Source organism: Shewanella algae, from assembly GCF_009183365.2.
Classification (GTDB): domain Bacteria; phylum Pseudomonadota; class Gammaproteobacteria; order Enterobacterales; family Shewanellaceae; genus Shewanella; species Shewanella algae.
In genome coordinates this window covers 2,642,246-2,699,916 of record NZ_CP068230.1, presented here as the reverse complement: position 1 = coordinate 2,699,916, position 57,671 = coordinate 2,642,246, and the positions used below count along the sequence as shown (strand labels likewise).

Below are 57,671 nucleotides of genomic sequence, written 5' to 3'. Positions count from 1 at the left end.
AGATACATAAAGGCCGCGATAATCAGAGACGACAGCGTCGTAGCGTAAAAGAGTGCCCCCAGCGGCGCCATACTCAGCCCGTAGTAACACAGGGCAAAGGCCAGCACCAAAGACAGCGGCTCCATCCAGGTAACCTTGTTACTGATTTCATAGAGACGATACATGGCAACCAGGTTGGTAAAGTACACCTTGAGCCCCATGCTGACTATGATGCCCACCAGTTGCAGGTACTCCACATCTATGGCGAGTTTGTGCTTGATATAGGGCAGTATGATGCCCCAGGTCAGCAGCACTACAAGGATCAGCACATAGCGGAAAATATTGATGATATCCCTGTCGTTGCGGGTCTGGCTGTAGGACACCACCATAGACGAGCGAAAGCCTGTCATCAGGATCAGTGACAGCGAGATGATGTCGATAACCGTGTGGTAGATAGCCAGATCCGCCTTGGGAACCCAGCTTGCGAGCCAGACTTTAAAGGAAAACCCGATGGCTATGCTGATGAGAGTGGCCCAAATACCGGCGACAAAGGCACGTTTCAACCGCGAAACTGCGGTTTCGTTGGAAGACTGAGAGAGGCTGGACATAACAGACGCTAACCGAAAAGGGGACTCCATATTAGTTGAGAACTGTTCTCATTGTCCATGATAAGGATCACAAGGGCAGATCCGGGCTTGGTTTCGGCGTATTTGATGGTATGATCCCGCCGCTATTAACTCGCCGAAGGCCATACCTTCGCCCATCAAGGTTGAACCCATGACATCGACTACACTTGCCAATTCTCCTGTTATTCTGGCTCTGGATACCTGTACCGAACTCTGCTCAGCGGCGCTGGCATGGCAAGATGGCAGTATTGCGGAATCTGTCGATGCGCCCCGTGAACACAGCCAAAGATTGCTGCCCATGATAGAGAACTTGCTGAGCCAATCCGGGCTCAAGATGCAGGATATCGGCCTTATCGCCTATGGCCGTGGGCCGGGGAGTTTCACCGGTATCCGTATCTGCACCTCTATGACTCAAGGGTTGGCGCTGGGGCTGGATGTACCTGTAATCGGCATCTCTACCTTGGCCGCCATGGCGCAGCAAGCGATAACTGAACATGGTGCGCAGCAGGTGATTTGTGCCATAGATGCCCGCATGGGCGAAATCTATTGGGCGGCGTTTGCGCAGGAATCCGGTATGGCCAAACTGGTTGGCATAGAGCAAGTGAGCGCCCCTGAGACAATGACCTCGCCCTTTGCCAATACGGACAAGGTGTATTGCTGCGGCACTGGGTTTGATGCCTACCCGACACTTTTACAACATGCCGAAAACTTGACCTTGCTGGATGCGGTGAAATATCCTCAAGCCAGTGCTATGCTTGCTTTGGCAAGCCTAGGTTGGCAACAAGGGCAGGCCACCTCGGTCGATGAGCTGGCGCCTGTGTATTTGCGAGATACAGTTGCCTGGAAGAAACTGCCGGGAAGGGAATAGGGCTTCAGGCGGGTTAACTGCCTCAAGGGCTTGGGGCAAACGGGGATCAAACCAGTATCATGATGATCAAGCAGACGGGACATCCGGGTGCAGTTCAAAGTCTGTCGCAGGCGGTAGCCGGCAACAGGCCTCCTGAGCGTGCCCAGAAAACCGTTGAGACTCAGGATGAAATCCTTGTCAGCCCATCCAGGCAGTTGGTCGAGTTTGACAGCCAAGCCCTTAACGACAAATACCAACAAAGAGAGCAGCTGAAGCGGGAAACCGCAGGTCATTCTGATGCTATCGCCCTCTATCTGAATACCCAACACGCCGCGCAGCGGGACGCTATCTCAGCCATGGTGGGCATAGATGTCTACGCCTGACAGTCCCGCAGCCGATAACGCTTTTGTAAAACCTTCCCATTCACTGCCGTTGCCGGGAAGAGGCCAGTTTCTGCTGGAACTCTTGCTGGCCTTGATGTTGACTCATCTGCCCTATGTCTCTGTACCCTTCAAATGGTTGGAAAGCTATTTCCATGAATTGTCCCATGCGCTGGCAACGCTGTTAAGCGGCGGGATTGTCAGCCATATCCAACTCTTTCCGAGTGGCGCCGGTTTCTGCTTCAGTCAGGGCGGCTGGCCGCTCCTTATCGGATTCAGCGGTTATTTGGGGGCGGCCTTTTGGGGCTGCCTGCTTTACCACCTGGCTACTTGGCCGCGGGGGATCCGTATAAGTTTTGCCTTTATCGGCGCCTTGGTGCTGCTCACCATACTGCTGTGGGGGCGGGACTTACTGACCCTGAGTATCCTCATTAGTCTGAGTGTATTGTTTCTGCTGCCGCTGAAATTTGGCGGCAATCGACTGCTCAGCGGCAGCCTGCGCCTGGTGGCCTTGATGGTGATGCTCAATGCGCTTGCCAGTCCTGCTGTGTTGCTGGGGCTGGACGATAGGGGGGATGCGGTATTGCTGGCTGAGCACAGCTGGGTGCCTGCGTTCGTCTGGGTATTGCTGTGGTTCGCTTCCGGCTTATTGGCGCTACTGCTTTGCTGGCGCCGCATAGATGGAAAATCAAACTGATCATTGGCAAGTCTGCCGCTCACTGTTAGCTTGAATTGCAATCTTATTTGGCACCAGTGCGTGCCAAAAAGTCGTTTCGGCGGGTCTGTTGCCGCAGCATAAATCTACATTCAAAGGAGAAGGGAAATGGAATACAAGCAATTTAATCGCAAGCTGGCAACGCCGCTTGGCAAGGCTTTGCTGGTGGCTGGCATGCTGCTTGGCAGCGGTGCGGTGCAGGCCGGCGAACCGGCTTTGCTGGAGGCGGTTAACAGTGACTTCCGCCGGGAAGCCAATGTCGAGCGCGACCAATATCGTCATCCAGAGCAGACACTGGCTTTTTTCGGGATCACTGCGGAGCAAACCGTGATTGAGCTCTGGCCAGGCGGCGGCTGGTACACAGAAATCCTGGCGCCTATGTTGGCGGACAAGGGGCAGTATATTGCCGCCGGTTTTAACACAGCGCCGCAAGAAGACAACCCGGGCAGCCGTTATCGGGCCAAAGCGGGCAAGCGTTATCTAGAATGGCTGCAAGCCCATCCCAAAGAGCTTGGCAAAATCGAACTGGTGGTTTTGGATCCTCCCGCACAGGTTAAACTGGGAGAAGATGCCAGCGCCGATGCTGTACTCACTTTCAGAAACCTGCATAACTGGGCCAGTCAGGGGCAACTGCAAACCGTGTTTCAGGCTGCCTTTAATGTGCTTAAAGATGGCGGCGTCTTTGGTGTGGTTGAGCACAGGGGCAAAGCCGGTAACGGCCCTGACAGCGGCTACATGATGCAGGATGAGATGATAGCACTGGCAGAAAAGGTCGGCTTCACCTTGGAAGCCAGCAGTGAGATCAACGCCAATGCCAGGGACAGTAAGGATTACCCCAAAGGCGTCTGGACCTTGCCGCCAACATTGCGACTGGGTGAGCAGGACAGGGACACTTATCTCAAGATAGGAGAAAGTGACCGTATGACACTCAAATTTATCAAAAAAGCGAACTGATACACTGACAACAGAGGCATTATGTGGCAACCTTCCGCCCCCGTAAAAGCACTGAAGATCCCGCTGCCGCACCTCACGCTGGCTGCCCAATGCTGGGGAGCGGAAGATAAGCCGCTGTTACTGGCATTGCATGGATGGCTGGATAACAGTAACAGCTTTGCCCCTTTGGCCGAGAAGCTGATGAATGATTATCGTATTCTTGCCATTGATTGGCCTGGACATGGTTTATCGGGTCACAGGCCAGGGCGTTATCCGCTGCACTGGATTGATTATCTGTATGATCTTGAGCTGCTGCTGGACCACTTGGCCGGCGATGCACCAGTCACTCTGTTGGGGCACTCCCTTGGGGGGATCGTTGCCAGTGCTTATGCTGCAGCGTTTCCTGAACGAGTCGATAAGTTGCTGTTGATTGAAGCCTTCGCTCCTCTCTATGAGGCGGTGGAGCAGGCCAAACCCAGGCTGAGAAAGAGCTTTGCTGCCCACAAGCGTATGCTCGGCAGCAAACGTAGCCAAGTGGTTTATGACAGTATTGAGCCGGCCATCAAAGCCAGAGTGCAGTTGACCGGATTGGCCGAGCCCTGGTCCAGATTATTGGTGACGCGCAATATGCAAATTGATGCCCAGGGTGCCAGTTGGCGCAGTGACCCAAGGCTACGACTCGACTCGCCGATGCGACTTTGTTTTGAGCAGGTAGCATCCCTGATGCAGGGGATCGCCATCCCCAGCTTACTTATCACGGGTGAACAGGGATTTCCTGGACTGGTGCAGAGTTTACCTCAGGCCCGCGCCTGGTACAGGGATTTGCAGATAGTACAACTACCAGGGGATCACCATCTACATATGGGGAACACCGATGAGGTAGCGCAAACTCTGGCCGGATTTCTCCAAGGTAGAAAATCCAATCCGGGGGACTAGGCAAATAAAAGCTTTTATGTGATGATGATCAAAATTTTAAACGCCCGTATGATTTTTGCGGCGCGAAAGTTAACTACCAAGAGTCGAGGCCAAAGGCCTTAATAAGAACTTTATAAAAATACTCAGTGCTTTGCCCGCAGACGCTGCGGGCTTTAACGACAGAGAGAGTCGTTTCCGCTGAAGACGGAATTTTAGGAGAGATTTGTGGACCAGCCCTGGATTAACAGTTTGCCTGCCGACGTGCCTGCCGAAATTGATGCCAGCCGCTATGCTTCCTTGCTGGAGATGTTGGAATCAGCGGTCAATACCTATGCCGACCAACCCGCATTCGTCAATATGGGCGCAACCCTGACGTACCGAAAACTGGAAGAGCGCAGCCGTGCCTTCGCCGCTTATTTGCAAAATGATCTCAAATTGCAAAAGGGCGATCGGGTGGCGATCATGATGCCGAACCTGCTGCAATATCCCATCGCCCTGTTTGGTGTGTTGCGGGCCGGCATGGTAGTGGTCAATGTCAATCCGCTTTATACCCCAAGAGAGCTCAAACATCAGTTGGTCGACTCCGGCGCCAAGGCGATAGTGGTGGTGTCCAACTTTGCCAGCACACTGGAGCAAGTGGTCGATCAAACTCCGGTCAAAAACGTCATTATCACAGGGCTTGGCGATCTCTTGAGTGCGCCTAAGCGTACCCTGGTTAATTTTGTGGTGAAGTATATCAAGCGCCTGGTGCCCAAATACTCTCTGCCACACGCCATCTCTATGCGCCGGGCGCTTCGGGCCGGTAAAAAGGCGCAATACGTCAAGCCTGTGGTCAAGAGTGATGATATCGCCTTTTTACAGTATACCGGCGGTACCACTGGCGTTTCCAAGGGCGCCATGCTCAGCCATGGCAACATAGTTGCCAACGTATTGCAGGCCAACGGTGCTTATGCCCCTTTGCTCAACGACGGCAAGGAGTTTGTGGTAACCGCCTTGCCGCTTTACCATATTTTCGCCTTAACGGTGAACTGTTTGTTGTTCCTGCATAAGGGCGCCAACAATTTGCTGATCACCAATCCCAGGGATATTCCGGGATTTGTGGCCGAACTCAAGAAAACACCTTTCACGGCTCTCACTGGGGTGAACACCCTGTTCAACGCCCTGGTCAACAGCGAAGAGTTTGCCGCTCTGGACTTCTCCCGCCTCAAACTCTCTATTGGTGGCGGTATGGCGGTGCAGCGCGCCGTGGCCGACAAGTGGCAGAACATCACCAAGACTCGCTTGCTCGAAGGCTATGGCCTGACCGAAGCTTCACCTCTGGTAGCTTGCTGCCCTTACGATCTGGCCGGTTACAACGGCTCTATCGGCTTACCTGCACCTTCGACGCAAATTCAAGTGCGGGGTGATGACGGTCAGGTATTGCCTCAGGGTGAGACGGGCGAACTTTTTGCCAAGGGGCCTCAGGTGATGATGGGCTACTGGCAACGTCCGGAAGAAACCGCCAAAGTGATCGACAAAGACGGTTGGCTGGCCACAGGCGATATCGGCTATATGGATGAAAAAGGCTTTTTCTATATTGTCGATCGCAAGAAGGATATGATCCTGGTTTCCGGCTTCAACGTCTTCCCCAATGAAGTGGAAGAGGTGGTGGCCTTGCATCCCAAGGTGGTTGAAGTGGCCGCTGTGGGCGTGCCGCATGAGGTCAGTGGTGAACTGGTGAAGATTTTTGTGGTGGCAAAAGACAAATCTTTGACCGAGAAGGAGCTTATCAAGCACTGTCGCCATCATTTAACAGGATATAAGGTGCCGAAGCTGGTAGAATTCAGGGACGAATTGCCGAAAACCAACGTAGGAAAGATCCTGCGCAGAGAACTCAGAGATGAGGCCAAATCTGCATAATATAAAGAGCCGGCGCCAGCCGGCTCTTGTGTTTCCGGGACCTGGAAACTCGCGCAGGATGGGAGTTGAATTTGCAAGATTACCTGTATGTAAAAGATGACGCCACTCTGGCGCAGCTGGTGGAGCAGTATCGCGAGGCTAAATTGCTGGTACTGGATACCGAATTTGTACGCACCCGCACTTACTATGCTTGTTTAGGGCTCATTCAGGCCTATGACGGCAAGACCCTGGCTCTGATAGATCCCTTGGCCATCTCGGATCTGTCGGGCTTTTGGGCCTTGCTGACCGATGAGAAGATCACCAAGTTGTTGCATTCCTGCAGTGAAGACTTGGAAGTGTTTGCTCGCCAAGGCCAGTGTCAGCCCAAGCCTTTGTTTGACAGTCAACTGGCGGCAGCCATTGCCGGCATGGGCCATGGCTTGGGTTATGCCAAGCTGGTGCATGAGTGCCTGGGAGTGGAGCTCGACAAGGGCGAGTCCCGCACCGACTGGTTGAAACGACCGTTATCAGAGGCGCAGCTCAGTTATGCCGCCAATGACGTTTACTATTTATACCAACTCTATCCTCAGCTGCAGCAGAAACTGGAGCAGCAGGGCAGGCTCGAGTGGGCATTGGAAGAAAGCCAGCGCATGACAGAAGGGCGTCTGGACGCGCCGGATGAAGACACAGCCTATCTTAGGGTCAAGAACGCCTTTCAGTTGAGTACACCACAATTGGCTGTGCTCAAGGTGCTGGCGGCCTGGCGTTTGCGTAAAGCGTTGGCAAAGGACATGGCGCTGGGTTTTGTCATGAAAGATCATGCCCTTATCGGCTTGGCTAAGCGTCAGCCAAGAGGGATCAATGATGTGCTTTCCATGAAAGAGCTGACGGATCATGAAAAGCGTCTTTACGCCAAAGATGTGCTCAAGGTTATGGCAAAGGCGGATATGAGCAATCTGCCGGAGCCCTTGGATGTGTTGGCTCTCAAGCCGGGATATAAGAGCGCCTTCAAGAGTATTAAGCAGTGCTTGACCGAGATTGCTGAATCCGAAAGTGTGCCTATGGAGTTGCTTGGATCCAAGCGTCATATTCACGAATATCTTGAGTGGGTATGGGACGGCAAACAGGGACCCACGCCCTTGGTGTTGCTGGGCTGGCGTGGCCAACTGGTGGCTGACAAATTGGCCAAGCTGGCACTCTGAACCTGGTTGATAAAAGTAAAAAGGCGCCCAAGGGCGCCTTTTTGTGACTGCAGCAGTACTTTACATAGATGCTTTATTTTACATAGATGCTTTATTCATACTTTGGCTTCAATTCAAATGTATGCTCTTGATACCCTTTGCTTCTTACCGAAAAAGCTTGCCTCAAGGGCGGTCCGGCAGAGTTACATTGAGCTCGAGTACCGACAGGTTGTCATCGTTTTGATCCAGCTGCACAGATACCTGCTCTTCGGAGATGTGCACATACTTGCGGATCACTTCAATTATCTCCTGCTTCATCTGCGGAAAGTAATCCGGTGCCCCGCGCTCGCCGCGTTGATGGGCAACGATGATCTGCAAACGTTCCTTGGCGGTTGCCGCGGTGCTGCTTTTCTTGCTGCTTCTGAAATAATCGAGTAATGACATAATTTAGCTACCAAATATTCGTTTAAGGAATCCCTTCTTCTCTTCCGCGACGAAGCGCAGCGGAAGCTCTTCACCCAGCAGACGAGCCACAGTGTCCTCGTAGGCCTGTCCGGCATCGCTGTCGTGATCTATGATCACCGGCACCCCTGAGTTGGAAGCCTTGAGCACTGCCTGAGACTCAGGAATAACTCCGAGCAGTTGTATTGCGAGAATTTCCTGCACATCCTCCACACTGAGCATTTCGCCGGTTTTCACTCTGGCAGGGGAGTAGCGAGTCAGCAGCAGATATTCCTTGATGGGCTCAAGCCCTTGCTCGGCACGACGGCTACGGCTTTGCAGCATGCCAAGGATCCTGTCTGAGTCTCTGACCGAGCTGACCTCAGGGTTGGTTGTCACTATGGCGATATCGGCAAAATAGAGTGCCATCATGGCGCCGGTTTCAATACCTGCCGGAGAGTCACAGATGATGTAGTCAAAGTCTTTGCTCAAATCATCAAGTACCTTGCCGACACCTTCTTTGGTCAGGGCATCTTTGTCCCTGGTTTGGGAAGCCGGTAAAACGAACAGTTTATCGCAGCGTTTATCTTTGATCAGCGTTTGGTTCAGATTGGACTCGCCGTTGATGACATTGACAAAGTCGTAAACAACCCGACGCTCACAGCCCATGACCAAATCCAGATTACGCAGGCCGATATCAAAATCGATAACAACAGTCTTGTGTCCTTTAAGCGCCAAGCCGGTAGCGATAGCCGCGCTCGATGTGGTTTTGCCCACACCGCCTTTACCTGAGGTGACAACAATAATTTGTGCCATGTTCTATTTTATCCTTTCCATCTGCCTTATCCGGGCAGCGATTCAACGATTAATGACTCACCGCTGAGCCTGATACAACCACTCTTGGCGGTACAGTGTTGCTGCAGGTTTTCAGTCAACCAGTACTGTCCCGCAATCGAAACCAGTTCAGCTTCCATGGACTGGGCCAGGATCACGGCATGTTTATCGCCGCTGGCTCCCGCCATTGCCTTACCACGCAGTGCCCCGTATACATGAATGCTACCATCTGCAATGACTTCTGCGCCATTCCCTACTGCACCAAAAACGATTAAATCACCGTCTTTGGCATAGATTTGTTGCCCGGAGCGCACGTTTTGTTTGACTATCTTGGTGACTCTCGGGGGCGGCGGTGGCAATTCCGACTGTTTCCCGGCTTTGATGCTGGCCAATCCCTGCGCCTTGGCGGCTTCATTGAGTGCCTTATCGGCGGCAGTCACACCAACTATCACCAGTTGTCTTTCGGTCAGTCCCTGGCGCAACCCTTTGAGATCTATGTCTGTGCCGTTGACCTGACTTAAGTTGAGCACCAGTGGAGCATTGAGGAAAAACTGGGGAGCCTGGGCGAGCTTGCCATCGAGCTCTTTGAAAAGGGCGTCCAGATCTGGGGTATTGATATGAAGTACAGAGAGCGTAAAAGAAGAGCCCTTTAGCTCTAGACTAGGTTTTGGCATCCCGGCGTCATTCTCCAGAAAATGAGCAGTCAGATTGCGTGACAGCGTTATATTCCAAGGCGTCCATGTTATAGTGTGCCCCGATGAGTGGCAAGTTTGAACCCATGGAAATTGATACAATTATGATCTGTGCTGTCTATAAGAGCCTGAAAAAAGCCGACACCTATTTATTCGTCAACAAGAAAGGCCAGTTTGATGATGTACCTGCTCCCTTGATGCAGGTATTTGGGCCGCCACAACTGGTAATGCTGTTGCCGCTGCAAAAAAGGCAGCAACTGGGTATCGCCGATATCAACAAGGTCAAAGCAGAACTGGCGGAAAAGGGCTATTATTTGCAATTGCCGCCACCGCAGGTGGATATGCTGAAGGAGCTGAGACGCAGCAAGGGCCTGGATGATCATTCTGCTTAAGGAATAACGCGTTTTATGGATAGACTTTCCCTGGTGTTTATTTCGCTGCTGGGCGCGTCGCTGACCAATGTCTGTGCAGCGACCGAAGGCAGTTTTGAGCTGTATCTTGATAAATTAAAACAGGACGCAGCAACGCAAGGGATAGATCAACTCGTATTGGATAAGGCCTTCAGCCAGATAAAACTGTTTAAAAAGGCCTCCAATGATGACAAGACAGCCCCCGAACTGCCAAAGGATCTGGAGCACTATATCCCCAAGGCGATCAGTGAGGAAATGGTGGTAAAGGGTCGGGTACTGGCAGAAGAATATCGACCGCTGCTGGTCAAACTTGGTAAACAATATCGGGTGCAGCCCAGGTTTATTCTGGCCCTTTGGGGGCTCGAGTCGGATTTTGGCAATCAGCAGGGCGGTTATCCTGTGCTTTCCGTGACGGCATCACTGGCCTATGAGGGACAAGAGGTTTACCGCGATGAGTTTTTTGCGGCGCTGAAAATACTCGCGTCGCAATCGCTCGACTTTAACGAGCTCAAGGGCTCGAGTACCGGTGCCATGGGGCCTTTAGGATTGATGCCAAGTGCCTATCTGCAATACGGCAGCGACGGCGACGGTGATGGCAAGATCGATATCTGGAACAGCTTTGCCGATGGCTTGGCATCTGTGGCCAACTACCTGCAGCAAACGGGCTGGGATGACACCCAAACCTGGGGACGCCAGGTCAAAGCGCCCGAGTCCATAGAGAACAGCCAACTCGGAGTGGATTATCAGGCGAGTTTCAGCCATTGGCAGCAGTTGGGCGTTCGTCGTTACGATGGCGGCGATCTGCCTGGCCGGACCGATATGCAAGTTTCATTGATCATGCCAGATGGTGTCACCGGAAGGCACTATCTGGTATACCAGAACTACCGCGCCTTGCGAAGCTGGCAAAATTCAGACTATTTCGCTTTGGCGGCGGCTTATCTTTCCGAGCGGATCAAGTATCCACCCCGGAAATAGTGTAAAATAGCCATCACGCAAGCTTTCAAGAACGAACCAACAAATTTATGTCCTTCTGGTTAACCAAGACCCTGGCCGAAATGACTCCGGATGAGTGGGAGTCTCTCTGTGATGGCTGTGGGAAATGCTGTCTCAATAAGCTCATCGATGATGAAACCGATGAGCTTTACTATACCAATGCGGCCTGCAAATTGTTGTCTGATAAAGACTGCAGCTGCATTCACTATGAAAAACGCTTTGAATTTGTGCCTCTGTGCACCGCGGTGACGGCGACGAATATCGGTGAGCTGGACTGGCTGCCGGATAGTTGTGCTTATCGGCGTCGGTATCTGGGGCGGCCATTGCCTTCCTGGCACCCACTTTTGACCGGCTCCAAGGATGCGATGCACGAAGTAGGGATGTCGGTGAAGGGCAAGACGCTTTGCGAGAGTAAAGTGCGCGATCTTGAAGATCATATTGTACTCTGGCCACTGAAGGACTTGGATTGATGTCATCCAGGCATCAAGAGTAAAAAGCCAAACACGATTGTTTGGCTTTTTTATGCTCATAGGAAACCCGCTTGCTTGAATTGAATACCTAGTTACGGCCCTTGCTCAGAATAGGTACAACATAGAGCATCAGTGCTACCAGATATGTGGCAAAAGCAACAATCATCCACTGCGACATAGTGATGCCGATAAAGCTCCAGGGAATATCGGTGCACATGCCTGTTGGCATAAATATCGAAGGCAGCCATTCATGCAGTGGCATCCAGGAGGGGAAGTCCGGCAGGAATGAACAGGTGGAAAAAGGCGATGGGTTTTGCTGCATATCGTTGAGTTCAATGGCCAATCTCAGTCCCCAACTGGCGCTTACCCCCCACAGCAAGGCCGCCACAAGTCGCACTGGACGTACACTCGGCGCAAGAAAGCCTATGATGCCGGCCAGCAGCAATCCCAATACGGCCAAACGCTGGTAAATACACATGACGCAAGGCTCGAGGTGCATCACATGTTGAAAGTACAACGCAGCCAGCTCCAGAGACAGGGCGCTGAGCGCCAGAATTCCCCAGGCCATGCGGGAGTGGGCGAAACGTATCATTGCTGTCAAAACTATTCTCCATTGATTACCCATCAGTCCAAGGCGAGGTGGGGTAACTCCTCAGATGGATATGACACCCATAAAAAAACGCCCTAGAGGGGCGTTTTTTGGACTCTACTGAAACCAAAAGGTTCAGTCAATACATAGACTAATGGCCTACGGCCGCACCTTTACCCAGCACTTCCTGGGCACTGTGGTGCAGGATCATGCCTGAGTCGTAGAAGTATTGGGTCATCTGCTCCAGGAAACCTGTCTCAATTGCCAGTACACCAACAATGGACAACACGATAGTGTAAGGCAGTGCCATCCATACCATGCGGCCATAAGAGAGACGAATGAGGGGAGCCAGAGCGGAAGTCAGCAGGAACAGGAAGGCCGCCTGACCGTTAGGGGTAGCCACTGATGGCAGGTTGGTTCCTGTGTTGATGGCAACGGCAAGCAGGTCAAACTGATCGCGGGTGATCTGGCCATCAATCAGCGCGGCTTTCACCTCGTTGATATAAACGGTACCCACAAACACGTTATCACTGACCATGGACAACAAGCCGTTGGCAACATAGAAGATAACCAGCTGCATATTGCCTTCAAAGCCGAGAGCCCATTGAATAACAGGAGCAAACAGGCCTTGGTCAATAATCACACCCACCACGGCGAAGAATACTGCCAGCAGAGCGGTAAAGGGCAGGGCTTCTTCGAAGGCTTTACCCAGAGCGTGCTCATCGGTAATACCGTTGAAGGCTGTGGTCAGGATGATAACTGAAAGACCGATAAGACCAACCGATGCCAGGTGGAAGGCCAGACCGACAATCAGCCATACACCGACCAGAGCCTGGATAACCAGCTTCATCTTATCTTTGCTGGTTCTGTGGGCATCTTCATGGGCGGCAAATTCCACCAGAATTTTGTGTACAGCGTCTGGCAGTTGGGCGCCATAACCACAGATACGGAATTTTTCCACCAAGACACAGGTGAGGATACCGGCAAAGAATACGGGTACAGTCACAGGTGACATCCGCAAGGCGAATTCAGAGAACTGCCAGTTAGCCTGGGCGGCGATGATCAGGTTTTGCGGCTCACCGACCATGGTGCACACACCACCGAGGGCGGTACCGACACCGGCGTGCATCAACAGGTTACGCAGGAAGCCCCGGAAGTCTTCCAACTCCTGGGCGTTAAGCTGGTCATTCCCGTCAGAGGTATGGTCATGATCGGCGCTGAAATCTTTACCGGATGCGACCTTATGATAGATGGAGTAGAAACCGACTGCTACAGCGATGATAACCGCAATAACAGTCAAGGCATCGAGGAACGCAGACAGGAAGGCTGAGGCAACACAGAACATCAGGGATACGATCATTTTGGAACGCACCTTGGTGATCATTTTGGTAAATACATAAAGCAGCAACTGCTTCATAAAGTAGATACCGGCCACCATGAATACCAATAGCAGCAGTACTTCGAGGTTGGCTTCAATCTCGTGCAGTACCTGGCTGGGACTGGTCATACCGATAAACACGGCCTCAATCGCCAATAAACCACCGGGTTGCAGAGGATAGCATTTAAGCGCCATGGCCAGAGTGAAGATAAACTGCACGACCAAAAACCAGCCCGCAACAAAGGGGTTGATACTGAAGAGTATCGGGTTGATGATAAGAAAAATCAGTATCGCAAGCTTGTACCACTTGGGCGAGTTGCCCAAGAAGTTACTCATAAAAGCCTGAATCGGTGTAGCAGGCATGTCTTCCTCTCTAATCTGTTATAAGTGAATCTGTTATTAAGTGTGGTAGTTACGTCTTTGGTTGACGAACGGTAAAATTTGCGTAGTTCAGTCTAGCCTAAAGATAAACTCAATGTAATGATTAGGGTATACAGGGATTTCAAAAAGCGGATCTCTAACGCAAAATTCAGTGACAACTGATTTGAACCTGGTCACTTTTATAGCAGTTATTGAGAGCTTGGCAGGGTGGGATTTTTCATCAGTGATCTGGTGGTTTTCATTTTTCGTCGCTCTGGTATGATCTGTGGCCAGAATAATGCTAACAATCGGAAAACCGGGCTGATGATAATCAATGCCAAAGGACCTGCAAGTTTTGCAGAGAAATATATAGTGCGTTCAATCTGGGAAAATAAATTTCCCCCCGGCTCCATACTTCCTGCGGAGCGGGAATTATCAGAGCTGATAGGTGTGACCCGTACAACACTCAGGGAAGTGCTGCAGCGTTTGGCCCGTGACGGTTGGTTGACGATTCAACATGGCAAACCCACCCGGGTGAATAATTTCTGGGAAACCTCTGGCCTGAATATTTTGGAGACCATTGCCGATCTGAATCCCGAAGGTTTCCCGGTATTGGTTGACCAATTGCTGTCGGCCAGAACCAATGTCAGTGCCATCTACTTCCGTGGCGCACTACGGCATAATCCTGAGACGGCGGTGGAAGTGCTGTCAAAAATCCACGAGCTGGAAGATGAGGCCGAGGCCTATGCCGAATTTGATTACCAGTTGCATCACACCTTGGCGTTTTCATCAGGTAACCCGCTGTACGTGCTGATCCTCAATGGTTTCAAGGGGCTGTATGCCAGAGTTGGGCGCTACTACTTCAGCAGTCAGGAAGCAAGAGCCTTGGCACTGGCCTTCTATCAAAAGCTTGAAATCTTGGCTAAAGATAAAAACTATACCCAGGTGCCTGCTTTGATGCGCGCTTACGGTATCGACAGTGGCATTATGTGGCAGAAACTGCGCGATGCCATGCCGCTGGAGATGGCCCAGGACAATCAATAGTTGCCGATGAGCCGTTGGCACATAATAAAAAAGACCGCTATTAGCGGTCTTTTTTATTATCTAGGGCTTTCTATGACCAAAGCTGCCTAGATCAATTCGCTTCTGTCCGGACACGAGGCCAGTACTCTTATCTCGCCATCATCTTCTTTCTGCTCCAGAGTGACATCAAAGCCCCAAAGACGGTGCAGGTGTTTGAGTACTTCCCGGCAACTGTCTGCCAGAGGGATGCCCTTGCTGGGGATGTACCTCAGTGTCAGCGAGCGATCGCCATTGACCATGACATTATGAACCTGAATATTGGGTTCATTATTGGACAGGTTATATTGTGAAGACAAAATTTGCCTGATCTCCCGGTATCCCTGTTCATCATGAATGGCAGATACCGACAGATAGTTTTTGCTTTCATCATCGAGCACACCAAACAGCTTGAACTTGCGGATGATGGTGGGGGAAAGATACTGGCTGATGAAGCTTTCATCCTTGAAGTTTTCCATGGCGAAATGCAGCGTTTTCAACCAATCGCTGCCGGCGATATCCGGGAACCAATATCTATCCTCGTCTGTTGGCTGTTCGCAGATACGGCGAATGTCGCAGAACATATTGAACCCCAGGGCATAGGGGTTAATGCCGTTGTAATAAGGGCTGTTGTAGGGGGGCTGAGCCACCACATTGGTGTGACTCTGTAAAAACTCCAACATGAATCTGTCGGTAACCAGACCTTCGTCATAGAGGTGGTTGAGCAGGGTATAATGCCAGAAGGTGGCCCAGCCCTCGTTCATCACCTGGGTCTGGCGTTGCGGGTAAAAATACTGCCCCATCTTGCGTACGATACGCACCAACTCCCGTTGCCAGGGCTCCAGCAGCGGAGCGTGCTTCTCGATAAAGTAGAGAATGTTTTCCTGTGGCTCTGACGGGAAGTGTTTTCGTTGTTTGGCTTCCTCCTTGGTCTGCTGTGAGGGGATGGTGCGCCAGAGATCGTTGACCTGGGTTTGCAGATAGGCCTCGCGCTCTTTCTGGCGAGCCTGCTCTTCACGAAACGAGATTTCTGTTGGGCGCTTGTAGCGGTCGACGCCATAATTCATCAGGGCGTGGCAGGAGTCCAACAGGTTTTCCACCTCATCTATGCCATATTTACGCTCGCATTCACTGATGTATTGCTTGGCAAAGACCAGGTAATCAATGATGGAGCCGGCATCTGTCCAGGTGCGGAACAGGTAGTTGTTTTTGAAGAAACTGTTGTGGCCAAAGCAGGCGTGAGCTATCACCAAGGCTTGCATGGTGAGGGTGTTTTCCTCCATCAGATAGGCGATACAGGGGTTGGAGTTGATGACTATCTCATAGGCCAGCCCCATCTGGCCGCGCTTGTAACCCTGCTCGGTTTCGATAAAACGCTTACCGAAGGACCAGTGAGTATACCCTATGGGCATGCCTATGCTGGCGTAGGCGTCCATCATCTGCTCGGCGGTGATCACCTCTATCTGATTGGGATAGGTCCCCAGACGATAATGCTCCGCGACCCGGGCGATTTCCTTTTCATAGGTTTCCAGCAGTTCAAAAGTCCATTCAGGCCCGTCGCTCAGTGGCTGGCGTGTTTTCTTTTTGCTCATAATCGCTTCCCCCTAAACCGCCTGCTTCTTGAACAACTCTCTGAATACGGGATAGATATCCTCTGCCTGACGAATATGTTGTACCGCCATATTGTCGAATTGTTTTTGCAGGGTTTCATATTCACGCCAGAGCGTCTGATGCGCCCTGTTGGTGATTTCTATGTAACTGAAATAGCGCACTACGGGTAGCAGTTGTGTTTCGAGGATCTGATAACAGGTGGGCGAATCATCGGCCCAGTTGTCACCATCGGATGCCTGGGCGGCATAGATATTCCATTCATTGGCCGGATAACGCTCCTGTTGAATTTCGTGCATCAGTTTCAGTGCACTGGAGACTATGGTGCCGCCCGTTTCCTGGGAGTAGAAGAACTCGTGTTCATCCACTTCTTTTGCCTGGGTATGATGACGGATATAAACGACCTCAAGATTCTTGTAAGTGCGGGTCAGAAACAGGTACAGCAATATATAAAAGCGTTTGGCCATATCCTTGGTGGCCTGATCCATGGAGCCGGAGACATCCATAAGACAGAACATCACCGCCTGACTGGTGGGCACTTCCCGCTTGGCAAAGTTGTTGTAGCGCAGATCGAAAGTGTCGATAAAGGGCACCTTGGCGATGCGCTGTTTAAGCTCTTCAATCTCCTCTTTGAGCTGCAATATCCGCTCGGCACTGGCACCCGGAGTGTTTTCCAACTCTGCCAGTTCGTTTTCCAGTTCATGCAGTCGCTGTTTCTTGTCTGCGGACATGGCGGTGCGCCGCGCCAGAGAGGATCTCAAAGAGCGGACGATATTGATATTTGAGGGCACACCATCATTGGTATAACCGGCTCGGTAAGTTTGATATTCCACCAGTTTGTTCAGGCGGTTTTTCTGCAGGTTGGGCAACTCAAGATCTTCAAACAAGAGCTCGAGGTACTCATCTTTGGAGATTTGAAATACAAAGTCATCCTGACCCTCGCCTGAGTCCGAGGCATCGCCCTTGCCGCTGCCACCACCACCGCCCTGAGGCCTGTCTATCTTGTCGCCGCGGGTAAACTGGTCGTTGCCCGGATGCACTCGCTCACGGACGCCGCCGCGACCTTGATGGAATACGGGTTCGCTGATGTCCTTGGTGGGGATACTGATTTTTTCTCCCTTGTCGACATCTGTGACGCTACGGTGAGTGACGGCATCACTGACCGCTTTTTTAATTTGTTGTTTATAGCGGTTAATAAACCGCTGACGGTTAACCGTGCTCTTTCCTTTGGCATTCAACCGCCTGTCGATAAAGTTCGCCATACGCACCTCCCAAAGCAAATACCGGGGCCCGAGAGCCCCGAAAGGGCACAGCTATGAGGACTTACGTACCCGTAAGTACCACTCGGACAACAGGCGTACCTGTTTCTTGGTGTAGCCTTTCTCCATCATACGATTGACAAAATCATCATGTTTGCGCTGATCGTCTGTGGAGGTCTTGGCGTTGAAAGAAATGACCGGCAGGAGATCTTCGGTATTTGAGAACATCTTCTTCTCTATCACGGTTCTGAGTTTCTCATAGCTGGTCCATTGCGGGTTGTTGCCATCATTATTGGCCCTGGCCCTGAGCACAAAGTTGACTATCTCATTGCGGAAGTCTTTGGGATTACTTATTCCGGCCGGCTTTTCAATTTTCTCCAATTCGGCGTTGAGTGCGGCCCGGTCAAACAGTTGGCCGGTTTCCGGGTCTCTGTATTCCTGATCCTGGATCCAGAAGTCGGCATAGGTGACATAGCGGTCGAAGATGTTCTGACCATATTCCGAATAAGATTCCAGGTAAGCGGTCTGGATCTCCTTACCGATAAACTCAACATATTTAGGGATCAGATAGCCCTTCAGAAACTCCATATACCTTTCTGCGGTATCGGAAGGGAACTGCTCTTGCTCTATCTGCCGCTCCAGCACATAGAAGAGATGCACTGGGTTGGCGGCAATTTCAGAGTGGTCGAAGTTAAAGACTTTGGAGAGGATCTTGAACGCGAAGCGGGTCGACAGTCCATGCATCCCCTCATCGACCCCGGCATAGTCACGATATTCCTGGTAAGACTTGGCCTTGGGATCGGTATCCTTGAGGCTTTCACCGTCATAGACCCGCATCTTGGAGTAGACAGAGGAGTTCTCCGGGGTTTTGATCCTTGAGAGCACGCTGAATTGAGCCAAGGTCTCCAGTGTGCCTGGGGCACAGGGCGCCTTGGTCAGTTCTGAATTGGCGATAAGCTTGCGGTAAATCTGGATCTCTTCCGACACGCGCAGACAGTAAGGCACCTTAACGATATAAACACGGTCGAGGAAGGCTTCATTGTTTTTATTATTTTTAAAGCTGCTCCATTCAGACTCGTTGGAGTGAGCCAGAATAATGCCGTTAAAGGGCAGGGCCGATAAGCCTTCGGTACCGTTATAGTTACCTTCCTGAGTGGCGGTCAGCAGTGGGTGCAGCACCTTGATCGGCGCCTTGAACATCTCCACAAACTCCATTAAACCCTGGTTGGCACGGCACAGTGCTCCTGAATAGGAGTAGGCATCGGCATCATTCTGGGCAAAGTGCTCCAGTTGGCGAATGTCGACTTTGCCCACAAGAGAAGAGATATCCTGGTTGTTGTCATCACCGGGTTCAGTCTTGGCGATGGCAATTTGATCCAGCACCGAAGGGAATACCTTAACGACCCGGAAGCGGGAGATATCGCCTCCAAAGTCATGCAAGCGCTTGACCGCCCAGGGCGACATTATGCTGCGCAGGTAACGGGTCGGGATCTGGTATTCTTCCTGCAGCAACTTGCCATCTTCCTCGGCATCAAACAGGCAGAAAGGGTGGTCGTTGACCGGACTTCTGACTCCATCGGCGCTAAGAATATAGATGGGGACTTGCTGCATCAATGCCTTGAGCTTCTCTGCCAGCGAAGATTTACCGCCACCGACAGGTCCCAGCAGATAGAGGATCTGCTTGGATTCTTCCAGCCCTTGGGCCGAGTGTTTAAGGTAAGAGACTATCTGCTCTATGGCATCTTCCATACCGTAGAAGTCTTTAAACGCAGGATAGCGAGAGATTAAGCGGTTGGAAAATATCCGGCTCAGAACCTGATTCTTGGAAGTGTCGACCACTTCCGGCTCGCCGATGGCGATAAGCAGTCTTTCTGCAGCCGAAGCGTAGGCGCTGCGATCTTGCTTACAGATATCAAGAAACTCCTGTAATGTGTATTCTTCATCGAGTTTCTTCTCATAGCGCTGTTGGTAGTGCTCAAATATGCCCATTTTAAACCCCCTGAAACGCCAAATATGTCTGGGAAGGGAACTGTCTTTAGCAGTTGCCTACCATTAATCTTAGACACTAATTCATGCTTCATGTCAAAAAACATAAATAAAAACAAAGGCAAATAGTTGCAAAAGCAATTGTTGCACTTGTGAATTGCTGCCGGAGGGTGAGCTTGTTGATGTGCGGTCGGCTTGCGGGAGAGTGCTTATGGGCAATAAAAAAGGAGCCATAAGGCTCCTTTTCAGGCACTCAGTTTGAGTATTATTAACCGGCGAAGTTTTGGTTAACAAAGTCCCAGTTCAGCAACTGCCAGAAGTGCGCCATGTAGTCAGGGCGAACGTTACGGTAGTCGATGTAGTAAGCGTGCTCCCAAACGTCAACGGTCAGCAGTGGGGTCACTGAAGCATCAGTCAGCGGAGTGGCCGCGTTGCTGGTGTTAACGATAGCGACAGTGCCATCAGCCTTTTTAACCAGCCAGGTCCAGCCGCTACCAAAGTTGTTGACAGCAGACTCAGTGAACTGAGTCTTGAAGGCTTCAAAAGAACCAAAAGCAGCATTGATAGCTTCGGCTACAGCACCGGTGGCTTCGCCGCCACCGTTAGGCGCCAGACAATTCCAGTAAAAAGTGTGGTTCCAAACCTGAGCGGCGTTGTTGAAAATACCGCCGCTGGAGGTTTTTACAATCTCTTCCAGGGTCTTGCCGGCAAATTCAGTGCCTTCGATCAGACCGTTCAGCTTAACCACGTAAGTGTTGTGGTGCTTACCGTAGTGGTATTCGATGGTTTCCTGAGAAATGTGGGGTTCCAGTGCGTTCTTGGCATATGGTAATGCAGGTAATTCGAAAGCCATTAGTATCTCTCCATGGACTTGGTTTATCATTTTCAGACTTGCTCACTGCCACCTATTGTACCGATAAAATTTGTGAAGTGAATCATTGTTTGAGTGATTGAGCAGATTGACATCATTGAAAAATCAAATGACTAAATAACCTTACAAATAGTGTGATTTTGTTCTGCGTTTCTCTCGCGTACAATAGTGAATCAAATATAGTATCGTACTCAGGAACGTAAATGGAAACTGTTGAAAAAATTAAGCAGCAAATCGCTGAAAACCCCATCATCCTTTACATGAAAGGTTCGCCCAAATTACCCAGCTGTGGTTTTTCCTCTCAGGTGGCTCAGATCATGATCAATATCGGCGAGCAGTTCGCGTTTGTTGATATTTTGCAGCATCCTGATATCCGTGCTGAACTGCCCAAGTATGCCAATTGGCCAACGTTCCCTCAGTTGTGGGTTGAAGGTGAGCTGGTCGGTGGTTGCGATATCCTGACCGAGATGTACCAAAAAGGTGAGTTACAGACCTTGATCAAGGACACTGCTGCCAAGTACAAGCAGGATGAAGCCTAAGGTCTATTTCAGCACCTTTAAGCATTTAAAAGAGGAGGCCGGATATATTCCGGCCTTTTTTCTGCCCGTTTTTGCGCGCCTATCTTCGATGGGTGTCATCATCTTAAATTACCTTTCATTTTAACAATCTACTCTGATTTTTGTTTTATTGACCACTTATCTGCCGATTGAATCCTGTTGTTTGCAGCATAAAAGACTACCAAAGCAGTTTGGGGTAACCTCAAAATAAAACAATGTTGCAACAAATGTATTATCTGTATCGTTTTATTACTTACCAAATGTGACTGGTCAGGCTTGCTGTATATGCAATTAAGGCGTTTACGATGATTCAAGGCAGGGAATTGTATTGAGAAAAATTTCGACTTTTTACTGTGATGTATCAGTGTGGAAACAACTAAAAGTGTGACGGATGTCGCACTTTTTGAGATGGGCAATGTTAATTAATATGTTGAGAATTAACAAAAAATCAAAGTTTATTTTTTAACAACTCCCGGTAATTGGCTGCATATCTATTCGCTATAGGATAGGCGGGTTCTATTTGTCATTAAACAAAACAAAAAATAAACATAAATTAAACATTAGCGGATTTGTCAGATTAAAATCCTGTTATTGACGATGTTGAAACGAGGCGACAGTATCTTGGCAACGCCGTGTTAATAAGCGCGGTGAAAATAAAAACAAACCAGGAAGTAAGGGAGTTTAAAATGACAAGAACCAATAAGCTGACTGGCGCAGTCAGACTGGCTCTGTTTGCTGCGGTTTCAACGGGAGCTGCATCTGTGTCTCAGGTGGCTTACGCCGCAGAAGACGGTGCCAAGGTAGAACGTATCGAAGTAACAGGTTCACGTATCCAGCGTCAGGATATGGAAACCGCTTCTCCAGTGACAGTGATCAGTGCCGATGCCATTCGTGCAGAAGGCTTCACTTCTGTTGACCAACTGCTGCAGGCTCAGACCTCTATGGCCGGTGCGGCTGTAGGTTCAACCACCAACAATGGTGCCGATGGCGTGGCTCAGGTCGATCTGCGCGGTATGGGTGCTGAACGTACTCTGGTACTGCTCAATGGCCGCCGTATGGTGAACTCAGGCTCAGGCGCAGATAGTGCAGTGGACTTGAACTCAATCCCAGTAGCGATGATTGCCCGGGTAGAGATTCTTAAGGATGGTGCCTCGGCGGTATACGGCTCAGATGCTATTGCCGGTGTGGTCAACATCATCACCAAGAAAGATTTTGAAGGCTTCCAGCTGGATTTCAACGGCAGCGGAACCGATAAGGGCGACGGTGAAAACGGCGAACTGAGCCTGCTGTACGGTTTCAACACAGACAACGGCGGTAACTATACCTTTGGTGCAGCTTACTCTGACCGTCGTGGTGTTATTCAGGGCGACCGTGACTGGACCGAACCAGGCGCCAGTTCCTTCATTCCAACCGGCTCTCTGGCTGGTATGGTCAAAGATGCCAACGGCAACTGGGTTAAGCGCAGCACAGGTTACGACTATACCCAAGACAGCTGGTTCCAGACGCCTAGTAAACGCTATAGTCTGTTTGCCAACATGATCCAGGAGCTGGGCAATGAATTGGTACTGACAGGTGATATTCTGTACACCAAGCGTAAGTCAGATCAGCAAATGGCCGCTCAGCCAGCTGATATTATGCTGGGTGTTTGTGGTCAAACAGATGATCCGGTCAAGTGCATCACGTTGGATCAGTCCATGCTGGACGCCGGCATTAAGGCCGATAAAACCGGCCGTGTTAACTATCGTCGCCGTACCAATGATGTAGGCCCTCGTATCTACAACCAGGACATCGATACTCTGCGCGCCTCTATTGGCCTGCAGGGCACACTCGATGTCAACACAGGTATGACTTGGGATCTTTCCTACACTTATGGCAAAAACAAGGCCGATACCTGGGTTGAAAACTCCATCAATGCCAAAAAGATGGAAGAGTCCGTCTATAACAATCTGGATGCCTGGCTCAGTGGTGCCCCGCTGACTCAAGAGATCATCAATGACATCGGCTTCACCGAGCGCAATGATGGTGGTAATGAACAACACGTGGTTGCCGGCGTATTGAGTGGTGAGCTGTTTGATCTGAGTGCCGGTCCTGTCAGCTTCGCTATCGGTGCCGAATACCGTTACGACAGCGGTTATTACAACCCTGATCCTGTGATTGTTGCCGGTGAAGGTACTGCCGCCCAGCAAGACCCAACTGATGGTAATTACGACGTTATCTCTATCTATCAGGAAGTCAGTGTACCTTTCACTGAAAAACTGACCGGTGAATTTGCCCTGCGTTTCGATGACTACTCAACTTTCGGCAAGGCAACGACCTGGAAGATAGGTCTGACCTATGAAGCCACAGATGATTTGATGCTGCGCGCCGTGGCGGCTACCGGTTTCCGGGCGCCAAACGTCAGCGAGCTCTACGGTGGTAACACAGGGTCTTATGACTATCTGGATGATCCATGGGGTAATGAACAAGATCCACAGATCCTGGTTAACTACACCTCAGATACGGGTCTGAAACCGGAAGAGTCTGAGTCTTACACTGCCGGTCTGGTTTACTCGCCACGCTTTATCGATGGTATGTCTCTGACACTGGACTACTGGCGCTTCCGGGTGAGCAATGCCATTACCCGTCTGGATGCTCAAGCAGGCTTGAATGCTTGTTTTAAAGAGCAACAACAAACTGGTGGTCAAAGTGGTGATGCATGTAAACAGTTCGGTATAGAAGCTAATGGAGACTTGTCTAAACTGACCAACCCTCTGACCAACGTGGGTAGCCAGAATACCAGTGGTATCGATTTCAACCTGGCCTACAGCTTTGAAGGTCTGGGGCTGGATTGGAAGATCAACAACGACCTGACCTATCTGCTGGAGTTTGAGCAGGATGGCGTTGCCTATGACGGTACTATCGATGGTAACTTTGGCGCTTATGCAGAAGTTCGTAACAACTTCAGTATTCAGGCAAGTCGTGGCGATTGGAGTTTGATGTATTACAACCGTTATATAGGTAAGATGGATGATATCTATACTGATTACGATCAGAATGATAAACCGTTCACTGCAGTTGCAAAGGCTGATGCTGTAATGTACCACAACATTGTCGGTACTTATCACTTCACGGATGGCTTCACAGCTTCACTGGGTGTTAAGAACTTAACTGATGAAGAACCTTCATTTGTGTCCAATGGTAGTGATGCGGGTACGGTACCTGAAGTCTATGACACTATCGGTCGTCAAATCTACGGTGGTGTGACTTACAAGTTCTAAGCCATATCATGGAATGAAAAAAAGCGCCTTCGGGCGCTTTTTTAATGTCTGATGGTTTAACCCAGGCCGTGCTCAGCCGAGCTCATTTGAATGAGCTCTATTTTGTAACCGTCAGGATCTTCAACAAAAGCAATTTCAGTGGTTCCGCCGGCAACAGGGCCTGGGGCGCGGATAACCTTGCCACCGGCGGCGCTGATTGCTTCACAGCGGGCGTAGATATCTTCTTCGCCTATGGCAATATGTCCAAAGGCATTACCCATATCATATTGCTCTGTTCCCCAGTTGTAGGTGAGCTCTATGACTGCCTGGCCGGTTGATTCTTCGCCGTAGCCGACGAAGGCGAGGGTATATTTATATTCAGGGTTTTCCGATTGACGCAGTAGCTTCATTCCCATGATTTCTGTGTAGAAGTGGATGCTGCGTTCAAGGTTACCGACCCTGAGCATGGTATGGAGAACTTGTGACATTGCTACCTCTTTTGGTTCTATAACGGAAACCCAGTTGAGCTTCCGTAGCGTGGATGATCAAGCGAGATCCGGGGAGGTGAGAATCACTCCCAAATAGAGTGGTTCCGGCCGCCGTTAACTTGATAGCCAGTTCACAAATCCATGAAATAAACATGGTATTTGTGTCTGCTTCATTAATAATGGTGTCAACCCTATCTTAGCTGGATGCAGGAGACAAGCATGACTACAGAATTGAAAATGGCTATTGGATCTACCTTGGTAATTGCAATCGTTTTCGCCGCTATGATTGTACAGATTTTTTGATTGGCGCTGAGCAAGAATATGTAAGCCAATGCCGCCTTAGGGCGGCATTGTCGTTTCTGGATTAATCTTCCGGATAGATTTTTTCTTTGAATTCACACAGATCTTCAATCAGACAACTGCCGCAGCGAGGCTTTCTGGCGATGCAGGTATAGCGCCCGTGAAGAATAAGCCAGTGGTGGACGTCAACCTTGAACTCGGCCGGTACCACTTTGAGCAGTTTATCTTCCACTTCCTGCACATTTTTCCCCGGCGCAAAGCGGGTGCGGTTGCTGACGCGGAATATATGGGTGTCCACGGCTATGGTTGGCCAACCAAAGGCGGTGTTGAGCACCACATTGGCGGTTTTGCGACCAACCCCGGGCAGTGACTCCAGAGCCTCGCGGTTTTCGGGGACTTCGCCGTTGTACTTCTCTACAAGGATCTTGGACAGTGCCACCACATTGATGGCCTTATTGTTATAAAGCCCTATGGTCTTGATATATTCCTTCAGCCCTTCAACCCCGAGATCGGCAATCGCCTGTGGGGTATTGGCCACCGGAAACAGCTTGTCAGTGGCCTTGTTGACGCTGACATCGGTTGCCTGTGCCGATAGCGTTACTGCAACCAGTAGTTCGAAAGGGCTGGAATAATTCAGCTCTGTCTGGGGATGAGGATTGTTGTCCCGCAGGCGTTCGAGTATCGCCCGTCTCTTGTCTTTGTTCACTCAATGACCTCAGTTGACTTTGGTGATCCTGGCGCGTTCCACTGGGGCAGTTTGCACTCTGGGTTGGCGCTCAGCGAGTTTCTTGTCGATCACGTTTTTCAGCGCAATCAGCAAACCCATTCCCAAAAAGGCGCCGGGCGGTAACATCGCCAGCAGGAAGGGAGTGTCTACTTGCCAGACTTCAATGCGCAGGCTCGCAGCCCAAGGTCCCAGCAGCTGCTCTGCACCGTCAAATAGGGTACCTTGCCCCAGTATTTCCCTGCCTCCGCCGAGCACCATCAATACCAAGGTAAAGCCAATACCCATCATTAAGCCATCAAAGGCGGCGCTCATTGGTGAGTTGCGTGAGGCAAAGGCTTCGGCGCGGCCTATGATGACACAGTTGGTCACTATGAGTGGCAGGAAAATACCGAGAGAAACGTATAGGCCATAGGCGTATGCGTTAACCAGCAACTGCACTGCGGTTACCAGTGCGGCAATAATCATTACGAATACGGGAATGCGGATCTCTTTGGGCACAAAATTGCGCACCAGGGATACTGTGGTGTTGGAACCTATCAACACCAGCGCAGTTGCGAGCCCAAGCCCCAAGGCGTTGGTAAAGGTGGAGGTCACTGCCAGCAGGGGACAGAGTCCCAACATCTGCACCAGTCCGGGGTTATTTTTCCACAAGCCTTGCCAGGCGATATCGCGATATAAACTCATTGGCTTGCCTCACATGTCTGTGATTGGGAAAAAATGGTCTTCTTATTGGCTTCAAAGAAGGCCAGGGTGTTTCTCATCGACTTGACGTAGGCCCTGGGGGTAATGGTCGCCCCGGTAAACTGGTCGATTTCACCGCCGTCTTTTTTCACATACCAGGCCTTGTCATCACTGCCTTGAAGCTTTCTGCCGATAAAGCCGTCCACCCAATCAGATTTCTTGCGCTCAATCTTGTCACCCAGCCCAGGGGTTTCCTGATGCGACAGAGTGCGAACACCAAGCACAGTGCCATCTGTCTTGATACCTATGATCAAGCGTATTTCACCATTGTAGCCATCCGGCGCTATGGTTTCGATGGCAATAGCGACCGGCTCGGCATCTTGGGTGGCGATATAAGCCGGCATGGGCTGAGTTGTGCCCAGGGCGTCTTTATCCTGCAATAGAATGCAGCTTTCCTCGAGCGGATTGTCGTGCAGTTCATTGGGAATGATCTGCTCCAGGGTGCGCCTGAGTTCCAACTTTTGCTGCGCCAGGATCGCATCTCGGGTACTGTCATTGACAACCGCCACCACCGCGGTGCATATCAGGGCAAACAGGCCCAAAAGCAGACCATTTTTCAACATGGATTTTTGCACTGTCTATCTCTCTTGCTATCAATGTCCGGCGCGATGGCCATAGGCTCGGGGTTTGACATAGTAGTCGATCAAAGGGGCGCACAGGTTGGCCAGCAACACCGCAAAAGCAAAGGCGTCAGGGTAACCCCCAAAGCTTCTGATAAGGTACACCACCAGGCCGATAAGGGCGCCGAAGATAAATCGGCCCCTGTTACTGGCCGGCGCGGTTACAGGATCAGTGGCAATAAAGAAAGCCGCCAGCATGGTGGCGCCACTAAACAGGTGAATAAGCGGGCTGACATGGGTATCTGGCCCAAGCGCATAGGCAAAGCCGCTGCAGATAAACAGCGAGGCCAGTACACCGACACTGATATGCCAGCGGATAAGCTTCATCTTCAACAGCGCCAGACCACCGCACAGGTAGGCCAGGTTGACCCAAAACCAGCCACTGTTGATAGTGCCGGCAAAAATTGGTTTTTGCAGGCTCTCGGTAGTGGTCATTCCCATAGATAGATCCGTTTTCAGCGTATCGAGTGGTGTCGCCATGGTGACGCCATCGATACCGAGCTGGAAGTACTCGGCAACGCTGCCTTGGCTGGCGCCGAAAATCACCTGCAAACTGGTGAGAAAATCCGGAGAGTGCTGGGCAACAGTCGCCGGTGCGACCCAACTGGTCATCTGTACCGGGAAGGCCACCAACAGCAGTACATAGGCGGCCATGGCCGGATTGAACAGGTTGTTTCCCAAACCGCCATACAGCTGTTTGACCATGATGATGGCAAAACTTGTACCTATCACCACCATCCACCAAGGGGCGAGTGGCGGTACGGCAATACCGATAAGAACTGCTGTCAGAGCCGCGCTGTTATCCGACAAAGTCGAAAGTACCTTGCGCTTACGCAACTTGAGGATGACGGCCTCTGAAATCAAAGCAACCGTCACAGCCAGCAGTACCTGAATAAGGCTGCCCCAACCAAAAAATACACACTGCACTACCAGGCCGGGCAGGGCGCAGAGCAGCACCCTTTGCATCACAGTGCTGGTTTGCAGCGGCCGGCTGACATGGGGGGAGGAGGCTATTTTAAACGCCATATCAATCTTTCTCCTGTGCGCTGAGCGCCTTCTCTTTGGCCTTTTGTTTGGCTTTGGCTACTGCCCTGGCAATACGCGCCTGTTTACTGTCATCAGACGGGGTACTACCAGCGGACGAGGGCTCGGTAGCGGTTGTCGACTCGATTGTAGGCCGACTTTCAGCCGAAACAGGCGTATTTGCCGCGCCTTTGTCCTGTGGTTGTTCACTTGCCGCCGCGGCTTTCTTGGCCTTGGCTTTGGCAACCGCTGCCGCGACACGAGCCTGCTTGCTATCATCGCTTGTGACTTGTTTTGCTGCTTGGCTTGCGACTTGGTTTACTTCGGCGGCTTGCGCTGATCCTCCGTCGAAATCCGTTGCTGGAGTTGACTCAGATGCAGTCGCGGCTTTCTTGGCCTTGGCTTTGGCAACCGCCGCCGCGATACGAGCCTGCTTGCTATCGTCGCTTGTGGCTTGTTTTGCTGCTTGGCTTGCGACTTGGTTTACTTCGGCACCTTGCGCTGATCCTCCGTCGACATCCGTTGCTGGAGTTGACTCAGACGCCGCCGCGGCTTTCTTGGCCTTGGCTCTGGCAACCGCTGCCGCGATACGAGCCTGCTTGCTATCGTCGCTTGTGGCTTGTTTTGCTGCTTGGCTTGCGACTTGGTTTACTTCGGCACCTTGCGCTGATCCTCCGTCGACATCCGTTGCTGGAGTTGACTCAGACGCCGCCGCGGCTTTCTTGGCCTTGGCTTTGGCAACCGCTGCCGCGATACGAGCCTGCTTGCTATCATCGCTTACGGTTTGGCTTGCTTCGGAGGCTGTCGCTTGAGTGCTGCTGGCCTGTGCATCTTGAGTTTCGCAAGTGCCAGTTTCAGTCTGCCCTGAGGCTGCAGCGGCCTTTTTCGCCTTGGCGCGGGCGATAGCGGCTGCGACCTGAGCTTTCTTGTCCGAGCCAGGTGTTGTGCCTTCAGCTGCATTATCTGTAGTCGCATCAGCAACTTCTTCAGCAGGAACAGTGCCTTGTGCAGCGGCCTTTTTGGCCTTGGCCCTGGCAATCGCTGCCGCGACATCGCTCTTTCTCTTGTCCGCCTTTGGCTGGATAACTGCCGAGTCAGTTTCCACGGCTTTTTCTACCGGGCTTTCGGTGGCCACCACAGAGGCTTCTGCGGCTTTTTTCGCCTTGATCCTGGCCATGGCTTCGGCAACGGCGTCTTTCTCACCACTGCCCATGGCGGCGCGGCGCTTATCGGCTGCGGCCTTGGCTTTGGCTTCCCGGGCCTGTTTCTCGGCCTCCAGCCGTTTGAGCCTGGCATCGAATCTTTGCTTGGCCTGCTCGGCCAGCTGTTTCTCTTCGTGATTACGCTTAATGGCCGCCTTGGCAACTCGGTAATACTCCACCAGAGGAATATCCGATGGACAAACATAGCTGCAGCAGCCACATTCGATGCAGTCTCTGAGGTTGTAGGCGCTGGCCTTGTCATATTCTTCGGCTTTACTGTGCCAGTAGAGTTGCTGGGGCAATAGAGATGCCGGGCACACCTGAGCGCATTCACCGCAGCGAATGCAGGCCTTCTCCTCGGCTGGAGGGCTGATCTCGCTGGCCGATGGCACCAGAATACAGTTACTGCCTTTGAGCAGCGGCACCTTAATAAGGGGTAAGGTGTGGCCCATCATGGGGCCGCCTATGATGACGGTATCCTGACCGCTGGGGGTGAAGCCACTTTGCTCAAGTATATGGGCTATGGGCGTGCCCAGTGGCACCCAGTAATTACCCGGCTTTGGAATATTGCCGCCGGTCACTGTGACGACCCGCTCTATGAGAGGCTTACCCAGGCAAACGGCTTCACGAATGGCGAAGGCGGTGCCTACGTTGTGCACTACTATCCCAAGTTGCGCCGGAATGGCGCCGGAAGGCACTTCCTGCCCGGTAATGATCTGGATCAGCTGCTTTTCGCCGCCGGAAGGGTATTTGGTCGGGATCACAGTGATCCTGATACTTCCCTTGGGGAGGTGGCAGCTATCCAGTGCCTGCTGCATCGCCTGTATGGCTTCGGGCTTGTTATCCTCGATGGCGATAATTACCCGTTTGGGATTTAGCAGTCCGTGAACAATTTCAATGCCATCCAGAATTTCGCTGGCGTGTTCGCGCATCAATCTGTCATCGGCGCTGATATAAGGCTCGCATTCCACGCCGTTGATCAACAGCAGTTCAATCTCACTGGCGGGGTTGAGTTTGATGTGAGCCGGAAACATGGCGCCGCCCAATCCGGCTATCCCGGCCTGGCGAATGCAGCTGAGGATCTGCTCGCGGCTTAATGCTGCGATGTCTTGCTGATCAAAATCTATGGCTTGATCCTGGCCATCGGCTTCCAGCACACAGGTCAATACCGGCAGGGCAGAAGGGTGGTTGCTGGGTCTTTGCTCTATGGCGCGAATGATGCCTGAGGTGGGGGCATGCACCGCCAGATACATGGCGCTCAGTCCACGGGTCAGCGCTTGGCCCTTGAACACTCTGTCGCCGACTTTGACTTCGAGCACGGCGCTGTCACCAACCTGAGGTACGGGCAATAAGAATTCACTGGCAAGCGGTAGACGCCCGATAGAACTGCCATTGGAGAGGTCTTTCATCTGCGGCGGATGAATTCCGCCGGTCAGGCGCCACTGAGTTCCTTTATCCAACTGTTCGAGTAATGTCAGCACGGCTTGTCCTCTTCCACCAACTTCACTGGAATTGCGTTAAGCTGCCAGTCCCAGGTTTTCAGATCCTGTTTCACCGGGATCATATCGATACAATCCACAGGGCAGGGTTCAACACAGAGATCACAGCCGGTGCAGTTGCTGGTCAGGACTGTGTGCATCAGCTTACCCGTTCCTATAATGGCGTCTACCGGACAGGCCTGAATACACTTGGTACAGCCGATACATTCCTCTTCACGAATGTAGGCGACCTTTTTGACCTGGGTTTCAACACTGGCATCGAGAGGCTCGGGATCGACCCCCATAAGATCGGCCAGTTTCTCCATAGTGGCGGTACCGCCCGGTGGGCAGCGATTGATCTTCTCGCCGTTGGCTATGGCCTCGGCATAGGGGCGGCAACCAGGGTAGCCGCATTGACCACACTGGGTTTGTGGCAACAGGGCTTCGACCTGATCCACTATCGGATTGCCCTGAACTTTAAACTTCTCGGCAGCGAAGCCGAGTAAAACGCCGAATACCAGCGCCAGCAGAGACAATAAAATGACTGCAATTAGCATGGAAGACATAACTCTATTTGACTAAACCGGTAAAGCCCATGAAGGCCAGCGACATCAGGCCGGCGGTGATCATGGCGATGGCACTGCCTTTGAAAGGCGCTGGGACATCGGCCGCCGCCAGACGTTCGCGCATCGCCGAAAACAGGATAAGTACCAGTGAAAACCCGGCGGCAGCGCCAAAACCATAGATGGCACTCTGCATAAAATCGTGGTTTTCATTGATGTTCAGCAGGGCTACACCCAACACGGCACAGTTGGTGGTGATAAGCGGCAGGTAAATCCCCAGCGCCCTATGCAGAGTCGCACTGGTTTTCTGTACCACCATTTCGGTGAACTGTACCACCACGGCGATAACCAGAATAAAGCTCATGGTGCGCAGGTAGCCCAGATCGAATGGCAGCAGCAGATACTGGTTGACCAGATAGCTGAGAATGGCTGCCAAGGTCATGACAAAGGTGGTTGCCATGGACATACCTATGGCAGATTCCAGCTTGCTGGACACCCCCATAAACGGGCATAAGCCAAGGAATTTCACTAATACAAAATTGTTGACCAGCACAGTGCCAATCAACAACAGGAGATACTCACTCATCTCATTACAGGCGTTGTGATTTCTTAGCGGTTATTATCAGTGTTTCAGTGGTCATAAACAACATATAGAAAGCAGGGTTTACCTTCTTTGCGCCCGTATTTGGCCATAAATGGCATTAATTTCTGTTCATTTCGGCGGGATCCAGCTGTTGTGGCTTGGCGATATAGAAGCCCTGCATGCCGTCGACCAGCAATTTCTCCACCACCATCTTCTCTTCCTGACGCTCGATGCCGCAGGCTATCACCCTGACACCACTGCGGCGGGCCACATCGACCAACATACGGACAAAGAACTGGTTATTGGTGTCTTCATCTATTGCCTGGGTATAGCTGGGATCCAGTTTGATATAGTCGGGGCGCACCTCTCGGAAGAATTTGAATGAGGTAAAGCCCATGCCGAAGCGTTCTACCGATACCCTGCAGCCGACGCTGTGCATGGCGCGAACGAACTTGTGACTGGCAGCCAGATTGCCCTGCATACCTGCTTCATTGATCTCAAACACCAGCCTTGAGGCCAATCTCGGGTGTTTGGAAAGCAGATCTCGGGCCCAGGCTATAAAGCTTTCTTTGGAGGCTGAACCCGGGCTCAGATTGACGCCGATATTACCGCTGAGGTTTGGCAGGCTCTGCAGTAGTTTCAAGGCGCTGAGCAGTACCAGTTTATCCAGTTCCTGACTCATGCCGTGACGTTCGGCCATGGCGATCACCGTGGCTGTAGGTAGAAACTTGCCTTCACTGTTGTAAAAGCGTGCCAACAACTCCCGGTAGCCATCTACCTCGCTGCGACAGGGCTGAATGGGTTGCTGGTAAAACTTGAGCGCCCGGCGCTTCAGCAAGTCTTCAATGGCCAGTTTCCAGCGGTTATCCCCGAGTTTTTCATCCAGCATATTCTTATCCTGGAACTGCACCGCATTAGGGCCCAAGGTTTGCGCGATGTTGGTGGCGGTATCGGCCATGGCGAGAATACCCATGGGATCTTTGTCGCTGGCGTAGGCCACTATACCTGTATGGGCAATGGAGTCTGTTTGCAGTTCTGCTTGATACTCTTCCAGCTCACGCTTGAGCTGGGTGGCAAAGGTTTGCGCGTCTTTCAGCACAATTGAGGGGATAAAGATGGCAAAGTCAGTACTGGCAATACGAAAGCTTTCGCTGTTTTTGTAGCCCTGGAGTGCCCGGCGAATACAAACCGCGACACGGGCAAGATAGTCATCGCCGCCCTGACGGCCGTGCAGTTGATTGATATGACCAAGCTCAGTGGCTTTTACCAGGATTAACACTCCAATTTGTGATTTGCCGGAAAGAGACAGTTGCTGCAGTTTTTCGGTGAAGTGCTGGCGGGTGCCAAAGCCGGTTACCGGATCTTCATAGGCGAGCTTCTTCAGTGCCAGATTTTCCGACTCAAGTTTGTCAAACTGCTGCTTGAACAGCTGCCGACTTTGCTCCAATGCTTGCCCCAAGGGCTTGAGTTCACCCCGAAAGCGGCTCTGTGCCAGAGAATCAAACTGGCCTTGGGACATCTTGGTTAAATACTCTGCCGCATATTTGAGGACGCGTTTATGACGGCCCATCATCAAGGCAAAGATTAACGCCAGGGCCAGATAAAGAGGCAGTAAGCGTAATCCTGCTAGCCAGAGTGTATGGATCCCTTGATCTCTAAGAGGGCTGAGGTCGGGCTTAAGTAAAACCCGCCCGGAAGCGAAGCGGTATTGGGATTCGAGTTGCAACGGCAACAAATAATATTGCCAGTTCATCTCAGGCAGGAAACTGCCTCTGGTAAGATTATTTTGGCCGTCGGCGTCATCTGTATATTGGAAAAACTGCAGCGGCGCAGTGTCCTGCAGCTGCCGGTAAAGGATTGCGGCATCATCTGCGTCCTGGGCTTGCTCCTGCGCTTGTTGTAATCGCTGCAACAGGGCATTACCTTCCTGCTCCAGAATCTGCCGCTCCTGCTGTAGCAGCACCATGCCGGTAGCCAGAAACCCCAATAATAGTAACAGTTGAAAAAAGCGCGAAATGCCCATCTTTATCTGAGTTCAGACCAATGTCGAGACGATTGTCGAAATTGTATACGTATTTGTTATAAATACAAAACGCAGAAAGAGGTGAGGTGGCTCCCCTGACTGGACTCGAACCAGTGACATACGGATTAACAGTCCGCCGTTCTACCAACTGAACTACAGGGGAATAGAATATGATGCTGAGCGAAAATCGAAGTGGCTCCCCTGACTGGACTTGAACCAGTGACATACGGATTAACAGTCCGCCGTTCTACCGACTGAACTACAGGGGAACAGATTTCGCTTAGGTCAAACTTGAAGTGGCTCCCCTGACTGGACTTGAACCAGTGACATACGGATTAACAGTCCGCCGTTCTACCGACTGAACTACAGGGGAACAGATTTCAAGCTAACTAAATTGGCTCCCCTGACTGGATTCGAACCAGTGACATACGGATTAACAGTCCGCCGTTCTACCGACTGAACTACAGGGGAATAATTTAGCTAGGATTAACCTATTGTTTTCATAAGACTTGCTTGAAGTGGCTCCCCTGACTGGACTTGAACCAGTGACATACGGATTAACAGTCCGCCGTTCTACCGACTGAACTACAGGGGAATCGCAATTTCTCGCTTGTCTCGCTGAGAACGGAGCGCATAGTAAATCGCTCTGTGGGTGGAGTCAACTCGCATCCCCAAAAAAAGTGTCATTAAGCTGTTAATTGCTTATCTAATGCTCACAGTGATGGATAAAACTGCTTTATGGATATTTTTTGCTTAAAAAATAACGGCTAAACACTTATGTGCCAGGCGTTTGACTCAGACCTCTTGCCATTTGCAACAAGGATATCGACCTTAATGAGCCCTTTGCTAGCGATTGAGCTGCCATGCCATAGATAAATACCATGGGGGATTATGAAAGGGGCATCAAACTGAGCGCTTCAAGCAAGATAGAACACCGCTCAAAAAAGGGCAGCACAATCATTTTGTGTTCATTTTTGGTGCAGCTTAATCCGCTTTGTGAGTACCACACTTTCATATGTTCTTTTATTACAAAATACCCACCAGGGTAGGATAAATGGAACTGGATGCCTCAAGCCCCCATGGCTAAAGGGTTACACTGACTTATCCACTAAATCTGTGGATAAACCTGTGAGCTTCCCCGCTTTATGGGCTGCAAACCCTTGTGGCATCAGCATTGAACTTAAAATGGTCAATTTGGGAGGCTAAAATATAAACATAACAAAAACAGCAAGATATAAAAGTCAAGCCGCTTTGGTTTGCTTGGTGATTTTTGTAACAAAGCTGTAAGGAAGTATCTGCCAATCCTTGTGCATTAAATCCGCCTCAGTGATTCATTCGGATGGATTTTTTATATTTGGCCGCCACATCTGCCGTCTCGTTGCTGAGTTTCAGCACAAGCTGCTGCTGACATCATGTTGGCAGGAGTAATGCGGCTTTTGGCTTGGCGTAATTCGGCCCAATGAGTAAAATGAAAGGCTTAACCGAAGGAGCATTAAAGTGTCAGCTACGCCGTTTCGTTTGGAGTCTCAGTATTCTCCTGCCGGAGATCAGCCCTCCGCCATTGCCAAACTGGTTGATGGCCTGGAATCCGGGCTCGCCAACCAGACTTTGCTGGGGGTTACCGGCTCAGGAAAAACTTTCACCATTGCCAATGTGATTGCCAATCAAGGGCGGCCAACCATCATTATGGCGCCCAATAAAACGTTGGCGGCGCAACTCTACGGTGAGATGAAAGAGTTTTTCCCCCATAACGCGGTGGAATACTTCGTTTCCTACTATGACTACTACCAACCGGAAGCCTATGTGCCTTCGACCAACACCTTTATTGAGAAGGATGCTTCGGTCAACGCTCATATTGAGCAGATGCGACTCTCGGCCACCAAGGCCTTGCTGGAGCGGCGTGATGTGGTGTTGGTGGCCTCGGTTTCAGCCATTTATGGTCTTGGCGACCCTGATTCTTATATGAAGATGCTGCTGCACCTGCGCCAGGGCGACATCATGGGCCAGCGGGATATACTGCAGCGGCTCAGCGAGTTGCAATACAGCCGCAACGATATTGAACTGCAGCGGGGTACCTTCAGGGTGCGCGGTGAGGTAATAGATATCTTCCCGGCCGAATCGGACCGGGATGCTATTCGGGTCGAGTTGTTCGATGATGAGATAGAGCAGCTGTCGCTGTTCGACCCTTTGACCGGCCAGGTACGTAAACGCATTGCCCGGGCCACGGTTTACCCCAAGACTCACTACGTGACCCCGAGAGAAAAAATATTGGCGGCCACAGAGCAGATAAAGGCCGAGCTCAGAGAGCGCCGTCAGCAGTTACTGGATACCAATAAGCTGATTGAGGCACAAAGGATCAGCGAGCGGGTGCAGTACGATGTGGAGATGATGACAGAGCTGGGTTATTGCTCCGGTATCGAAAACTACTCCCGTTATCTCTCCGGGCGTGCACCGGGAGAAGGGCCGCCGACTTTGCTGGATTATCTGCCGCCGGATGGTCTGCTGATCATCGACGAGTCCCATGTGACTGTGCCGCAGATAGGTGCCATGTACAAGGGTGACCGTTCGAGGAAAACCACTCTGGTGGAGTACGGTTTCCGCCTGCCTTCGGCACTGGATAACAGACCGCTCAAGTTTGAAGAGTTCGAGTCCTTGATGCCGCAGACGATTTATGTTTCGGCTACACCGGGCGGTTATGAACTTGAACGCAGCGGCGGCGATGTGGCCGAGCAAGTGGTCAGGCCCACGGGTTTGTTGGATCCCGAGCTGGAAGTGCGGCCGGTGGCGATTCAAGTGGATGATCTGCTGTCTGAGGCCAACAAGCGCATTGCCGTCAACGAACGTGTGCTGGTGACCACGCTGACCAAGCGGATGGCGGAAGATCTCACCGAATATCTCGATGAACACGGCGTTAAGGTGCGTTATTTGCACTCGGACGTGGATACCGTGGAGCGGGTAGAGATCATTCGCGATTTACGTAAGGGGGTATTCGACGTGCTGGTCGGCATCAACTTGCTCAGGGAAGGGCTGGACATGCCGGAAGTGTCTCTGGTGTGCATACTCGACGCCGATAAAGAGGGCTTCCTGCGCTCCGAGCGCTCGCTTATCCAGACCATAGGCCGCGCAGCCCGTAACATTAACGGCAAGGTGATCCTTTACGCCGATAAGGTGACCCCTTCAATGGCAAAGGCCATGGATGAAACCAATCGTCGCCGCGAGAAACAGCACGCCTTCAACCTGGCCAATGGCATAGTGCCCAAGGGCTTGGTGAAGAAGATCACAGATGTTATGGATGTGGGAGATTCCCCCTCATCGGCAGCACCCCAGCCGGGTGCCCGCAAGGTGGCGGAGCGCAAGTCGGCTTATCAGGTGGACGCTGCCAATCTGGCGCATGAAATCGACAGGCTGGAAAAACAGATGCACCAGCATGCCAGGGATCTGGAGTTTGAGCAGGCCGCTGCGCTGCGTGATGAAGTGGCAAGGCTCAGAGAGGAGCTTATCAAGGCCTAAAGCACACATGGGGCTTGTTCGCACCTTCCCTAAAATCGCCCCATTGACAAAGAACCCGGCAAAAGCCGGGTTCTTTGTGCTGTTCATCTGTCAACGACTTTAAAGAGCTTGATTTAAAAGTCTAATTTAAAAACCCCTATTTAAATGCTTAGGCTTGGTATCAAAGTTTCGGCGCTTTATAAGCACTCAGTCGCCACAAGCCAAACAGTGCGATACCGCCAATCAGGCCAACAAGATGCGCTTCAACCGCGACTCTGGCGCCAATCAGGGCACTGACTTCAGCGGCCGCCCCTTGCCATTGCTCCCAGCCGACCTTGGCGATAACGCCAGCAAGCAGCAGGTAACCTGAACTGCGACCGCTGCGAATATCGGCCAGGGCGCCGAAGGCAAACAGGCCGTGCAGTATGCCACTTAGCCCAACATAACCCATAAGCTTCGGGTAGCAAAGATATAGCCCTACACCTTCAAACAGACAGAGTGCCAGGGTCAATATCAATACACCCAGGGCGTTATAGTGTTCCTTATGCAGATAAAGGATCACCCAAAACCCGGCGAGGTTCATCAGCAGATGCCAGAAGTTGGTGTGCAGCAGATTGCCGCAGACAAGCCGCCACAGCTCACCTTGTTCTATGGCGCTGCGGCGAAAGGCCAACAGCTCAGTGAGCGGCAGAGAATACAGCAGCAGCGCCAGGGCTGTTAACACAACACCTGAAAAATAAGCGGATCTCGGCTTCACGCTGTCTTGGCCGCCAGTATTGCCTGGATGCAGTCCGGTGTTGCCAGATACTCATCCAGCCCTTTTTGGCGCAGTAAACAGGCGGGGCAGGTGCCACAACCTTTGCCAAGAATGCCGTTATAGCAGGTAAGGGTTTCATCCCTTACCAGTGGCAGTTGCTGGTATTTATCTGCCAGTGCCCAGGTTTCGGCCTTGTTGAGCCACATGAGTGGCGTAACCAAACGCAGCTGTCTGTCCATGCCTTGTACCAGCGCAGATTCCATCGCCTTGATAAAGTCATTACGGCAGTCCGGGTAGCCGGAGAAGTCGGTCTCGCAGACGCCTGTGATCACGGCATCGGCGCCTATTTGATAGGCATAGATCCCCGCCAGGGTCAAAAACAGAATATTGCGTCCGGGAACAAAAGTATTGGGCAGACCATTGTCCATCAAGTCGTTTGATACCGGGATATTGTCGCGGGTGAGGGCCGAGATGGCCAACTCATTGAGCAGAGTAACATCCAGCACCTTGTGACTGGCGGCGCCGAGTTTTTGCGCCAGTTGTTTGGCAACTTCAATCTCCTGGCTGTGGCGCTGGCCATAGTCGAAGGTGATGGCATGTACTTCATCATACTGGGCCAAGGCCTGAATAAGGCAGGTGGTGGAGTCCTGACCGCCGCTGAAAACGACTATCGCCTTGGAAATAGCTGGCTTAGTGCTCCGGGGCGGCTCTGCGGTTTGGGTTTGCGGTGCGTTTGATTCTGATGACATAAGCGATTGATTGGATGAAGACATAAGTGTCTATTCAAAGGGATGACTCAATTGTCACAGTTTACCCTAATTTGGCCGGCTGTCAGCGCCGGCGGGGTAAAAAACGGAAAATTCGCTCATCCTTGCGCTTGGGGCCAAATTCCTCTATAAATGCCGCCCCGGCAAATATGAGGAACCCCGATGTACTACCCCGTCAACGAAGTCTTTGAAACCCTGCAGGGAGAAGGTGTGTTTACCGGCGTTCCGGCCATTTTTGTGCGTTTGCAGGGGTGCCCTGTGGGGTGTCCTTGGTGTGATACCCGCCAGACCTGGGACAAGCTTGAGCATAATCAGGTGAAACCTGCCGATGTGATCCGCACCGATGGCAGTATCGGTCGCTGGGCAGAGCATGATGCCAAGTCTTTACTGGAGGCGTTCAAACAGCAGGGATTCAATGCTAAGCATATAGTGATCACAGGTGGTGAGCCTTGTCTCTATCCGCTCACTGAAATGACAGAAGCATTTAATGCCGCAGGCTTTCGCACTCAAATTGAAACCAGTGGCACCTTTGAGGTGAATTGCAGCGCAGATACCTGGGTCACAGTCTCGCCCAAGGTCGGTATGAAGGGGGGGATGCCGGTACTGCGTCAGGCGCTGGAGCGGGCAAATGAGATTAAGCATCCGGTGGCGACCGAGGCTCATATTGAGGAACTGGATCAACTGCTGCGGGGATTGGATCTCAAAGACAAGGCTATCTGCCTGCAGCCCATCAGTCAGAAGAGCCGGGCGACGGCGCTGGCGATGAAAGTCTGTATCGAACGCAACTGGCGTTTGTCTATTCAGACTCACAAGTATCTGGATATCGATTAATCCGTAGTGGTAATCGACAAAAAGCCGCATTGATGCGGCTTTTTGTTATCTGAAGCGCGTTGTTAGCAGCAGAGTTCACCCGTGGTTTCAAACTGCTTCAGTTTGTTTTGATACTGGCTGATATCCCCTATGTTGGCGGCTATCCACTCGGGGTTGTAATAAGTGTCCAGATAGCGCTCACCGGGATCGCAGATCAGGGTCACTATTGAGCCCTGGCGGTTGTCGCGTTTCATTTCGGCCGCCAGCATCAGGGCACCATAGAGGTTGGTGCCGGTCGAGGCCCCGGTCTTGCGGCCGATGATCTGTTCCAGCCAATGGATTGTCGCCACAGAGGCGGCATCAGGGATCTTCAACATGGAGTCGACAACCCCCGGGATAAAGGAGGGCTCGACTCTGGGCCGGCCTATACCTTCAATCTTGCTGCCTTGCTCACAGGTGATGGCCGCATCTCTTTGTTGAAAATAGTCATAGAACACTGAGTTATCCGGGTCGACCACACACAGCTTGGTGCAAAGCTGTTGATAGCGGATATAACGGCCAATGGTGGCCGAAGTGCCGCCGGTACCCGGGCTCATCACAATCCACTCGGGAATAGGGAAGGGCTCGCGCTGCATCTGATCGAAAATGGCATTGGCAATATTATTGTTGCCGCGCCAGTCGGTGGCCCGCTCGGCATAGGTGAACTGATCCATATAATGGCCATTCAGCTCCCGCGCCAGCCGCTCAGACTCAGCGTAGATTTCGCTGGAGTGATTGACAAAGTGACAACGGCCGCCATAAAACTCTATCTGCTGTATCTTCTTGCGGGCGGTGGAGGCCGGCATAACCGCAATAAAGGGTAGCCCCAGCAGGCGGGCAAAGTAGGCCTCGGAGACAGCAGTGCTGCCGGATGAGGATTCAATGACAGGAGTATCCTGTTTGATCCAGCCGTTACACAAGGCGTACAGAAACAGTGATCTTGCCAAGCGGTGCTTGAGGCTTCCGGTTGGATGGGTGCTTTCGTCTTTAAGATAGATATCCACTCCGGCTACCGCCGGCAGTTCCAGTTTAATCAAATGCGTGTCGGCACTGCGCTGAAAATCGGCTTCGATTTTGGCAATTGCTTCGTTTACCCAGAGATCGGCCATTGTTGTTCTTCTTTCTTATAACAGGATGGTCTTAATCATAACCAAAGGTAATGACAATGGATAGCGAAAACTCAGGCGCATTAAGACACAGCCACAGGCTAGATAATTGATTGTTAAGGAATTAAACGCGGTGGGCGTAGATAAAAAACTTGGAAGATTGACTAAAGGAATATAAAAGAAATGGTGGAGGGAGAAGGATTCGAACCTTCGAAGGCGGAGCCGTCAGATTTACAGTCTGATCCCTTTGGCCACTCGGGAACCCCTCCACATATTTGGAGCCAGACATTAGAGTGAAAGATGGTGGAGGGAGAAGGATTCGAACCTTCGAAGGCGGAGCCGTCAGATTTACAGTCTGATCCCTTTGGCCACTCGGGAACCCCTCCACGATTTCACTTTCGTGTCTTTTAAATTGTAGGCAAATGGTGGAGGGAGAAGGATTCGAACCTTCGAAGGCGGAGCCGTCAGATTTACAGTCTGATCCCTTTGGCCACTCGGGAACCCCTCCTCAATTGCGGCCGCCATAGTAGTCAGAAACCTTTTTCATGTAAAGCCCGATTTTAAAAAAAGGGCTAAAGTTCGTGGTCATTTGGTCGATTAACTAACAACGAGTTGTTTTGTTGATGTTTTTTTATGCGCACTGATGTTTCCTTAATCAATGAACTGCAATTGGGCGAACGGCTTAATCTAGCTGTTGAGTCCCATCGCCGGGGGGAGTTTGCCCTGCTTTTGGCGTTGCTGTCTCAGGATGTGCGCGATTGGCCCCAGTTTCACCTGCATGACGATGTTGAAAAGGACACTGTCCTGCGGCAGCAATTTGATCTGCCTGCGCCTCAACCTTTGGTTGGGGACTTGAGTCAAGAACCTTCCCTGGTAGACAACAGTTATCATTTTATCAGTGAGGGCGAGCGCAGCTTTCAACTGGCCCAGGCCTTGATGCCCGAACCTTTGGTTATCAGGGGAAAGAGAGATAGCGGAATGCAGGTGGCGCTGGATAACTGCGATTGGCACACAAGGCTGCGCACGGAAGGTGTCTTGAACCAACCCAAGGTGGCTTTGATGGAGTTTGTTGACCAACTCTCCGAGCAGCGCAGGTTGGCCGGTCTTTATCAAACTGCGTGAGTCTTGCCTCAGTCCGGGTCTTGTCAATGTCGTATAATGGTGCGTGCCTATCAGCATCGGAGACATATAGATGAAGAGTATTGAACAGGCTCAGGCCGCCAATGTGCAGGACACTTGTGCCGAGTGTGGCAGCTATGTGGATATAGGGACAGTGGTCGAAGAAGGAGACACCTTGCTTTCGTTGACTTTTCAAGGTGAGTCGGCGGTAGCCGATGTCGAGGCGCTAAAGCAATTGGCCGAAGGCCGCTTCGCCGATGTCAAGGCTGAGCTCTGCAACGATGAGCAGGCTGTTACCCTGGCTCTGACTTTTTCCTGTAGTGCCGAGAAAATGATTTTTCAGTTGGAAAACGGCTTGGCATAAGTGACTTAAGTAAATGGTCAAAGGTGGCCAGATCCGAAAGGTTGTGAGGCCGCCCATGGCAGGGTAAATGTAAGAAAGTATGAGTTATCTTGCTGGATATTATGTAAAAGTGTAATCTCGCGCAGAGAAGTGATAACAGGCCCGCGCATTCGGCGCGGGTTTCTTTAAGCCCGAAAGGGAACCTGAGGACATGTGTGAAGCGACGTAGGTATCAGCGATTGCTGGAGTTGTTGACCAACTCGGTTGCCAAGCAGCAGGGCGATTTCGCCAAGACGGCTGAACTGGCTACTGAGCTCTTGTGTCAGTACCTTGATGTGCAACACGCCAGTGTCTGGTCCTGGTCCAGGGATCAACATGTGCAGTTTGAAGTTGCCCGCTTTGGCTCAGGGCGACCTATTCAGACGCCCAGACCGCAACACCTCAGTCAAATACCCGCCTATATAGATCAACTCAAACAAAGACGCCACATTGACGCCAATGACGCGCTAGCAGATTGGCGGATGAGCGAGCTTGCCGAGGTCTACTTTAACGCCAACGGTATTGCCAGTGCCCTGGATATCGCTATCAGGATCAATGGCCACATTGAAGGCGTATTGAGCCTGGAGCGAACTATTGCCGGCGAACTCTGGAGCGATTTGGAAATCCACCTGGCATCGCAAGTCGCTGATCAACTGGCGCTGACTCTGGCGACCTATGATGCCTACCGTAAAGATGAACTACTGACGCTGTTTCAGTCGGCCGCGGAGCAGTCGGCCCAGGTCACCATGTTAATCAATCTGCACACAGAAGCGATTGAATACATCAACAGCGCCCATGAACAGATCACCGGTATCCCGAAAGAAAAAATGCTTGGTGCCAGCCTGAAGCAATTGGCCTTTTTTCATCAGCAACCCAAACAGGCTGAAATGACCCTGGCCAAAGTACTGCGCGGTGAAGTGGCTACCGGTGAAGTGATGCTCAATCGTGAGCAGGGCCAGGAATACTGGCTCAGATATCATGCCAGTCAATTTATCACTCAGCGCGGTAACCATTATGTCTTGGTCTCCAGTGAAGATTGTACCGAGCAGCATAATTATCAGGCCGAACTTGAGCGCTTGGCCTGGCGTTGCAGCCTGACCGGACTATACAACCGCACCCATTTCAATCGTTTACTCGATAGAACCTATAGCGGGCAGTTGCTGCTGATCGATTTGATTGGTTTTAAACGCTTCAATGATACCTATGGGCATGAACAGGGTGATGCCTTGCTGATTGAAGTGGCCCGCCGTTTGAAACACTTTGCCTCTCTTTATCCCGGCTGCAATATTGCCAGGGTAGGCAGTGATGAGTTTGCCCTCCTGCTCGATGATAACAACGAGCTTGATATCGATGTTTGTTGTCATCGCCTCTATCAACAGTTGTGCAATCCCATCAATATCGGCCGTGAGCAAGTGGATCCCAAGCCGGCACTGGCGGCGGTGGACATTGCCGAAGTCGCCGAATTGGTAGCGCCGCTGACTTGTGCCGATATTGCGCTGCAATACGCCAAGAAGAAGCAGGGTACGGCAATCCAGTTTTTCAACAGCGCGTTGCTCAAGGCGTTCAAAGATGATGCCCAGATAGAAAGAGATCTGCACGCCGCCATTCGGGGCAGACAGTTTGAACTTTATTATCAGCCGCTTAAAGATTTGCAAAGCTGCAGTTACATAGGTGCCGAAGCACTGATCCGCTGGCACCATCCCAAGCGGGGAGTACTGTATCCCGGCGCCTTTATCGATATTGCCGAACAGTCTGGGCTTATCAATGCCATAGGTACCTGGGTGCTGGAGGCCGCCTGTCGCCAGCTTAATTTGTGGCAGCACCACAATATTAATATCGCCATGCATGTGAACGTGTCGGCGCGGCAGTTTTTCGGCAGCAATCTTTATGAGCAGGTGTGGCAACTGCTCAATCGTTACCGCTTGAAGCCAGGTACGCTTATTCTGGAGATCACCGAAACCGAGTTGATGGAAGATATACGCTATGCCACCAATCTATGCCAGGAGTTGGCAGATTTGGGGGTAGGGCTTGCCATTGATGATTTCGGTACGGGCTACAGTTCAATGCGCTATTTGAAACAGTTTCCCATCAGCAAGCTCAAGATAGACAGGTCTTTTATCTCAGATCTCAATATTAGCCGCGAGAGTCGCGAAATCGTCAGCGCGATTATCGCCATGGCCAAGGCGCTGAATATCTCTCTGACAGCAGAAGGAGTTGAAACCGCCGAGCAGGAACGTTTTCTCACATCCTGCATGTGTCATCAGGCCCAGGGATTCCTGTACAGCCCGGCACTCAGAGAAGCTGAATTCAGCGCTTTCTTGCAGCAGAGTCAACCGCTGTTGCTGCACTGATTAGCCAGCCCAAGCTCACTCTGGCCAACTTGGGGCCGAACTTAAATAACTCCTAGCTAAATCCGTTTCAGACAGCAGTGTTTGAACTTGTGACCGCTGTTGCAAATGCAGGGTTCATTGCGTTTGGGATAGCTGACGGCGAACTGCTTGCCCTCGGTGTAAAACCAGTTGCCGGCCTCAAGTATAAATTTCGATTCTTCAAAAATAGCGTCCAACTGGCCATCGGCCAAATACCAGGCCTTGAAAGTGACTCTGGCCTGGGTTTGCCCCGGAGTCAAAGGTTCCCGCTCGACAATCTGCAGTCCCAGCCACTGAGTCTTTGGCATTTGTGCCAGGATTTGCGTCGTGAGTCCCTGTCGATAGTCCTGGTGATGGGTATCGATAAGATAGTCAAACTCCTGTTTGACAAAGGCGGCATAGCGGGAGCGCATCAACTGCTCTGGAGTAGCAGCTGTGTGCTGCTTAGTGTGCAGCGGCTGACAGCATTCGCAGTAGGGGAGCTTGGAGTGGCAAGGGCAAAGGGTATTGGTTGGCATCGGGATTTTCTGTTTCAATCTCTGTTTCAATCGTGAATGGTAAAAAGGCGCCGGCATCCCGGCTTGAGTTTCGCTCATAATAGCGCTTTGACGGCAGCCTTGCATTGAAAAGCGGCTATATTGCTAGGCCTTGGAAGCTTTGGTTAGTGGATGATGAAAATCATTACCAGATTGAGCATCAAAACACTGAACGCAAGCCCTATGGCAAATTGGATAAGGCGTCCTTTGGCAGGTAAAGCTTCTATCAGCTGCAGCGGGTAGTCAAAGAAAATGGCCAGATAAAGCAGGCTTCGTAAGGGATAGGCCGTACCAGAGAGCCGGTACTCCCGGCCGTTTTTCAGCTTAACTGTCACGGCGTGAGCTCGTTTGCGCTCAAGCTGATGATTGTCATGATAGCCCACCCAGTGGAACACCAGACTCGCAATATCCTCTTTGGCGACAGCGGTCGTTGCTCCCGTGAGATATTGAGGCAGGAGAATACAGGTTTGGTTTATCCTTATCTGCCGCTCGTCTTTGGCACTGCTTTTCACGCCTAACTGAGTCAGTATCCGGCCTTTGCGTACCTGGATATATATCAAAAACCAGATGACGCTACAGGCAGGGAGCAACAGCAACTGAACCTTTCCCATAAAAGGTGCCAGCAGAGTGGCCAGCACAATAACGGGAACTAGGCTCAAAAGCAGCGGCAGCTCTTTTCTCCAGGGCAAAGTAAAAAAGCTCAAAGAGATGGGCAAAGTGATTTCGCTTACCAAATCCAGGTTAGTGTATTTGCCGGTAAAGGTGCGATCGAACCATTTGCAATCGTTCAATAAGGCTTTGGATGGCGTCATCTGACTCATAATTCCTTTTATTTGTCGTGAACTTCAGCAAGAGAAGTGAACAAGGTAATCCGTCATTGTAATTGCAGCAAAAACGATAGCGCCCTTATATCCGCAGGGCACACGCTCAAGTACTGCCAATTACTTGGCATGAACGATTTCAATTTCAACACTGGGTGGGAGATCGCTGGCAGGGGGCACGGGGGCAAACTGCTCGCCATAATACAGGTTAGGTTGGGGTTTGGCGTTGAAATAATGCTCAGGCTCGGCGCGGTTGCTGGTATCAACATCCACTAACCAGTTACCTTTTTTATCTTTATGGCTGACGATAACGATTTTACCGGCAAACTCGCTCATGGGTTCTTCAGTATCTTTTGGCGGGTGAAAACGCACCAGATAATAGCCTATGTCAGTGGCGCTCTTTCCGTGTGCCTGACGCTGAACAACCCTAAAATCCACATCTATCCTGGCTTGTTTATGGCGAATTCGGTCAAAGAACTTTTGATACAGTTTGAGTACGTTTTCACGCCCCTGAACTATGGCAAGGCTTTGCTGTTCAGGAATATAAGTGGCATCCTCGGCGTATATATCCTCCAAAGGAGCTGAGTCGAGTTCATTAAATGCCCGGTTGAACATGACATAGACACGATTAAGGGCTGCTTGGTCTTTATCCTGCAATTCGGCGGCCTTGAGGGGCTGAAGCACAGAAATCAGGCAAAAGAACAATAGGGTCAGGAATTTCATTAAAATCATCTAAGCAGGCTCATCTGACCTCACTATAATAGAAGCCCCTTGGTAACAGAAGATTGATTTCTTTACAAAGTGTGTAAACCTCGTCATAAGTTGGAGGAGTCGCATCATGAAAGCAGATGATCTGACACTTTTTATGCAAGAAATGGCCGATGTGGTGCCGCTCAAGCAACAAACCCAGGCCCAGACCAGAGCGAAACCTCTTTCCAGCGAGTCAAAACAGGCACGCAAAGCCGCCGCCGAGGCCCATGAGTACCTGCAGCGCCTGACCTTGGATTTAGCGCTGATCCCCAGAGTGAAACCCGATGATATGCTCAGCTACAAGCAGCAGGGGATCCAGGAGGCGGTATTCAAGAATTTACGTCTCGGCAAATACAAGATAGCCGCCGAGCTGGATATTCATGCCATGTCGGTGCGCCAAGCCAGAGATTATCTGCTCGGTTTCATTCAAGCTCAGGTGGCTTTGGGCCACCGCTGCGTGCTGGTGATCCATGGCAAAGGGCAGAATCGTAAGCCGTTTCCTGGGCTTATCAAGTCCTGTGTCAACTTCTGGTTGTCGCAGATGGATGAAGTGCAAGCGTTTCACAGCGCTCAGCGCGAACATGGCGGCTATGGGGCCCTCTATGTGATGTTGCCTAAATCAGAAGCCAAACGGCTTGAATCCCGCGAGACCAACCACAAAGGAGCAGGCTTTCGCTGAGCTGTCTTTAACGGCGGTTTGCGGGCCTAAGAGGCCGAGATTTAGTTTGACATAAGTGTAACCAATGTTTAATTTAAACGAGTGTTTTAAATTAACTAAGGTCACGGAATGGCAAGTCGATCTGATACCAAGACAAGAATTCTCGATGCCGCGGAGAAGCTGTTTGCCGAGCGGGGGTTTTCAGAAACCTCCCTCAGGCTTATCACCAGCAAAGCAGAAGTGAATCTTGCATCTGTAAACTACCATTTTGGTTCCAAAAAAGAGCTCATCCGCGCGGTTTTGGCACGTTACCTGGACGTGTTTATGCCGTCGGCGTCCAACGCCATCAATGAGCTTATCGGCCGGGATAAACAAGCTTCTTTGGATGCCATTTTTTCCTCCCTGGTGGGACCGCTGCTTGAACTCAACAAAGTCCGCAACGAAGGAACCAGTATCTTCCTGCAACTGCTCGGTCGCGGTTACATCGAAAGCCAGGGGCACTTGCGCTGGTTTATTACCACCCACTATGGTGAGCATCTGGATCAGTTTGTTCAGGCTGTGTCCGGCAGTGCACCTCACATTCCGCCGGCAGAGATGTTCTGGCGCTTGCACTTTACCCTGGGAACCATAGTTTTCACCATGGCCTCGGCCGATGCGCTCAATGAGATAGCCGAAGCCGACTTTGGTGAACATAATGATATAGAGGCGGTCATCCGCAAGGTGATCCCCTACATGGCCGCCGGTGTGGCTGTGCCGCTGGTTTCTCAAGCAGAATAAAGGTCTGGTTATGAGTATTATCCTTCTAATAATTGTTGCCCTGATAGCGCTGTTCTTCGTGCGCAATATACGCCTGCAGTTCGTGACACGGCCGGTATTGGCCTTCTTTCGTAAGGTGTTACCGCCGCTTTCTGATACAGAGCGTGAAGCGATGGAGGCCGGTGATGTCTGGTGGGAAGCCGAGCTGTTTCGTGGTAAACCCAACTGGGAAAGCCTGCACGCCTATGGCAAGCCGGCACTGAGCGCCGAAGAGAAAGACTTTATCGACCATCAGGTGATGACGGCGCTAAAGATGATTGATGACTATGACATAGTCAACAACCGCAAGGACTTACCGCCTGAGCTGTGGGAGTACTTCAAGAAAGAAGGCTTCTTTGCGCTGATCATCCCCAAAAAATACGGTGGCCGTGAGTTTTCTGCCTATGCCAACTCCACCATAGTCAGTAAGTTGGCGAGCCGCAGTGTCAGCGCCGCCGTGACTGTGATGGTACCCAACTCACTCGGCCCGGGTGAGCTGTTGACTCACTATGGTACCAAGGAGCAGAAAGAGCATTGGTTGCCGGCCTTGGCCAAAGGGGAAGAGATCCCTTGTTTCGCCCTGACCGGCCCCGAAGCCGGCTCAGATGCCGGTGCCATTCCCGATGAAGGGCTAGTCTGCCGCGGTGAGTTCCAGGGCGAGGAAACTCTGGGGCTGAAGCTGAGCTGGAACAAGCGTTACATCACGCTGGCACCTGTGGCCACTGTGCTGGGGCTGGCATTTCAGATGCGTGACCCAGACGGGCTGTTGGGGGACAAGGTTAACTTGGGGATCACCTGCGCCCTGATCCCAACCGATCATCCCGGCGTGAAAATTGGTCGCCGTCACAATCCGCTCAATATGGCCTTTATGAATGGTACCACTCAAGGGGAAGAGGTATTTATTCCGCTGGATTGGATCATAGGTGGCCCGCAATACGCCGGCCGCGGCTGGCGTATGCTGGTGGAGTGTCTCTCTGCCGGACGTGGCATTTCACTGCCGGCGCTGGCGACGTCGTCAGCGCATATGGCGACCAAGACGACAACCGCCTACAGCTACGTGCGTAAACAGTTTGGCATGGCCATAGGTCAGTTTGAAGGGGTTCAGGAAGCGCTGGCAAGGATCATCGCCAACACCTATCAGCTGGAAGCGGCCCGTCGTCTGACAACCACAGGCATAGATCTCAAGGTTAAACCGTCTGTGGTGACCGCGATTGCCAAATATCACATGACAGAGCTTGGCCGTCAGGTGATGAACGATGCCATGGATATTCAGTCCGGCAAGGGTATTCAGATGGGGCCAAAAAACTATCTGGCTCATGGCTATATGGCCAACCCTATCTCCATCACAGTGGAAGGGGCCAACATCCTGACCCGTAGTTTGATGATCTTCGGTCAGGGCGCGACCCGCTGTCATCCTTATGTGCTGGCCGAGATGGAAGCTGCCGGCATGGAAGACAACAGTGAAGCGCTGGAGCGTTTCGACTCCTTGCTGATGGGCCACATAGGTTATGCGCTGCGTAACGCCTTTGGCTCTTTGGGCAACGCCCTCAGCCGTAGCTATTTTGAGCGCTCACCCGTGAGTGGCGATACCCGCGACTATTACAAGCAGATGGCCCGTCTGTCCAAGGCGCTGGCGCTGGTGACTGACTTGTCGATGCTTATCTTGGGCGGCGATCTCAAGCGCAAGGAGATGATTTCGGCCAGACTCGGTGACGTTCTCAGTCAGCTATATCTGGGCTCGGCCACATTGAAACTGTTTGAAGACAATGGCCGCCAGTTTGACGATCTGCCGATAGTCAAACATGTGATGGATACCCGATTGCAACTGGCTGCCAAGGCGCTTGAGCAGGCGATAGCCAACTTCCCCAATCGTCCGGTTGCCTGGGTCATGCGTGTGCTGGTATTCCCGCTGGGGAACCACTTCAACGGCCCGAAAGACACTCAGTCCATTGAGCTGGTCAAGAGCATGCTTAAACCGGGTCCGGCCCGTGACAGGCTGACCTTCCTCTGTCCTGAGTTTGACGGCGACACCAGTGGTATTGCCGAGGTGGAAGCGGCATTCAAGGCTCAATATCAGTGCCGTGAACTGCACGGCAAACTGAGAAAGGCACAAAAAGATGGCCGTTTGCCTGCCAAACTGGCGCCTTTATCTCTGTATCAGGCGGCATTGGACGCTGAGGTTATCAGTAAAGCCGAGTATGAGCAGTTGCTTGAGGCCGATAAGCTGCGGTTGGCGGCAATCAATGTCGATGATTTTGAAACTCTGTAATTGAGATTGATTGGTATCTGAATTTCAGTTTGGTAAGCCTGTCCCAAGCGGGCTTAGCTCTGATGTAAACAAAATCACCAAGTCTGAAACAGAACAAAAGCAGTAGAAATAAAAAAGGTACGTCTCGGCGTACCTTTTCTGTTTTGTTATCAGCTTAGCGCTATTGGCAAGCCATTAGGCTACGATCAACACCTTGCAGGTATTGGTGCCACCTACGGTTTCCATGGCATCCCCCTTGGTCATGAGCACCATGTCACCACTCTCCAGGTATCCCTTGGCCTTGAGGCTTTCAAGGGCTTTTTTCGCCAGCTCATCGGCGGCATAAACGGTGGAGTCAAACTCAACCGGATAGACACCACGATAGAGCGCCATCTTGGCCAAAGTAGGCTGATGACGGGCGAGGGCGAAGATAGGCAGCGCCGAGCTTATCCGTGACATCAACTTGGGCGTTGCACCGGATTCGGTCAGGGCGATAATCGCCTTGACGCCCTGCATATGGTTGGCGGCATACATGGTAGACAGCGCTATGGTTTCTTCTATGGAGCTGAAGCTTTCATCCAGACGGTGCTTGGATACCCGCACACTGGGATGTGCTTCGGCGCCGAGACAAACCCTGGCCATGGCCTGAACTGTTTCTTCCGGATAATCCCCGGCGGCGGTCTCGGCAGAGAGCATCACTGCGTCTGTACCATCGAGTACGGCGTTGGCTACGTCCATGACTTCGGCGCGGGTAGGCATAGGGCTGCTGATCATAGACTCCATCATCTGGGTCGCGGTGATCACCACCTTGTTGAGTTGACGCGAGCGGCTGATCAGCTTTTTCTGCACGGCAACCAGAGCCGGATCGCCAATTTCTACACCCAGGTCGCCGCGGGCAACCATGACGGCATCTGAGGCGAGGATCACATCGTCCATCGCTTCATCGGAAGCTACGGCTTCGGCGCGCTCTACCTTGGATACTATCAGGGCATTGCTGCCGGCCTTTTGCGCCAGTTCGCGGGCATAGTTAAGATCGGCGCCGCTGCGGGGGAAGGATACCGCCAGGTAATCGACCTGAATTTGTGCCGCAGTGACAATGTCCTGCTTGTCTTTATCTGTCAGCGCCGCGGCAGACAGACCACCGCCTTTCTTGTTGATCCCCTTGTTGTTGGACAGGGGACCGGCAACTGTCACGCTGGTATGTACCTTACGGCCTTCTACCTTTTCGACTTTCAGTTGTACCCGGCCATCGTCCAGCATCAGGATATCACCGACAACCACATCGTCCGGCAGTTCCTTGTAATCGATACCCACCTGGGTTTCATCGCCTTCGCCTTTACCCAGCTCGGCATCCAGAATGAATGGCTGGCCGAGATTGAGTTGGACTTTCTTATTGTCCTTGAAGGTGGAAACACGGATTTTCGGACCCTGAAGATCGCCGAGGATGGCAACGTGTACACCAAGCTCTTTCGCAATACTGCGAGCCTGGCTGGCGCGTTTTAGGTGATCTTCGGGGGAACCGTGGGAGAAGTTGAGGCGAACAACGTTGGCACCTGCTGCTATGATACGACGCAGGTTATCATCACGATCTGTGGCTGGGCCCAGCGTGGTAACGATCTTGGTTCTGCGGAACATAATATACTCCGTTTAAGTTTTAAAAAAATCTTACGCTATATTAACAGACATCGGCTCAATATGTAGGAAACTTACAGACAAAATGATCTAACTCAAAGTTTTATTTTTGTGAGTTACGGCTAATTTTAGGCGGGGCATGGGCAGTTGCCAATTTTGGTAACTGCCCTGGAGCTTACGGGAAAGGGGATTACAGCGGCTCGCTCTTATCGATGCGGGATTCTTTCAATACCTCTTTGACCCGCTTGAGACTTTCCCTGAAGCGTGGACCCCGGCGTAGCGTAAATCCGGTCGCCAGCACATCAATAATCACCAACTGAGCCAAACGTGACGCCATAGGCAGGTACATATCAGTGTCCTCCGGCACCTCCATGGTAACCGGCAGGGTACATTCCTGCGACAGCGGCGAGTGGCGCGCTGTTATACCAATCACGGCAGCGCCGTTTTCTCTGGCCAATCTTGCTATATCGATCAAAGACTTGGTGCGGCCTGTGTGGGAAATCAGCACCACTACATCGCCTTCATCACTATTGATACAGCTCATGCGTTGCATCAACACATCATCGAAACATAAAACCGGTACATTAAAGCGAAAGAACTTGTTCTGGGCATCGTGTGCTACTGAGGCCGAGGCGCCAAGACCGAAGAAAGAGATCTTTTTCGCTTGAGTCAGTATGTCTACCGCCTTGTTGATGGCCGTGGTATCTATGCTCTGGCGTGCTGTATCCAGAGAAGCCATGGAAGATTCGAAGATCTTGGTGGTATAAGACTCGGGTGTATCATCTTCCTCAACGTGACGACTGACGTAAGGGGTACCATTCGCGAGACTTTGGGCCAGATGTAATTTAAAATCCGGGAAACCTTTGGTATCCAAACGACGACAGAAGCGGTTGACTGTAGGCTCGCTGACATCCGCCATCTTGGCCAGAGTTGCTATGCTTGAGTGAATAGCTGTCTGGGGGGATGCCAGGATAACTTCGGCTACTTTGCGTTCTGACTTGCTGAAATGGGGGAGGTTTTTTTGAACCTTTTCTAGGGTATTCATACGCGTACGTCCGCTGGGTTGAAATTATGTAATTTTATTATTTCTTTGAGGCATGAGCACTACAAAGTAGGGTGCAAACCAATCTTGACGTAAGTCCTGTATATACCGGAATGAAAACAGGCTAACTTCCGAGATAAGAAGGTTTTAAGCAGGAAAAGCATACCAGATTATTGCCAAACCTGCCTAGACTGGCCTCACGGCTTTATTTGCAAATTATAGATGCATTTAATAAATACTGTTGTTATATTACAACAAAAGTGTGGAATTCTTCATCGCATAGCGGAACCACCACCGACAAAAGGAGAGCATTAAGCAATGGGCAAAACAACATCAGAGGCCAAAGCTTGTGATTTTGTACTCTTTGGTACCAAGGGCGACTTGGCAAGGCGCAAATTGTTGCCTTCGCTCTACCAGCTGGATAAGGCTGGCCTGCTCAATCGGGACACCAAGGTCATAGGTGTTGCCAAAGACGAATTCTCTGCCGAAGATTTTCGCGAACTGGTTAAAACAGCCCTGAGCACCTTTGTTAAAGAACCCCTGTGTGACACCACGCTTTCCCGCTTCCTCGAACGTTGCCATTATGTCGGCACCAATTTTACCGAATCTGAAGGATACAAAGCCTTCCACCAATTGCTCGAGCCTGCAAAGCGGGTGATGGTCAACTATTTTGCTACGCCTCCAGCCATCTTCGGTGATATCTGCCGTTGCCTGCATGAACAACAACTGATCCATCCCGATACCCGAGTGGTGCTGGAAAAGCCCATAGGCTCAGATCTGCAGTCATCCAGAGTGATTAACGATCAGGTTTCTGCCTACTTCAGTGAGAGTCAGGTCTATCGTATTGACCATTATCTGGGTAAAGAAACAGTACAGAACCTGATTGCTTTGCGTTTTGCCAATTCACTGTTTGCCTCCAAGTGGGATAACCGCACCATAGATCATGTACAGATCACAGTGGCCGAAGAGGTGGGCATTGAAGGGCGCTGGGGCTATTTCGACAAAGCCGGCCAGATGCGAGACATGATCCAGAACCACCTGTTGCAGGTGTTGACCTTGATTGCCATGGACCCCCCTGTGAACCTGGATGCCGATAGCATTCGCGATGAGAAGGTGAAGGTGCTCAAGTCGCTGCGTCCCATCAATCAGGACAATGTATTTGAAAACACTGTGCGCGGCCAGTATTCGGCCGGATTCCTCAAAGGATCGCCGGTTCCCGGTTACCTGGAGGAAGAGGGCGCCAACGTGGATTCCAACACAGAGACCTTTGTCGCCTTGCGTGTCGATATTGACAACTGGCGCTGGGCCGGGGTGCCTTTCTATCTGCGCAGCGGTAAACGTATGCCGTTCAAGAGTTCTGAAATTGTCATCTATTTCAAGAATCCACCCCATAACCTGTATCGTTCAAGCCATCGTAACCTGCCTCCCAATAAGCTGACCATTCGTCTGCAACCACATGAAGGGGTGGAGATCCAGATGATGAACAAGGTGCCCGGGCTTGAGCAGAAACAGCGATTGCAAACCACCAAGCTGGATTTGAGCTTCTCAGACACCTTCAAGAACGAACGTATCGCCGATGCTTATGAACGTTTGTTGCTCGAAGCTATGCTGGGTAATCAGGCATTGTTTGTGCGCCGCGACGAAGTGGAGCAGGCCTGGACCTGGGTAGATGGCATTATTCAATCCTGGGAGATGAGCAACGAAAAGCCCAAGCCTTATCCTGCCGGTACCTGGGGGCCTGTGGCCTCAGTGGCCTTGATCACCAAAGACGGCCGCTCCTGGGATGAATAAGGAGACAGCATGATTAAAGAAACCGTATTCAAATCGTTCGACAACCCAACTGCGCTGGAAGCCCAGTTGGCCGAGCGTATTGCCGGCGCGCTGCAAAACGCGATAGATAGCCGCGGCAAGGCTAGCCTGGTGGTTTCCGGTGGTTCGACGCCACTGAAACTGTTTGCCGAGCTCAGCCACAAGATGATCGACTGGAGCGATGTTTACATAACGCTCGCCGACGAGCGCTGGGTGGATGCCGAAGACAAGGACTCCAACGAGCGCCTGGTGCGCGAGCATCTACTGCAAAATCGCGCCGCCAGTGCCAAGTTTCGTGGCCTGAAGAATATGTTTGCCAGCCCGGAAGCGGGTTTGAGTATGGCCACAGAGCAGTTGGCCAACTTCCCACGGCCTTTCGATGTGGTCGTGTTGGGAATGGGCAATGATGGTCATACCTGCTCCTGGTTTCCCTGCGCCCCCGAAGCGCAACTGACCGAGGCGCTGGAAACCGATGCACTGCTGTGCGCCGTGCATCCGGGCAATGCGCCTCACGCCAGGATCAGCCTGAGCCGTAAAGCCGTGCTCGGCAGCCGCCAGATCTATCTGCATCTGGTCGGTGAAACCAAACTTTCCGTATATCACCAAGCTCTCGAGAGTGACGATCCCAGGGAAATGCCGATCCGCGCCGTGTTGGCGCAGCGCAAGACCCCGGTCGATGTGTTCTGGAGCGCTTAAGGAGGCAAGATGCACCCAAGAGTTCAAGCCGTAACAGACAGGATTATTGCCCGCAGCCAAGAGCACAGGGGCAAGTACCTGGCGGCATTGGCCGAAGCCAGGGCCAAGGGCGTGCACCGCAGCAGCTTGAGCTGCGGCAATCTGGCCCATGGGTTTGCCGCTTGTCAGCCAGCCGATAAAGACAGCCTGCGCCAGCTGACCAAGGCCAACATAGGCATAGTAACAGCATTCAATGACATGCTTTCGGCGCACCAACCCTATGAACACTATCCCGAATTGCTGAAACAGGCCTGCAATGAAGTGGGCAGCGTTGCTCAGGTGGCAGGCGCTGTACCGGCCATGTGTGACGGTGTTACCCAGGGCCAACCCGGAATGGAGCTCAGCCTGCTGAGCCGTGAAGTGATTGCCATGGCTACCGCTGTTGGCCTGTCCCACAATATGTTTGATGGTGCCTTGCTGCTGGGTATTTGTGACAAGATAGTCCCTGGGCTACTGATTGGCGCCCTGAGCTTTGGTCATCTGCCCATGTTGTTTGTGCCGGCGGGACCGATGAAGTCCGGGATCCCCAACAAGGAAAAAGCCCGTATTCGCCAACAGTTTGCTGAAGGCAAAGTCGATAGAGCCGCCTTGCTCGAAGCCGAGTCCAAGTCCTATCACAGCGCGGGAACCTGTACCTTCTACGGTACGGCCAACAGCAACCAGTTGATGCTGGAAGTCATGGGACTGCAGTTACCCGGCTCCTCATTTGTTAATCCGGACGACCCTTTGCGTGAGGCGCTCAATAAGGCGGCCGCCAAACAGGTGTGCCGTTTGACCGAACTTGGCAACCAATACAGCCCCATAGGCGAGCTGGTGTGTGAAAAGTCGATAGTCAACGGCATAGTGGCTCTGCTGGCCACCGGCGGTTCGACCAATCTCACCATGCACATAGTGGCGGCGGCCCGTGCGGCCGGCATCATAGTCAACTGGGATGATTTCTCCGAACTGTCGGATGTAGTGCCGCTGCTAGCCAGGGTTTATCCCAACGGCCATGCCGACATCAACCATTTCCATGCCGCCGGTGGGATGGCTTATCTGGTGCGGCAGTTGCTGGATGCAGGTTTACTGCATCAAGACGTCAACACGGTTGCCGGCTTTGGTCTTGAGCGTTACACCAAAGAGCCCAAGTTGCTCAATGGCGAGCTCAGTTGGGTGGATGGCCCGACCGAAAGTCTGGACAGCGAAGTGCTGACTTCAGCGGCCAAGCCGTTTCAGAGCAACGGTGGTCTTAAGCTGCTCAAGGGCAATCTGGGCCGGGCGGTTATCAAGGTTTCTGCGGTGCAGGAGCAACACAGAGTGGTGGAAGCACCTGCTGTGGTTATCGACGATCAGAACCAACTCAATGAGCTCTTTACCAGTGGTCAACTGGATAAGGACTGTGTGGTGGTGGTCAAGGGGCAAGGCCCCAAGGCCAACGGCATGCCTGAGCTGCATAAGCTGACGCCTATTCTCGGGACTTTGCAGGACAGGGGCTTTAAAGTTGCCCTGGTGACCGATGGCCGTATGTCAGGAGCCTCAGGCAAGGTGCCGGCGGCTATTCACCTGACGCCGGAAGCGCTCGATGGCGGTATGATAGCCAAGGTGCACAGCGGTGATTTGGTGCGGGTCGATGCCGAAAAGGGCGAACTCAGTCTGCTGGTCGATGAGCAGCAACTGGCCGCAAGAAGTGCCGATAAAGTGGAATTGAGAAGTGTGCGTTACGGTATGGGCCGTGAGTTGTTCAGTGCGCTGCGCGCCAATCTCAGCAGCCCTGAAACCGGTGCTCGCAGTACCAGTGCCATAGATGACTATTACTAATCATTAAGGAATAAAGTACATGCTTGAGAATAACTGGTCCTTGCAACCTAAGGACATATTTAAAC

52 protein-coding genes and 8 tRNA genes (2 of these 60 running past the window's edge) are annotated in these 57,671 nt (G+C 51.7%); 25 read left to right on the top strand and 35 right to left on the bottom strand.

The genetic code is table 11. The annotated features are described in order from the left end of the window. Positions 1-587, bottom strand: partial view of an MATE family efflux transporter gene (locus E1N14_RS12060; protein ID WP_025011632.1) — the start only. It extends 709 nt beyond the left edge of the window; the window shows 587 of its 1,296 coding nt (coding positions 1-587); its start codon is at positions 585-587; the stop codon falls past the left edge of the window. Positions 588-756: 169 nt separating this feature from the next. On the opposite strand from E1N14_RS12060, the gene tsaB reads away from it, so the two are divergent. From tsaB to rnd, 7 genes are all read left to right on the top strand, one after another. Further along, positions 757-1,473, top strand: coding sequence for a tRNA (adenosine(37)-N6)-threonylcarbamoyltransferase complex dimerization subunit type 1 TsaB (gene tsaB, locus E1N14_RS12055; protein WP_025011631.1), 717 nt, complete (start codon positions 757-759; stop codon positions 1,471-1,473). A gap of 59 nt (positions 1,474-1,532) precedes the next feature. Beyond that, complete coding sequence (locus tag E1N14_RS12050; protein ID WP_062793789.1) at positions 1,533-1,835, top strand: hypothetical protein; 303 nt, start codon at positions 1,533-1,535, stop codon at positions 1,833-1,835. Then, positions 1,822-2,529, top strand: coding sequence for a M50 family metallopeptidase (locus E1N14_RS12045; protein ID WP_025011630.1), 708 nt, complete (start codon positions 1,822-1,824; stop codon positions 2,527-2,529). Before E1N14_RS12050 ends, E1N14_RS12045 begins: the two co-directional genes overlap by 14 nt. A gap of 126 nt (positions 2,530-2,655) precedes the next feature. Then, positions 2,656-3,501, top strand: coding sequence for a class I SAM-dependent methyltransferase (locus E1N14_RS12040; RefSeq protein WP_025011629.1), 846 nt, complete (start codon positions 2,656-2,658; stop codon positions 3,499-3,501). Positions 3,502-3,522: 21 nt separating this feature from the next. Then, positions 3,523-4,416 carry an alpha/beta fold hydrolase gene (locus tag E1N14_RS12035; protein ID WP_062793788.1) on the top strand — a complete coding sequence of 298 codons (894 nt, stop codon included), beginning with the start codon at positions 3,523-3,525 and terminating at the stop codon, positions 4,414-4,416. 204 nt (positions 4,417-4,620) lie between these two features. Next, positions 4,621-6,294: a long-chain-fatty-acid--CoA ligase FadD gene (gene fadD / locus E1N14_RS12030; protein ID WP_025011628.1), complete on the top strand. Its 1,674-nt coding sequence runs from the start codon at positions 4,621-4,623 to the stop codon at positions 6,292-6,294. Positions 6,295-6,365: 71 nt separating this feature from the next. After that, on the top strand, positions 6,366-7,475 hold the full coding sequence (rnd, locus tag E1N14_RS12025) for a ribonuclease D (protein WP_144131233.1): 1,110 nt from the start codon (positions 6,366-6,368) through the stop codon (positions 7,473-7,475). Between the two features lie 162 nt (positions 7,476-7,637). On the opposite strand, the gene minE is transcribed toward rnd, so the two are convergent. From minE to minC, 3 genes are read right to left on the bottom strand one after another with little or no spacing between them, the layout of a single operon-like run. Further along, positions 7,638-7,898: a cell division topological specificity factor MinE gene (minE, locus tag E1N14_RS12020; protein ID WP_028781478.1), complete on the bottom strand. Its 261-nt coding sequence runs from the start codon at positions 7,896-7,898 to the stop codon at positions 7,638-7,640. 3 nt (positions 7,899-7,901) lie between these two features. Next, complete coding sequence (gene minD / locus E1N14_RS12015; RefSeq protein WP_025011627.1) at positions 7,902-8,711, bottom strand: septum site-determining protein MinD; 810 nt, start codon at positions 8,709-8,711, stop codon at positions 7,902-7,904. 26 nt (positions 8,712-8,737) lie between these two features. After that, on the bottom strand, positions 8,738-9,403 hold the full coding sequence (gene minC / locus E1N14_RS12010) for a septum site-determining protein MinC (protein ID WP_028781479.1): 666 nt from the start codon (positions 9,401-9,403) through the stop codon (positions 8,738-8,740). Positions 9,404-9,525: 122 nt separating this feature from the next. On the opposite strand from minC, the gene E1N14_RS12005 reads away from it, so the two are divergent. The 3 genes from E1N14_RS12005 to E1N14_RS11995 are packed head-to-tail and all read left to right on the top strand — an operon-like array spanning position 9,526 to position 11,294. Beyond that, positions 9,526-9,813: a YcgL domain-containing protein gene (locus E1N14_RS12005; protein WP_025011626.1), complete on the top strand. Its 288-nt coding sequence runs from the start codon at positions 9,526-9,528 to the stop codon at positions 9,811-9,813. Between the two features lie 15 nt (positions 9,814-9,828). Then, positions 9,829-10,806: a lytic murein transglycosylase gene (locus E1N14_RS12000; RefSeq protein ID WP_025011625.1), complete on the top strand. Its 978-nt coding sequence runs from the start codon at positions 9,829-9,831 to the stop codon at positions 10,804-10,806. 47 nt (positions 10,807-10,853) lie between these two features. After that, positions 10,854-11,294 (top strand): YcgN family cysteine cluster protein, encoded by a 441-nt coding sequence (locus E1N14_RS11995; protein ID WP_062793787.1) that lies wholly within the window; start codon positions 10,854-10,856, stop codon positions 11,292-11,294. An 88-nt stretch (positions 11,295-11,382) separates the two neighbouring features. On the opposite strand, the gene dsbB is transcribed toward E1N14_RS11995, so the two are convergent. Further along, the gene (dsbB, locus tag E1N14_RS11990; protein ID WP_025011624.1) at positions 11,383-11,895 is read right to left on the bottom strand and encodes a disulfide bond formation protein DsbB; all 513 of its coding nucleotides are present in this window, start codon (positions 11,893-11,895) and stop codon (positions 11,383-11,385) included. A gap of 139 nt (positions 11,896-12,034) precedes the next feature. Then, a complete protein-coding gene (gene nhaB, locus E1N14_RS11985) occupies positions 12,035-13,624 on the bottom strand; it encodes a sodium/proton antiporter NhaB (RefSeq protein WP_025011623.1) in 1,590 nt (529 codons plus the stop codon). Between the two features lie 321 nt (positions 13,625-13,945). On the opposite strand from nhaB, the gene fadR reads away from it, so the two are divergent. Further along, a complete protein-coding gene (gene fadR / locus E1N14_RS11980) occupies positions 13,946-14,665 on the top strand; it encodes a fatty acid metabolism transcriptional regulator FadR (protein WP_025011622.1) in 720 nt (239 codons plus the stop codon). Positions 14,666-14,751: 86 nt separating this feature from the next. Here the strand turns inward: fadR and E1N14_RS11975 are convergent, their stop codons facing one another. The 4 genes from E1N14_RS11975 to sodB form a co-directional block, all read right to left on the bottom strand. Then, positions 14,752-16,272: a SpoVR family protein gene (locus E1N14_RS11975; RefSeq protein ID WP_062793786.1), complete on the bottom strand. Its 1,521-nt coding sequence runs from the start codon at positions 16,270-16,272 to the stop codon at positions 14,752-14,754. Between the two features lie 12 nt (positions 16,273-16,284). Beyond that, on the bottom strand, positions 16,285-17,550 hold the full coding sequence (locus tag E1N14_RS11970; protein ID WP_025011621.1) for a YeaH/YhbH family protein: 1,266 nt from the start codon (positions 17,548-17,550) through the stop codon (positions 16,285-16,287). A 51-nt stretch (positions 17,551-17,601) separates the two neighbouring features. Further along, complete coding sequence (locus E1N14_RS11965; RefSeq protein ID WP_025011620.1) at positions 17,602-19,536, bottom strand: PrkA family serine protein kinase; 1,935 nt, start codon at positions 19,534-19,536, stop codon at positions 17,602-17,604. Between the two features lie 265 nt (positions 19,537-19,801). Continuing rightward, positions 19,802-20,386, bottom strand: coding sequence for a superoxide dismutase [Fe] (sodB, locus tag E1N14_RS11960; protein ID WP_025011619.1), 585 nt, complete (start codon positions 20,384-20,386; stop codon positions 19,802-19,804). A gap of 221 nt (positions 20,387-20,607) precedes the next feature. Between sodB and E1N14_RS11955 the strand changes: the two genes are divergently transcribed. Together E1N14_RS11955 and E1N14_RS11950 are read left to right on the top strand one after the other, a co-directional pair. After that, positions 20,608-20,943, top strand: a complete 336-nt coding sequence (locus tag E1N14_RS11955) for a Grx4 family monothiol glutaredoxin (protein ID WP_025011618.1) — start codon at positions 20,608-20,610, stop codon at positions 20,941-20,943. A 704-nt stretch (positions 20,944-21,647) separates the two neighbouring features. Further along, a complete protein-coding gene (locus E1N14_RS11950) occupies positions 21,648-24,218 on the top strand; it encodes a TonB-dependent receptor plug domain-containing protein (protein ID WP_062793785.1) in 2,571 nt (856 codons plus the stop codon). A 56-nt stretch (positions 24,219-24,274) separates the two neighbouring features. Here E1N14_RS11950 and gloA read toward each other — a convergent pair whose 3' ends face one another. The 14 genes from gloA to E1N14_RS11880 form a co-directional block, all read right to left on the bottom strand. Beyond that, the gene (gloA, locus tag E1N14_RS11945; protein WP_025011617.1) at positions 24,275-24,685 is read right to left on the bottom strand and encodes a lactoylglutathione lyase; all 411 of its coding nucleotides are present in this window, start codon (positions 24,683-24,685) and stop codon (positions 24,275-24,277) included. A 364-nt stretch (positions 24,686-25,049) separates the two neighbouring features. Continuing rightward, a complete protein-coding gene (gene nth, locus E1N14_RS11940) occupies positions 25,050-25,691 on the bottom strand; it encodes an endonuclease III (RefSeq protein WP_025011616.1) in 642 nt (213 codons plus the stop codon). Positions 25,692-25,700: 9 nt separating this feature from the next. After that, complete coding sequence (locus E1N14_RS11935) at positions 25,701-26,396, bottom strand: electron transport complex subunit E (protein ID WP_025011615.1); 696 nt, start codon at positions 26,394-26,396, stop codon at positions 25,701-25,703. After that, complete coding sequence (gene rsxG, locus E1N14_RS11930; RefSeq protein WP_025011614.1) at positions 26,393-27,028, bottom strand: electron transport complex subunit RsxG; 636 nt, start codon at positions 27,026-27,028, stop codon at positions 26,393-26,395. Before rsxG ends, E1N14_RS11935 begins: the two co-directional genes overlap by 4 nt. A gap of 18 nt (positions 27,029-27,046) precedes the next feature. Continuing rightward, positions 27,047-28,099, bottom strand: coding sequence for an electron transport complex subunit RsxD (gene rsxD / locus E1N14_RS11925; RefSeq protein WP_025011613.1), 1,053 nt, complete (start codon positions 28,097-28,099; stop codon positions 27,047-27,049). Position 28,100: 1 nt separating this feature from the next. After that, the gene (rsxC, locus tag E1N14_RS11920) at positions 28,101-30,779 is read right to left on the bottom strand and encodes an electron transport complex subunit RsxC (RefSeq protein ID WP_208155337.1); all 2,679 of its coding nucleotides are present in this window, start codon (positions 30,777-30,779) and stop codon (positions 28,101-28,103) included. Beyond that, on the bottom strand, positions 30,773-31,342 hold the full coding sequence (gene rsxB, locus E1N14_RS11915; RefSeq protein ID WP_025010231.1) for an electron transport complex subunit RsxB: 570 nt from the start codon (positions 31,340-31,342) through the stop codon (positions 30,773-30,775). Before rsxB ends, rsxC begins: the two co-directional genes overlap by 7 nt. A 4-nt stretch (positions 31,343-31,346) precedes the next feature. Further along, positions 31,347-31,925 (bottom strand): electron transport complex subunit RsxA, encoded by a 579-nt coding sequence (gene rsxA, locus E1N14_RS11910; protein WP_025010232.1) that lies wholly within the window; start codon positions 31,923-31,925, stop codon positions 31,347-31,349. Positions 31,926-32,040: 115 nt separating this feature from the next. Beyond that, positions 32,041-33,945: an EAL domain-containing protein gene (locus E1N14_RS11905; RefSeq protein ID WP_025010233.1), complete on the bottom strand. Its 1,905-nt coding sequence runs from the start codon at positions 33,943-33,945 to the stop codon at positions 32,041-32,043. 87 nt (positions 33,946-34,032) lie between these two features. Then, positions 34,033-34,108: transfer RNA gene (locus E1N14_RS11900), tRNA-Asn, on the bottom strand. A gap of 30 nt (positions 34,109-34,138) precedes the next feature. Further along, positions 34,139-34,214: transfer RNA gene (locus tag E1N14_RS11895), tRNA-Asn, on the bottom strand. Between the two features lie 28 nt (positions 34,215-34,242). Continuing rightward, positions 34,243-34,318, bottom strand: a tRNA-Asn gene (locus E1N14_RS11890). Between the two features lie 22 nt (positions 34,319-34,340). Further along, a tRNA-Asn gene (locus tag E1N14_RS11885) sits at positions 34,341-34,416 on the bottom strand. Between the two features lie 48 nt (positions 34,417-34,464). Beyond that, positions 34,465-34,540 (bottom strand) — tRNA-Asn (locus tag E1N14_RS11880). A 902-nt stretch (positions 34,541-35,442) separates the two neighbouring features. Here E1N14_RS11880 and uvrB point away from each other — a divergent pair. Next, complete coding sequence (gene uvrB, locus E1N14_RS11875; RefSeq protein ID WP_025010234.1) at positions 35,443-37,455, top strand: excinuclease ABC subunit UvrB; 2,013 nt, start codon at positions 35,443-35,445, stop codon at positions 37,453-37,455. Positions 37,456-37,615: 160 nt separating this feature from the next. Here the strand turns inward: uvrB and rrtA are convergent, their stop codons facing one another. Beyond that, the gene (gene rrtA, locus E1N14_RS11870; RefSeq protein WP_252727294.1) at positions 37,616-38,158 is read right to left on the bottom strand and encodes a rhombosortase; all 543 of its coding nucleotides are present in this window, start codon (positions 38,156-38,158) and stop codon (positions 37,616-37,618) included. Positions 38,159-38,187: 29 nt separating this feature from the next. Continuing rightward, positions 38,188-38,940 carry a 7-cyano-7-deazaguanine synthase QueC gene (gene queC / locus E1N14_RS11865; protein WP_051546963.1) on the bottom strand — a complete coding sequence of 251 codons (753 nt, stop codon included), beginning with the start codon at positions 38,938-38,940 and terminating at the stop codon, positions 38,188-38,190. 180 nt (positions 38,941-39,120) lie between these two features. On the opposite strand from queC, the gene queE reads away from it, so the two are divergent. Continuing rightward, the gene (gene queE / locus E1N14_RS11860) at positions 39,121-39,789 is read left to right on the top strand and encodes a 7-carboxy-7-deazaguanine synthase QueE (RefSeq protein WP_025010237.1); all 669 of its coding nucleotides are present in this window, start codon (positions 39,121-39,123) and stop codon (positions 39,787-39,789) included. Positions 39,790-39,851: 62 nt separating this feature from the next. Here the strand turns inward: queE and E1N14_RS11855 are convergent, their stop codons facing one another. The 4 genes from E1N14_RS11855 to E1N14_RS11840 all read right to left on the bottom strand — a co-directional run bounded on the left by E1N14_RS11855 (position 39,852) and on the right by E1N14_RS11840 (position 41,421). Then, the gene (locus E1N14_RS11855) at positions 39,852-40,916 is read right to left on the bottom strand and encodes a PLP-dependent cysteine synthase family protein (RefSeq protein WP_025010238.1); all 1,065 of its coding nucleotides are present in this window, start codon (positions 40,914-40,916) and stop codon (positions 39,852-39,854) included. A gap of 181 nt (positions 40,917-41,097) precedes the next feature. Next, positions 41,098-41,182 (bottom strand) — tRNA-Tyr (locus E1N14_RS11850). Between the two features lie 32 nt (positions 41,183-41,214). Then, positions 41,215-41,299 (bottom strand) — tRNA-Tyr (locus tag E1N14_RS11845). Positions 41,300-41,336: 37 nt separating this feature from the next. Beyond that, a tRNA-Tyr gene (locus tag E1N14_RS11840) sits at positions 41,337-41,421 on the bottom strand. Positions 41,422-41,546: 125 nt separating this feature from the next. Here E1N14_RS11840 and E1N14_RS11835 point away from each other — a divergent pair. The 3 genes from E1N14_RS11835 to E1N14_RS11825 all read left to right on the top strand — a co-directional run bounded on the left by E1N14_RS11835 (position 41,547) and on the right by E1N14_RS11825 (position 44,765). Further along, entirely contained in the window at positions 41,547-42,035 is a 489-nt protein-coding gene (locus tag E1N14_RS11835) for a VC2046/SO_2500 family protein (RefSeq protein WP_062793439.1), read from the top strand. Between the two features lie 70 nt (positions 42,036-42,105). Beyond that, complete coding sequence (locus E1N14_RS11830) at positions 42,106-42,396, top strand: DUF406 family protein (protein WP_025010239.1); 291 nt, start codon at positions 42,106-42,108, stop codon at positions 42,394-42,396. A 194-nt stretch (positions 42,397-42,590) separates the two neighbouring features. Beyond that, complete coding sequence (locus E1N14_RS11825) at positions 42,591-44,765, top strand: putative bifunctional diguanylate cyclase/phosphodiesterase (protein WP_028781500.1); 2,175 nt, start codon at positions 42,591-42,593, stop codon at positions 44,763-44,765. Positions 44,766-44,821: 56 nt separating this feature from the next. Here the strand turns inward: E1N14_RS11825 and E1N14_RS11820 are convergent, their stop codons facing one another. The 3 genes from E1N14_RS11820 to E1N14_RS11810 form a co-directional block, all read right to left on the bottom strand. Further along, on the bottom strand, positions 44,822-45,301 hold the full coding sequence (locus E1N14_RS11820) for a YchJ family protein (protein ID WP_025010240.1): 480 nt from the start codon (positions 45,299-45,301) through the stop codon (positions 44,822-44,824). A 143-nt stretch (positions 45,302-45,444) separates the two neighbouring features. Next, complete coding sequence (locus E1N14_RS11815) at positions 45,445-46,131, bottom strand: hypothetical protein (protein WP_144158835.1); 687 nt, start codon at positions 46,129-46,131, stop codon at positions 45,445-45,447. A 129-nt stretch (positions 46,132-46,260) separates the two neighbouring features. Continuing rightward, complete coding sequence (locus tag E1N14_RS11810) at positions 46,261-46,863, bottom strand: YybH family protein (RefSeq protein ID WP_025010242.1); 603 nt, start codon at positions 46,861-46,863, stop codon at positions 46,261-46,263. A gap of 115 nt (positions 46,864-46,978) precedes the next feature. Between E1N14_RS11810 and smrA the strand changes: the two genes are divergently transcribed. The 3 genes from smrA to E1N14_RS11795 all read left to right on the top strand — a co-directional run bounded on the left by smrA (position 46,979) and on the right by E1N14_RS11795 (position 50,612). Then, positions 46,979-47,569 (top strand): DNA endonuclease SmrA, encoded by a 591-nt coding sequence (gene smrA, locus E1N14_RS11805; RefSeq protein WP_025010243.1) that lies wholly within the window; start codon positions 46,979-46,981, stop codon positions 47,567-47,569. A 108-nt stretch (positions 47,570-47,677) separates the two neighbouring features. Beyond that, positions 47,678-48,325, top strand: coding sequence for a TetR family transcriptional repressor PsrA (gene psrA / locus E1N14_RS11800; RefSeq protein WP_025010244.1), 648 nt, complete (start codon positions 47,678-47,680; stop codon positions 48,323-48,325). A 10-nt stretch (positions 48,326-48,335) separates the two neighbouring features. Next, positions 48,336-50,612, top strand: coding sequence for an acyl-CoA dehydrogenase (locus E1N14_RS11795; protein ID WP_062793440.1), 2,277 nt, complete (start codon positions 48,336-48,338; stop codon positions 50,610-50,612). Positions 50,613-50,786: 174 nt separating this feature from the next. On the opposite strand, the gene pyk is transcribed toward E1N14_RS11795, so the two are convergent. Both pyk and E1N14_RS11785 read right to left on the bottom strand, forming a co-directional pair. Then, positions 50,787-52,226 (bottom strand): pyruvate kinase, encoded by a 1,440-nt coding sequence (gene pyk / locus E1N14_RS11790; protein WP_025010245.1) that lies wholly within the window; start codon positions 52,224-52,226, stop codon positions 50,787-50,789. Positions 52,227-52,413: 187 nt separating this feature from the next. Next, on the bottom strand, positions 52,414-53,268 hold the full coding sequence (locus E1N14_RS11785; RefSeq protein ID WP_028781506.1) for a MurR/RpiR family transcriptional regulator: 855 nt from the start codon (positions 53,266-53,268) through the stop codon (positions 52,414-52,416). Positions 53,269-53,583: 315 nt separating this feature from the next. Between E1N14_RS11785 and zwf the strand changes: the two genes are divergently transcribed. The 4 genes in view from zwf to E1N14_RS11765 are tightly spaced (at most 19 nt apart) and all read left to right on the top strand, a layout consistent with a single transcriptional unit that may run on beyond the window. Then, positions 53,584-55,056, top strand: coding sequence for a glucose-6-phosphate dehydrogenase (zwf, locus tag E1N14_RS11780; protein WP_025010246.1), 1,473 nt, complete (start codon positions 53,584-53,586; stop codon positions 55,054-55,056). A 9-nt stretch (positions 55,057-55,065) separates the two neighbouring features. Next, positions 55,066-55,770: a 6-phosphogluconolactonase gene (gene pgl, locus E1N14_RS11775; protein ID WP_044734564.1), complete on the top strand. Its 705-nt coding sequence runs from the start codon at positions 55,066-55,068 to the stop codon at positions 55,768-55,770. Between the two features lie 9 nt (positions 55,771-55,779). Further along, positions 55,780-57,606 (top strand): phosphogluconate dehydratase, encoded by a 1,827-nt coding sequence (edd, locus tag E1N14_RS11770; RefSeq protein WP_025010247.1) that lies wholly within the window; start codon positions 55,780-55,782, stop codon positions 57,604-57,606. Between the two features lie 19 nt (positions 57,607-57,625). After that, on the top strand, positions 57,626-57,671 hold the start of the coding sequence (locus E1N14_RS11765; protein ID WP_025010248.1) for a bifunctional 4-hydroxy-2-oxoglutarate aldolase/2-dehydro-3-deoxy-phosphogluconate aldolase. It continues 596 nt past the right edge of the window; only the first 46 of its 642 coding nucleotides appear in the window; its start codon is at positions 57,626-57,628; its stop codon lies off the right edge, out of view.

Coding starts and splice junctions, on each gene's coding strand:
- tsaB (WP_025011631.1), top strand. CDS start 757: ATGACATCGACTACACTTGCCAATTCTCCTGTTATTCTGGCTCTGGAT.
- E1N14_RS12050 (WP_062793789.1), top strand. CDS start 1,533: ATGATGATCAAGCAGACGGGACATCCGGGTGCAGTTCAAAGTCTGTCG.
- E1N14_RS12045 (WP_025011630.1), top strand. CDS start 1,822: ATGTCTACGCCTGACAGTCCCGCAGCCGATAACGCTTTTGTAAAACCT.
- E1N14_RS12040 (WP_025011629.1), top strand. CDS start 2,656: ATGGAATACAAGCAATTTAATCGCAAGCTGGCAACGCCGCTTGGCAAG.
- E1N14_RS12035 (WP_062793788.1), top strand. CDS start 3,523: ATGTGGCAACCTTCCGCCCCCGTAAAAGCACTGAAGATCCCGCTGCCG.
- minE (WP_028781478.1), bottom strand. CDS start 7,898: ATGTCATTACTCGATTATTTCAGAAGCAGCAAGAAAAGCAGCACCGCG.
- minD (WP_025011627.1), bottom strand. CDS start 8,711: ATGGCACAAATTATTGTTGTCACCTCAGGTAAAGGCGGTGTGGGCAAA.
- minC (WP_028781479.1), bottom strand. CDS start 9,403: ATGCCAAAACCTAGTCTAGAGCTAAAGGGCTCTTCTTTTACGCTCTCT.
- E1N14_RS12005 (WP_025011626.1), top strand. CDS start 9,526: ATGATCTGTGCTGTCTATAAGAGCCTGAAAAAAGCCGACACCTATTTA.
- E1N14_RS12000 (WP_025011625.1), top strand. CDS start 9,829: ATGGATAGACTTTCCCTGGTGTTTATTTCGCTGCTGGGCGCGTCGCTG.
- E1N14_RS11995 (WP_062793787.1), top strand. CDS start 10,854: ATGTCCTTCTGGTTAACCAAGACCCTGGCCGAAATGACTCCGGATGAG.
- nhaB (WP_025011623.1), bottom strand. CDS start 13,624: ATGCCTGCTACACCGATTCAGGCTTTTATGAGTAACTTCTTGGGCAAC.
- fadR (WP_025011622.1), top strand. CDS start 13,946: ATGATAATCAATGCCAAAGGACCTGCAAGTTTTGCAGAGAAATATATA.
- E1N14_RS11975 (WP_062793786.1), bottom strand. CDS start 16,272: ATGAGCAAAAAGAAAACACGCCAGCCACTGAGCGACGGGCCTGAATGG.
- E1N14_RS11970 (WP_025011621.1), bottom strand. CDS start 17,550: ATGGCGAACTTTATCGACAGGCGGTTGAATGCCAAAGGAAAGAGCACG.
- E1N14_RS11965 (WP_025011620.1), bottom strand. CDS start 19,536: ATGGGCATATTTGAGCACTACCAACAGCGCTATGAGAAGAAACTCGAT.
- sodB (WP_025011619.1), bottom strand. CDS start 20,386: ATGGCTTTCGAATTACCTGCATTACCATATGCCAAGAACGCACTGGAA.
- E1N14_RS11955 (WP_025011618.1), top strand. CDS start 20,608: ATGGAAACTGTTGAAAAAATTAAGCAGCAAATCGCTGAAAACCCCATC.
- E1N14_RS11950 (WP_062793785.1), top strand. CDS start 21,648: ATGACAAGAACCAATAAGCTGACTGGCGCAGTCAGACTGGCTCTGTTT.
- gloA (WP_025011617.1), bottom strand. CDS start 24,685: ATGTCACAAGTTCTCCATACCATGCTCAGGGTCGGTAACCTTGAACGC.
- E1N14_RS11935 (WP_025011615.1), bottom strand. CDS start 26,396: ATGAGTTTATATCGCGATATCGCCTGGCAAGGCTTGTGGAAAAATAAC.
- rsxD (WP_025011613.1), bottom strand. CDS start 28,099: ATGGCGTTTAAAATAGCCTCCTCCCCCCATGTCAGCCGGCCGCTGCAA.
- rsxB (WP_025010231.1), bottom strand. CDS start 31,342: ATGTCTTCCATGCTAATTGCAGTCATTTTATTGTCTCTGCTGGCGCTG.
- rsxA (WP_025010232.1), bottom strand. CDS start 31,925: ATGAGTGAGTATCTCCTGTTGTTGATTGGCACTGTGCTGGTCAACAAT.
- E1N14_RS11905 (WP_025010233.1), bottom strand. CDS start 33,945: ATGGGCATTTCGCGCTTTTTTCAACTGTTACTATTATTGGGGTTTCTG.
- queC (WP_051546963.1), bottom strand. CDS start 38,940: ATGTCATCAGAATCAAACGCACCGCAAACCCAAACCGCAGAGCCGCCC.
- queE (WP_025010237.1), top strand. CDS start 39,121: ATGTACTACCCCGTCAACGAAGTCTTTGAAACCCTGCAGGGAGAAGGT.
- E1N14_RS11855 (WP_025010238.1), bottom strand. CDS start 40,916: ATGGCCGATCTCTGGGTAAACGAAGCAATTGCCAAAATCGAAGCCGAT.
- E1N14_RS11835 (WP_062793439.1), top strand. CDS start 41,547: ATGCGCACTGATGTTTCCTTAATCAATGAACTGCAATTGGGCGAACGG.
- E1N14_RS11830 (WP_025010239.1), top strand. CDS start 42,106: ATGAAGAGTATTGAACAGGCTCAGGCCGCCAATGTGCAGGACACTTGT.
- E1N14_RS11820 (WP_025010240.1), bottom strand. CDS start 45,301: ATGCCAACCAATACCCTTTGCCCTTGCCACTCCAAGCTCCCCTACTGC.
- E1N14_RS11815 (WP_144158835.1), bottom strand. CDS start 46,131: ATGACGCCATCCAAAGCCTTATTGAACGATTGCAAATGGTTCGATCGC.
- E1N14_RS11810 (WP_025010242.1), bottom strand. CDS start 46,863: ATGAAATTCCTGACCCTATTGTTCTTTTGCCTGATTTCTGTGCTTCAG.
- smrA (WP_025010243.1), top strand. CDS start 46,979: ATGAAAGCAGATGATCTGACACTTTTTATGCAAGAAATGGCCGATGTG.
- psrA (WP_025010244.1), top strand. CDS start 47,678: ATGGCAAGTCGATCTGATACCAAGACAAGAATTCTCGATGCCGCGGAG.
- E1N14_RS11795 (WP_062793440.1), top strand. CDS start 48,336: ATGAGTATTATCCTTCTAATAATTGTTGCCCTGATAGCGCTGTTCTTC.
- pyk (WP_025010245.1), bottom strand. CDS start 52,226: ATGTTCCGCAGAACCAAGATCGTTACCACGCTGGGCCCAGCCACAGAT.
- E1N14_RS11785 (WP_028781506.1), bottom strand. CDS start 53,268: ATGAATACCCTAGAAAAGGTTCAAAAAAACCTCCCCCATTTCAGCAAG.
- zwf (WP_025010246.1), top strand. CDS start 53,584: ATGGGCAAAACAACATCAGAGGCCAAAGCTTGTGATTTTGTACTCTTT.
- pgl (WP_044734564.1), top strand. CDS start 55,066: ATGATTAAAGAAACCGTATTCAAATCGTTCGACAACCCAACTGCGCTG.
- edd (WP_025010247.1), top strand. CDS start 55,780: ATGCACCCAAGAGTTCAAGCCGTAACAGACAGGATTATTGCCCGCAGC.